Raw genomic sequence first — 56,190 nt, forward strand, 5'->3', positions numbered from 1 at the left:
ATGAAAACATATTATCAGCAGCAGTAGAAACTCCAGAGCAACCAATTAATCTATTACCAATATTGAGTGCAACAGAACGGCAACAGTTGTTAGTGGGTTGGAACAAGACTCAGATAGATTACCCTACAAATAAATGTATCCATGAGTTATTTGCAGCTCAGGTAGAGAAAACTCCAGAAGCAGTAGCATTGGTGTTTGAAGAACAAGAATTGACATATTCTCAGTTGAATAGCAAAGCTAATCAACTGGCACATGAGCTACAAAGGTTGGGAGTAGCTCCAGAAGTGCTAGTGGGTATATGTGTTCAGCGTTCAGTAGAAATGGTGGTAGGGTTATTAGCAATTCTCAAGGCAGGTGGTGCTTATGTGCCATTAGACCCCAACTATCCTCGTTCACGGTTGAGTCAAATCAAAGAACAGGCTCAGTTACATCTGCTATTAACTGATTCTCAGTCTCAGTCTCAGTTACCAGCAACTGAAACATCTGTAATATTGATAGATAAACATTTGGAAGTCACTGCTAACCCATCAACTAATCCAGTGAGTGATGTTAAACCCCAGAACTTGGCTTATGTGTTGTTTACATCGGGTTCTACAGGCAGACCAAAAGGTGTAGCGATTGAACATCGTAGTCCAGTGTGTCTGGTGTCTTGGACTCAAACAGTATTCGACCATGAACAATTATCAGGAGTGTTAGCTTCAACTTCCATTTGTTTTGACCTGTCTGTGTTTGAGTTGTTTGTGCCTTTAAGTTGTGGTGGAAAGGTAATCTTGGCCGAGAACGCTTTGTATTTGCCGAGTATGCCGGCGGCAGAACAGGTGAGGTTGATTAATACTGTGCCTTCTGCAGCGAGGGAATTAATCAGAAGTAATGGTATTCCATCTGGTGTAGCTACAGTTAATTTAGCTGGGGAACCCTTAGATCAGCAATTGGTGGATGCTTTGTATCAACAGTCTACGATAAAGGCTGTGTACAATCTCTATGGACCAAGTGAGGATACAACTTATTCTACTTTTGCTCTGATGGCTTTAGGTGTCTCACCTACTATTGGTCGCCCTATTGCTAATACTCAAACTTATATTTTAGATGATAAAAAGCAACCTGTACCTGTGGGTGTGGCAGGAGAGTTGTATCTGGCCGGAGTTGGGTTGGCACGAGGTTACTTAAATCAACCACAATTAACTGAGGAAAAATTTATTGCTCATCCATTTAGTGAGTCGCCTGATGCTAAGGTCTATAAAACAGGAGATAGTGCTCGGTATTTGTGTGATGGTCAGATAGAATATCTGGGTAGGCTGGACCATCAGGTGAAAATTAGGGGTTTTAGGATTGAGATTGGGGAAATTGAAACGGTTATGCGTCAAAATCCCACAGTGAAGGAAACTGTGGTGATAGCCAGGGAAGAGGAAGTAGGTGAGCAACGTTTATTTGCTTATATTGTGCCGGAGGTGGAAAATCTTAGTAGTGATAACTCAGAACTGTTAGAAACTCAACTCAGTAGTTGGCAAGAGATATTCAACCAACAAATTGATTTAGAGGCAAATGCAATCACAGACCCACTGTTCAATATTTCTGGTTGGCGCAGTAGTTATGATAACGAACCAATACCAGAAACACAAATGCGAGACTGGTCAGGGGACATCATTACTCAAGTGTTAGCCCAAAAACCACAAACTGTCTGTGAAATTGGTTGTGGTACAGGAATGCTACTATTTCAAATCGCACCACACACACAAAGCTATTATGGTACAGATATTTCAAATGCTTCACTGGACTACATCAGAAAACAAATAGAACAGCAACCGGACAAATACGCTCATGTCACCTTGGCACAGAAAGCAGCAGAAAGTATGACTGAGATAGTTGATGATAGTTTCGATGTGGTGTTGTTGAGTTCTATTGTGCAGTATTTTCCGAGTGTGGAATATTTATTGCAAATAATAGAAAATAGTATCAGGATCGTCAAACCAGGAGGGGTGATTTTCTTAGGAGATATCCGCAGTTTCCCATTAATGAAGGCATTTCATGCCTCGGTGCAACTGCACAAGGCGACCCCTTCCCTATCAGTCAAACAACTAAGGCAACGGATAGATAAAGTGATGCTACAGGAGAAGGAGTTGTTAGTATCACCGGAGTTGTTTGTCGGTCTCAAAGACAAATATCCAGAAATAACTCATGTACAGATACGTTTACAGAGGGGAAGGGAAAACAATGAGCTGAATAAATATCGCTATCATGTGCTGTTACATATAGAAGCAAAGCCAGAATCTGTGATCAGAGCACCTGTAGAGAATGGAACTGGTATGTCGGTTCCAGATATAGAAGCATATCTAGGGCAAAATCAACCAGAAGCTATTTGTTTTAGTGGTTTAGCTAATGATCGAGTGGCAACTGATATAGCTGCGGTAGATTGGCTATCACAGGTTTCCGTAAAACTGAATGTGCAGCAGTTAAGACAAAAGTTGCAGTTGGAATCAGTCAATGGCATCGATCTAGAACAACTATATCAACTGAGTGAGTCTTTAGGGTATTCTCTAGAATTGTGTTGGTCTGTGAAGGGACAAGGATTTATGGATGCAGTTTTGGTGAAGAGTACCTTGGCAGCAGAGGCGATCGTGTTAACACCTCTAACTCAAAAATTGTTGCCAGAGGGAAATTGGTATCGTTATTGCAATAATCCCTTGGTTTCTGAAAGTGCCAAACAACTGATACCGCAGTGGAAACAGTATTTGTTGGAGCGGTTGCCAGAGTATATGATTCCTTCTGGATATGTGGTTTTGTCACAACTACCACTTACTCCTAATGGTAAGGTAGACCGTAAGGCTTTGCCAACACCAGAAGCAAGATTAGAAGGAGAATTTGTTCTACCTCGTGATACTATAGAAAGTCAACTAGCAAAAATCTGGTCAGAAGTTCTGAATGTTCATCCTATAGGGGTTCAAGACAACTTCTTTGAACTTGGCGGTCATTCCCTCATCGCTGTCCGTTTGATGTCTCAGGTTGAGAAACATTTTGGTAAAAATATACCCCTAGCAATCCTATTCCAAGCTCAGACAATAGAACAACTCGCAAATATTCTCCGTCAGTCAACAGATTCTTTTTCTTGGTCTCCTCTTGTACCCATTCAACCTAATGGTTCTAAACGACCTTTCTTCTGTGTACCTGGAGCGGGTGGCAACGTCATGTACTTTTCTTACTTGGCTCGCTATTTAGGTTCAGACCAACCATTTTATGGTTTGCAAGCCGTTGGTCTTGATGGAGAATCAGCACCTTACACGCGAGTTGAAGACATGGCTGCCTACAATATCAAAGAAATACAATCAATTCAACCTCAAGGTCCTTATCTGTTGGGTGGTCATTCTTTCGGTGCTAAGGTCGCTTTTGAAATGGCTCAACAGTTACAAAAACAGGGGCAAAAAGTGGCTCTACTAGCTATTCTAGATAGTACTGCACCGGAACCTGAAAATAAGCTAGCAAGTCTGGATATTGCTTGGAACGATGCTATATGGCTAATTGCAATTACCGAAACTCTAGGCATCATATTTGGGAAGGAGCTAGAGGTATACTATGAAGCAATTGAAGGACTCACTCCCGATGAGCAATTGAATTACGTCTACGAGAAATTGCAACAAATTAATGTTTTCCCTCCCGGAACTGGGATTAAACAACTTCGTGGTTATATCCGAGTTATTAAGACCCATTTCCTGTGTTCTTATTTTCCAAAGGAAATTTACCCTACTCAAATTACTCTGTTTCGCAGTGAATTGGGGCCAGTTAGCAGCTCAAAACTTGTCAATATTTTAGGTAAAGAGCTATTTGAATCTCCTCGTCCTGAAAGTATGAGTACTGAGGATTTTGGATGGAGCGGTTTTTCTGCTGGACCGGTAGATATTTATCAGGTTCCAGGTGACCACGTCTCAATGATAGCTGAACCTCACGTTCAGGTTTTCGCTCCCAAGTTGATAGCCTGCATTGAGCAAGCACAAGCAAAAATCCTCACGGGGTGACAAGCAAGCTGGAGAGTGAAAAAAATCGGGGGAGATGACAGTATATGGTAAGATAGACAAATGTCTATCTTACTCCGAACCCGTTATCTACTGGAGTTTAGACCAGGGCTAACGCATCTAATTTTTTTGACAAATTACCAAGAGGTCTCACGGGGTGACAAGGTAGCTGAAAACTATACTCACATCTTGCACCTGACAAGACAAAGTTCCAAACCCTGTTCATCAAACCAAGGATTTAGTAACTTTAATTTTTTGATCAGGCAAAGGAGTAAAATCTGAGTTCTGAGCAAAACTAAGGCAATTTCTGCTCAATCATACCAATCTAAATCATCGATCTCAACGCTCCTTGCCAACTTTTTCAAGAGTTGTTAAATCTAGAATCACTTGTAAAATGGGTTTTCGTCCTTAGTTAAAAGATTTTTACGAAACTATCTTCCCAAAGTATTTTCCTGTCAAGCAACCTCCATCTAATAACATTATTTCTGAGGAACAAAAGAAGGAATTAATAGATATTTTATCAGAAAAATTTTCAGGTTTTAGTGGTTATGAAATACTGAAAATAACTCTCGAATTTACTGAACGGTTAACTAAAACCAAAGATGTAACTGAATCAGGCAAAAGTAGGATTAAACAATGGCGAGAAAAAATACCTTTTGAAGAATCTATTGTTTTAATTACAAGTTCTTATGATAAAAAAGCAACTTTGATTGGCACTGGATTTGCTTTTCATCGAGAACAAAATTTTACTTATCTACTTACCTGCGCTCATGTTGTTGAAGATATGGGGGGTGAAAATAATGTATTAGTAAATAATATTCCCGCAGAAATTGTAGCAATAGGAGATATTAGAAACTTTGATTTAGCAGTTTTGCGAGTAGCAGAGATTGACCATATTCCCTTATTAAAATTAACTATTTTATCTTCACAAACAGAAAAAAATTTAAACATTAAAATCTGCGGTAATTATCTTTATGGTGAAGAAAAAAAAATGTTGCGTCAGACGGTCGAAGGAATGATAGAAACTTCTCAAAAAACCATGGTAGTTCAATCTACAGAAAAAGCCACTGTTTGGAAATTACAAATACAAAAAGAACGACTACGACGAGGTTACAGTGGTGCACTCGTTGTTGACTCAGAAACAGGTTTAGTTTTAGGTGTCGCTACTAATATAGAAAAAGATGGAGAGCAAGGAGCAGCAATATCTATAGAAGCTTTAAGAAAGATTTGGCCGGAAATACCTCTTGAAAATATTTAACTTAGGGTAGTTTTGCATAGTAATAGTAAGGGTGAAAATTTAGATCATTTCTACTCTCAAAAAAATCAATGATATTTAATGATATTTACATAATTCAAGATTTACTATTAAAACATTACTGTGTAGAACTACCAGCTTAAATCTATCCCATCGCAGGTATACTTAAACCTTTCAAAATCTCCTTTTTTTCCTCCTCACTTAAACCCTTACTCTGTACTAAAACTCCAAAATTTCCCAACCCCATTGGGTCTATTAATGAATGTAATACTTCCCTACGCCGCAAAACTTCCTGAATAGAAAATCCTTGATTATTTGATAATTCATTTAATCTATCTCCTAAACCTAACGCCATTAAAAATAAAGCCTGTTGAGTAAAACCTAGATTTTCCAATCCTGACAAAATTCCCTGTTTTTCCAATGCAGTAAAATCCACATGAGCCGTAATATCTTGTTGCCCAATATTCCAATATAAGTCATTATTTCGATGATGTTGAGAATAACATTGTAGAGTTCCTTGTCTGCGAGTGGGATTATAATAACGTGCTGCTTGATAACCATAATCAATAGTTAACAAATATCCCTTTTGTAGCTTAGACGCAACAGTATTTATCCAATCCAAAGCTTGTAAATTAACTTCAGTTTGATAACCTTCTACATCTGGAAATGCAAGTAAATCTATACCCACTAAATTAAAATATTCAGCAATTCTAGGAGTAGAAGTTTCACCACTTATTTCTATAAATTTTCCATCTGAGTCAGAGCTTACATAAACTTCTCGAATTTCCCGATCTTCTATGATAATTTTATGTACTGGAAAAGCATCCACTAATTCATTAGAAAATAAACACCCCATAATTGAACTATGAGAAATTTCATCCCAATTACACCACCTGACTTTATATGAGTATAACCTTTGTTTTTGCTCTTCTTTTAAAACTTCAGACTTTTCAATAATCACATATTCTATTGTTTGGAAAAAATCTAAATATTTTTGTTTTAAATATCCTAAAACTTGCTCTGCTAAAATTCCCTGACCAGCACCCATTTCTACCAGAGTGAAGTTATTGGGTCGATTGAGAATATCCCACATTTGCACAAATTGTTCTGCCAATAATTCTCCAAAATCTGCACTCCAATGAGAAGATGTTAAAAAATCTCCTTGTTTGCCAATATTCACAGGATGACTTGCATAATAACCATATTGGGAATGGTACAAAACTAAATCCATATATTGGGCAAAGGTAATCCGTTTTTTTGGAGATTCAGAAATGCTTTGACGGATAATTTTGCACAAATTTTCGTTACTGTTGTTGATAGTTATTTGTGGTTGATTCATAATTTCAGGAAGAAGTAAGAAGTAAGAAGGAAGAAGGAAGAAGTAAGATAAGTTTATAGTAAAATACAATTCAGTTAAGGATTTTTTTTGCCAGTTCCATAACCTCAAGAGCTGCTCTAATGGTTCCATACCTTATAAGACTGATGTGCCTTACTAATATGAAATACCCTTAATGTACCTTACTAATATGAAATACGCTATATTATCTTTCCCTTCTTCCTTCTTTCTTCCTCCTTCTTCCTTCTTCAAAATTATTCCTGAGCCTTCTCCTCAGTTAATTTTATCCTGGGGATAGGAATTAACATAGAAACTTTTTGCCGATATTCCTGATATAAATCTCCATAAATAGAAATCATGTCTACCTCTTCTAATTTAATTCCCACTAACGTATAAATTGTTGTACCCAAGGCAAAAATCAAATGAGAAAATGTCATAGTTGGAGTTGCCCAAAAAACAATAACAAAACCCAACATAATCGGATGACGAACATATTTGTAAAACCCTGGAGTTCTAAATCCTAAATATTCATATTCCTGACCGCGCAAATATAAATATACTTGTCGTAATCCAAATAAATCAAAATGGTTAATCATAAAAGTGCTGATTAATACAATTAACCACCCCAAAGCAAAAATTCCATAAATAATATTAGAAACTATCGGAGTTTGTATATTCCAAATAATTCCACCGAGAGAATGCCATTGCCAAAATAACAATAATAATGCCAGACTTGCCATCAATGTATAAGTGCTACGTTCAATCGGATGTGGAATTATTTTTGTCCACCATTTCTTGAAATTTTGACGAGCCATTAGACTATGCTGAATGCCGAACAAAGCAATTAATGAAACATCAATTAATATCCCGTTAATTAGAGTTCCATCTGAAGATGAATCAAGGGTTTTTGGAACTATTAAATTCCCGATAAAACCAACGCTGTAGGTCAAAGTTATTAATGATATTAGATAACAAAATATTCCATAGATAAATGCAAGTATTCTCTTCATTTTTCTATTATAAAACCTCCAGAAAAAGTTTATGTTGATAATTCTATAATTATATGAAGTACTAAAATTTTTACAACAAATACGCATGACTGTCTCAAGGAGTCAGGAGGGCTGAGTCAGTTAGGAGTAGCCTACATATCATTGAAACCAAAGCAGAGACAAATCTTCATTCTGTGAAGCTCTCAAGACAAAGAACTAATGAGCGGAAAATTTTTCACCCCATCAGCCAGACCAGGATTTGTTTACGGATACACGGATGATTAATCTGCATTTTATGAAGCTCAAAAAAATCAGTAAGGCTTTTCCCCTTGCATCCCGAAAAAAATCATGATACTATGTAATTATTGGGTGTAATATGCCCTTGTACATGATTTTTTATTCAACCTCACAACAGCACTTCGCTACTGAATATATATAGAAGAGATACTCACATAACCAATAGCAGAGAAAAATCATCATTTTCCTTCTTTAAAAAAACCAAAAGCAGAAAATCAATAAATCTTTCTGACTTTTGGCTTCTCATACAATTTTCTTACTTTTAACTTTTGCCTGTCTTGAGTGTGTCTTACATCCTGGAGAGGCGGTGTGCGGAATTACTTCCACACTTTATACCCCTTGTACCCCTTGTAGGAGACTTCAGAATTACACACTCGATGCATGACTTCTAGACTTTACTTATCGATCTACAGACCCCATAATAATGTCAATACTACCCAAAATAGCCACAATATCAGCCACCTTTGCACCTTGCAAAATATGAGGAAAAACCTGCAAATTCACAAAATCAGCAGCCCGAATTTTAAAACGCCAAGGGAAAGGACTATTATCACCAATAATATAAATCCCAATCTCTCCCTTACCACTTTCAATCCGGACATAATGTTCGCCTTCAGGAATCTTAAAAGTCGGAGCTATTTTCTTACCTAAAAATTGATAATCAAAACCATTCCACTCAGACTTAGGCCCTCCAGCCATCCGTTTTGCTTCGAGATTTTCGTAAGGTCCCCCAGGAAGTCCCTCGATCGCTTGACGAATAATCTTAACAGACTCCCGCATTTCCCGAATACGCACAAAATATCGGGCCAAACAATCTCCATCAGTTTCCCAATGAACATCCCAGTCAAAATCGTCGTAACATTCATAGTGGTCAACCTTCCGTAAGTCCCATTTCACACCTGAAGCACGCAACATTGGACCAGAAAGCCCCCAATTAATCGCCTCTTCCCTACTAATCACACCTAATCCCGTAATCCGACGACGGAAAATAGGATTATTAGTAATTAAACGTTCATACTCATCAACCTTTGGCAAAAAATAATCGCAAAAGTCTTCGCACTTATCTACCCAACCGTAAGGTAAGTCGGCAGCTACCCCACCAATACGGAAGTAGTTATTATTCACCATCCGATAACCTGTAGCAGCTTCCCACAAGTCATAAATCATTTCCCGTTCCCGGAAAATGTAGAAGAAAGGAGTTTGGGCACCAACATCAGCCAAGAATGGGCCAAGCCACAAAAGGTGATTAGCAATCCGGTTTAGTTCCAGCATAATTACCCGGATATAGCTAGCCCTTTTGGGGACTTCAATATCGGCCAATTGTTCCGGAGCATTGACCGTTACGGCCTCGTTAAACATTCCCGCAGCATAATCCCAACGACTCACATAAGGGACAAACATTGTATTAGTGCGGTTTTCGGCAATCTTTTCCATGCCCCTGTGTAAATAGCCAATCACAGGTTCACAGTCAACTACATCTTCTCCATCTAAGGTGACAATTAACCGCAATACCCCGTGCATTGAGGGATGGTGGGGTCCCATGTTGATAACCATGGGTTCGGTTCTAGTTTCAATTTTGCTCATGTTGACTCTTCTCCATAGTGACCTGTTTTTATTTCAGCCTAATTTTTAGACCATAAACGGGTTTAGGCTAAATGTTATTATTATTGCCTGTATTTATGTTTTGTTACATATTAAATCAAAGATTATAAAAGATTATAATGGGTGATTTTTGCTTTGCTGGCGCAACGCTACGGGAACAAGAACTCTTAACTAGATAACAAATCAAACAATTTGAGTTGTACCCCTGAGAGACAATTGACCCAAGCTTTCTTGCTCCGTCTTTACGCCCTCGGAAACCGTTGACTCGCAGGCGGTGCGCTTTTCTTTAACGGTATGCCCTACCGCTATCAATCTTCACCCACCCCTCTTGCTCCCCTCCCGGGAGGGGATGGGGGTGGGTGCAGCAGCTACATCGCGATTTTCTTGATAATTACAATGGCTGCAATTATGCTTTCTATTCCTGCGGAATGCTACGCAAACAGAAAGTTTTTTCTTTTCTATCTGCCCGCATTTAGGACATTCTTGGGAAGTATAATTTTTGTCAACTTTGGCGTAATACTTACCTCTTTTCCAGCATATATAAGGTAATATTTCATTAATAAATTGACCGATACCAGAATCTAAAGACTGTTTTCTAACAATACCTCTAGACCAAGATTTGAAGTTAATATCTTCAACAAAAATATTATCTGCCCAGTCGCAAAGTTGATGAGCTAGTTTGAAATGCCAATCTTGTCTATTGTTAGCTATCTTTTCATGTAATATAGCTATTTTTTTCTGAAGTTTTAACCAATTATTTGAACCTATTTTTTTCTTCTTAAGTCTTCTTTGCAGTAATTGTAGGGGCAAATGGCCATCCGCCCCTACCGTAGTTGACAAGAGCAAAAATTTAGGAGATTTGATTAATTTGCCAGTGGAAGTAGCGACAAAACTTTCTATTCCTGCATCAATACCTAATGACTTATTGCCTACGATATTTTCTGGTACTGACTCTGATGAAGTAAAATTAATCATCAAATAATAACCAGTAGCTTTTTTGATTATCCTAGCTTGTTTAGCTTGGAAATTATTTGGGTATGGTCTACTTTGTTTAATCTTAACCCAGCCCAATTGAGGTAGTTTAACTCTGCTATTGCTTAAACAATTTTTCAGCATTGCAGGAAAGACAAAACTCCTCATCCTTTTCTTAAATCTAGGGAAGCCTTTACCAAGAGACTTCATCTCATAAAATGCTCGTTCTAAAGTCTTTAAAGTTTGTTGCAAAACCTGAACATTTTCATGTCGGCTCTTAGCCGAAACTAACCTTAATCTAGGATTAGTTTTCTTAGCCATTGTTAGGCTTTTAGCTTGATAATTTTCAATAATTGATAATTGATAATGGATAATTGATAATTACCTCTCCCTAAAACGGATAGGATTGAATAAAAGGAAAATTAATTCATTGTTTCTCCTTTAAAGGAGAGGCTTTAAACCTTAATTATTCGGTAATTAGGATAAGGAGTATCAGCAGAGATAATATATTCAGTTAGGATTGAGCAACTATTAATTTGTGATTTTCTAGAACTTAACCAATCTTTACGCTCTCTTAAAGCATAATTATACAAACTTTTACCGAATTATTAATTATTAATTATTAATTATTAAATAATTCGCGCCTTGAAGCCTCCCCTTTTAAGGAGAAAAAAAACGGTCGAGGGATGGCGAGGTCTCGGAGCTGTCCGACCATCGACCAAGAGAAGAAATAATATCTCCTGATATTCAATTCCGTAACGGTTAAAACCCGAGGTAATTATCAATTATCCATTAATGAAAAACATCAAGAATCTGGTTTATTTCGGTTTCTTGTTGTTTGTTTAGCTTAAGTTTGTATTGGTAAATTCAAGTAATCATTAAGGTAATCAAAGATGAAAAATAAAAAGTTAATAACTATCTATATTATAATTCAATACGGTTTCCTAGGTTATGCTGCGCAAACAGATAAGACCAAAACTCATAAGGCATGAAACCATTAGATAAGCTTTTGAGGTTACAAAAGTGCCAAAAAAAATCTTTAACTAAACTGTATTGTATTATAACTAATGCTATATTGATTCGCTACCGCTCAATTAATTAGCTGGTTGAAATTCATCTCACCGCTAAATTAAAAATTATAGCGGCTCGAACTCTTTCAATATTCTCTGATAGGGATAGTCAGTTACTTGAACCAGATATAATTTTACTTACCCTGAGACACTATATATACTAGATCAAAACTATAGTGCCACACTATAAGTAGTGTTTTAAATCAAAAATGCGTAATTTACAAACTAATTAGTCAATTTTTATTGTAAACTTCAGACTTGATGAACCATATACCTGTTCTCAGTGCCGAATTAATCCAAGGTTTGACAATATCTCCAGGAGGTCTTTACTTAGATGCAACAGTAGGATTTGGTGGCCATACCAAGTCAATTTTAGCTACGGCCTCAGATGTTAAAGTAGTAGCGATTGACCAAGATGAACAAGCGATCGCCTATTGTCAAACTTTGTTGGCCTCTGAAAACTCCAATATTCAATATTGGCATGGAAATTTTGCTGATTATGAGCCAAAAAATCTTGAATTTGATGGTATAATAGCAGACTTGGGTGTAAGCTCTGTACAATTAGATACCCCAGAACGAGGTTTCAGTTTCCGGCATCAAGCTAAATTGGATATGCGGATGAACCAACAACAATCTCTGACCGCAGCCGAAATAGTTAATTCTTGGGAAGAAGCCAAATTAGCAAATATTTTTTATACCTATGGAGAAGAACGTTTGTCACGACGTATTGCTAGAAAAATAGTAGAACATCGTCCTTTTGAAACAACAACCGAATTGGCAGAAGCGATCGCCCACTGTGTACCTCGCAAATACCGTTATGGTAGGATACACCCAGCGACTCGTGTTTTTCAGGCTTTAAGAATACAAGTAAATCAAGAACTTACTGCCCTAGAAACTTTTCTAGAGAATGCTCCTAACTGGCTCAAACCAGGAGGTAGAATCGGAATTATTAGTTTTCATAGTTTAGAGGATCGTTTAGTTAAACATAGTTTAAGAAGTTCATCTGTTTTGCAAGTATTGACAAAAAAGCCCATCCAAGCCCAAGATAATGAAATAACATTAAATCCACGGGCACGTTCTGCTAAACTTAGATTGGCAGAAAAAATTGGTTAATCTAAGTATAAAAATACATAAATAATTAGCAAAAACAAACTGAATTATAATTAAATTTATTATTGAATAATATTTAGTAAATGAGACATTTGTTGGAATAATCTATATCTAGAACTAAGTATAAAATATACTCAAAATGAGTTTTTCTTGGAAGTTTATGGCCAGAGAAGAAATGAAACCCAAATTCATAAAATTTAACTCAAGGCTATTTATCCTAAATATTAAATATATAGATTAATAAATTAGGAAACTCTCAAGGCCAACCGGAGAGTATAAAATTTGAAAAATTGTCTGGGAGTAAGGCATAGCATGAGTCGGGGAGAGGGGAAATTAAAATTGATGGTAGTCGATGACGAACCAGACAACCTAGATTTGTTGTACAGGACGTTTCGGCGAGACTTTAAAGTATATAAAGCAGATAGTGCCTTCAGTGCCATGAAAGTCTTGGAAGATGAAGGAGAAATGGCACTTATTATCTCTGACCAAAGAATGCCAGAAATGAATGGTACAGAGTTTTTAGGCAGAACATTAGAAAAATATCCAAATACAGTTAGGATTCTACTGACAGGCTATACAGATGTAGAAGACTTAGTAGAAGCAATTAACTCAGGAAAAGTATTTAAGTATATTACAAAACCTTGGAATCCTGAAGAACTCAAAGCTGTAGTACAACAAGCTTCAGAAACCTACAAAATTGTCACGCAACGTACCAATGCTCTAACTCGTGCTTTGCGACGAGAGTCTATGTTAAATGAAGTAATGAGTGCTATTAGAGAATCATTGGATTACTCTAGTATGTTATCGACAATCATTCAAACAGTGGGACAGACTTTTGACGCAACAGAAGGCAAGTTATGGCCAGTAGAAGGCGATCGCTTAATGTCTGAATCTTTTTCTTATCAAAACCCTGAAATTACCCAAAATAACTTCCCTTTCGCTCCAGAAAAATTTTTGGAAGTAGTAACAAATCGTCAAACCCAATTAGAAGAAAGTTCAGATAAAAGCATTTGTAAATTAATAATCCCCCTGATTTATCAACAAGAGTTACTAGCAGTTTTAGCTCTTTATCAACAAAACAGCAGTAAATTCTGGTCTTCAGAAGATATAGAATTGATAGAAAGTGTCCTGGAGCAAGGAGCATTAGCATTATCTCAGGCCAAACTCTATCAACGCACCAGAGAACTTGCAGAACAAATGCGTAATGAGCTAGAGGTAGCTCGTCAGATACAGAGCAACCTATTACCTCAAAGTTGGCCAGAATTTGAAAAATTAAGGATACAAGCTTGCTGCTATCCTGCCAGAGAAGTAGGAGGAGATTTCTTTGAAGTTTATACCCATTCTCAAGGTGACATCTGGTTGGCACTGGGAGATGTTTCTGGTAAGGGAGTACCCGCTGCTTTATTCATGGCAAGTGCTATATCTGTGATGCGACGAGAACTTTCTCAAGAAAATCCCCCAGACCCTTACGAAATCATGCAAAATCTTAATATTGGTCTCTGTGACGACCTGATTAGTAACAATTGCTTCATTACAATGGTTTTAGCCCGTTATACACCAGAAACAGGATTATTGGCTTATGCTAATGCTGGCCATATATATCCCTTGGTTTGGTCTCAAACTGCCCTGCTAACTGTAAAAAATCAGGATTCTGATGAGGTAAAACCAAATTTCCTCAAGGAACGTGGTATTCCCCTGGGAATATTGCCAATATGGAAAGGAAAAGCAGGTACTATAAACTTAAATTCAGGAGATGTTTTCCTACTGACCAGTGATGGCATCACTGAAGCTACAGTAGTTCAAGAGGCTACTGATAGTGAGGAACAAACTCGTGTAATGCTGCAACAAGAAGGTTTATGGCAACTTTTAAAACAGCACAAAAGCCAAATAGACCTAAATAGCTTATTAGCTTATATCCGAGCTAATAATCAAGTTCAAGAAGATGACCAAACTATACTATCTCTGGAGGTTCTGTGAATTTATGAAAACCGAGCTTCAGGTGCCAAGCGACTTACGCTTTTTGACTATTGTCGAACATTGGTTATTGAGCAGTTTAGAAGTAGAGCTAGGAGAACATATTGATTGGCCTCGTCAATCCAACCGTTTACGCTTGGTCCTGGCAGAAGCTTACTCCAATGTGATTCGTCATGCTCATAAAGACCAACCAAACTTACCAGTATTAATACGCTTAGAAGCCAAAGACGGTGGTATTGCTTTAGAAATCTGGGACTATGGTCAAGGTTATAGTATAGGAGAGTATAACCCACCAACACCAGAAGCTAAACAAGAAAGTGGTTATGGATGGTTGATTATGAATAGATTAATGGATCGTGTAGATTATACATTACAGATAGATGGTAGAAACTGCCTAAAATTACAAGCAAATATACCAGAAAAAGTACCTTGAAGAAGGCAGAAGGTCTAATTGCTTATGGATAGTCAACGATCGGCCACTTCGTGTCTTATCACCCCAAACAATTTTCAGCATCCCCGTTGACGGTGGGGTATTAAACTCGCCACTGAAAAGATAAAAAAGTACCATAAAGCAGTTGCTTCATTAATATTACATTTTAATTTTGATTAAAATATTGCTGATGGAAGTTAAGATTAACTACTTTTTCTGGGTTAGATTTATCGGAATTGCAACCTAAAATAATGCAACTAAATAGATAAAAGTTGTCAGGCTTTTTCTTTGATCAAGATTAATTTGTGGAGATAAGTCAAAGTACCTAGTATAAAATTAAGATATATTATCAATATTTATTTACTTTTTTCCTGTTTATTTCATAGGTTGATCCTTAAGTATTTTCCCTATTCCCTGTTTCCTGTTCCAGGATAGTAGCAATATTTGATGAAATTTGTATTATATCATGTTCGGTTAAACACTTATACTTTGGCACAGAGAAGGTAGAAGGCAGAAGGAAGAGAGCAAAGTGTGAAGTGAAGAGGTCTTTTATAACTAATCATCCGAACATGGTATTACACAACTGAAAACAGATGGCGATAACTATTATATTTATATGATAAATCTGATAAGTTTTGTTAAGTTTGGTTGCATCTAACTATACTCTACCGCAAGATAAAAATAAGGTTTATTTAGATACAATTAAAATATATATATTAGGTTTGTTATATGAATATGTTTTTTCCTTTAGCTCCTCGTTATCGTCTAGATGACGAATCTCCTTGGCTAGAAAGAATCGATCCCACTCGTAATTATTGGATTCATATTAATGGAGAAAAAACACTAACGGCTGTAATTCCTGGTTTTACAGTGTCTTCTACAGATGAATTTAAACAAAATATATTTCAATTTCGTGATCTAGAACCAGGGGCACATATAAAAATTGAGAGAGCTTCCGAAACTTGTTATATTTACTGTATTAGTCAAAACTGCTATGCAGTCGAATGCTATTTTAATAAATCGCTAGTATGGCATCTATTTGACAAAGAAACTTTAGAAAGTTTATTAATGACAAGTCATCCAGACTGGAAGTGTGCTTCTAGTCATATAGAACTAGGACAACAAATGTTAGCTCGTTCATTGCAAGTATCCACTACAGCTTGAAATGAATCATCTAACATGAAATCTAGTTTGAGGACGCAAATTTAACTAGCTCTGGGCTAAGAGCTTTCAGGTATCAGTTTGGGTTGAAATCCCCGGTTTATAAGTGCCGAATAATTTCAAAGGGATTTCAACGCCTCTTAAATTGCATTTCTCTCCGTTTCAGTATAACAGGACTTACGCAGGGACTCTACAGATGGTGCTTTAAAGGTCAATTTGTGTAAGTCCTGTATAGATTTAAGCTGAATGCTTTTTAACAACTTTTGTGGAGAAGCTAACAGCTTGAAACTAAGAGCAATTATTTACTCCTACTGACGGTTCAAAATAAATTTCCCCAGTGAAATTCACCTAAAATCAAGAAGTTTAGTTTCCCTGACTTAAACTTCTACTTCGCTTTCATCAAGCTCTTGGTTCACTCCTACTTGAGGATAAGTGGGTATAACTTTAGCTTCTTCCTGAAGAGAGGAAGCGATCGCACTCCTACTAAATAATAGGATCTTGAAAAGGATCATTAAGTGAGCTATTAGCAGTAAATAGACTTGCTGCAAACGCAGAAGGAAGAAAGAAGAAGTTTGATTATTGTTGCAGCTATTTCATAAGTCAAATACAGTAATGGCGACTGCTGTACTTTCAAAATTATCGTGATTAAAAGTTTCTTGGTATTAGATAAAGTAGCGAGTAACTACTTGCTTTTCAATACCAGTAATTCTTTGTTTTGTACTGCCCAATATCAGAGGGTTTTACGGTTTGATTACCATCTCCCCTACTCCCCTACTCCCCATTACTAAAGATATATAGCAAACTTGTTGAGATTTGGTATTAGATTCGGTTTCGGGAATGTTACTAAAAAATTAAGCTAAAGGATCTACACCCATATTCGCTACAACATTGCGTAATACAGTAATTTGTTGACCAAAATCTAATACTTCTATAGAGGTCAATACTTGAGAGCCAGAAACCGAGAGCTGATGAAAAGTAGGCATTGGAACTATATCGCCTTCTTCAATGGACTCCGTTAGTTGATACCAGAAAGCTAGCTTAGTATTGGCACTTAGTATACCATAAGCACGAGAAATAGGGTTATTTTTGCTAGCAGCTAAGTCACGAATGGCTCCTAATTGTTCTTCGTGAAACATATATTTAATTTCATTCAGCAGACCTTCAGCCAACTGTAGGCGTGCTGCACCGGAAGTTGCAGGTGTAACAGAGCGTCTAATTTTGGTGTAGATGTTCCAGAGTAATGCCAGTTGCTCATCAATACTGAGAGCATTAAACTGAGCTGTAGTTTCAACAACAGTCCTAGGGTTACTACAGATAAAAATTTTCATTGTAGATTCAGCAGTATATGTCATGTCTGCAATTTAGAGATTTATATTTATGTTCGCCAACCTCAAATAAAATGGCCTTGTAAATCTCTGCCTTCTTGCTTGGCATTATGTAACTTTTTGTTAATAGATGCAAATAAAATTGACAAGTTTCAAAACAAAGTATAATTTAAAATTAATAGTGCTTTTATTCTAAATTATTATACAGTTTTGTCAATATATGTTACCAATTAAGGTATTTAAAATATTAAAAATTAATACAAATTTTACAAATCTAGCTAGTATCAATGAAATCTGCACTTAGCATGAGTCAAATCAAACAGAAAGCCTTAGAAGTAGGATTTCACAAGGTAGGGATAGCTTCAATAAATGATTTAAGTTCAGACACTGAAAGATTGCAGGCATGGTTGAACAAAGGTTATCAAGCAGACTTAAGATGGATGGCTAACCCCAAACGTCAAAATTTGAAGCTAGTTATGCCAGAGGTCGAATCTATTATTTGTGTTGCTCTCAACTATTACACGCCACATCAACATTCTGAAAATTCTGAAATAGGTAAAATTTCTCGCTATGGGTGGGGTAGGGATTATCATAAAGTCATGCACCAAAAGTTAAAAGCTCTGACTAACTGGTTGCAAGAGCAAGAAAAGGAAATTTTAACCAGGTATTATGCAGATACAGGTCCAGTGCCAGAAAAGCCATTGGCACAACAAGCAGGTTTAGGTTGGGTAGCAAAAAATGGTAATCTAATTACTAGAGAATATGGTTCATGGGTATTTTTGGGGGAAGTGCTAACTAACCTAGAGTTGACAAGCGATCGCCCTCACACTCAACATTGTGGTAGTTGCACTCGTTGTCTGGAAGCTTGTCCGACTAATGCGATCGTAGAGCCTTTTGTTGTTGATGCAAATCTTTGTATTGCTTATCATACTATAGAAAATAGAAATGCTGAACTACCCGAACATATTAAATCAAATTTAAAAGGGTGGGTCGCAGGTTGTGATATTTGTCAGGATGTTTGTCCTTGGAATGAACGATTTGCTCAAAAGACAAATATTGATGATTTTCAACCTTATCCTGGTAATGTCACTCCTAAGTTAACAGAACTAGCAGAAATATCTGAACAAGATTGGGATAATAAGTTTCCAGCTTCTGCGCTACGACGTATTAAGCCAGAAATGCTGCGACGAAATGCTCGTGCTAATCTTTAATGGGCGTTGCTGAAGCGCGTGTATGATATTAATCGCGCATTACTTAGGAGTCAACCCACCCGCGGGTCCCTCCCAGGAGGGGAAGACAGGAGGGAACAGCGAACAGGGAACAGGGAAGATGTGGGGAGAAATAATACAAAAAATTCAACACTCCTTGCTGATGATTTTTCCTCAAAATTGATGCACGAAAAGACTTTACTACCATAATTATATAGCTCTCAAATGGGTTCTATAACTGTTCAACCGGACATGATATAACTAGCTATCAGACTAAAAATTTGTGCATAGATAATGGTATCTGTTTGCAGAAGTATTCCGAAACGGAAAAGCTTGAGTAAAACATCCCCGACACGCGAGCAAGTCGTTTAATTTTAGGAGGGGTGGCGCATCCCCTTCTCGCAAAGCTGACCGCTGAACTGCTGAACTGCTGTTTGCGCAGCATTCCGTACTGAAACGCTTTTTAATGATAGAATCAGAAAGCAATTAGTAATTGTTATATAATAATGATAAAAATAGTTATTTTTGATTTTGATGGTACATTAGCAGATACTTTCGATCTGATTTTTGCAATTACAAATGATTTATCAGTTGAATTTGGATATAAACAAGCGAAGAAGGAAGAAATTCCAGAAATAGAAAAATTAAGCCCTCTACAAGTGATTACTCAGTCAGGAATATCTATTTTTAAATTACCTTTTTTATTGAGAAGAATTAGAGCAGAATTTCAAAAAAAAATTAACAATGTCAGGTTGTTTTCTGGTATTAAAGAAATTTTATTTGCACTGAAACAGCAAGGTTATCAACTGGGAATAATTACTTCTAATAGTCAGAAAAATGTAGAGTTTGTCTTGCAAAAATATGATTTATTAATCTTTGATTTTATAATTTCAGCCCCAACACTTTTTGGCAAAGATAAGGTTATTAAACAATATCTAAAAACGGAGAATATTCAACCAGAAGAGATTGTTTATATTGGAGATGAGGTTAGAGATATTAGTGCTTCCAAAAAAGCTAAAGTTAAAGTAATAGCAGTGACTTGGGGATTTAATTCTAGAGAAGTATTATCCGATTATCAGCCAGATGCTTTAGTCGATCGACCGCAAGAATTAGTGGAAGTAATTAATAACTTTTCGGCGTTGCTGAATTAGTGTATGATATTAATCGTGCATTACTTAGGAGTCAACCCACTTATCTGGTATATGTAAGGTCTCCAACAGCAAGAAGGTCAGGGGGTTGATAATAAATTCTAGTTCTTGTCCGTTAAGTAAACCTTGAAGTACACTTAATCTATCTTTGTTAGCAGTAGTAAAGTAGACTGTATAAAGAGGGTTACACACTACATTCGTCGTATAGTTGACTCCTCCCACACGGGCTGCTGTTTGGTCAAAGTGCTGCCAGGGACTGCTCAATAGTCCTGCTTCATAAATTTCGCTTTTTTCTGTCTCAAAAAAAGACTGGTTTTTGATTAACAGATTGGACAAATGCCCTGCTGAAATGGAAATGCCCATATCCTCTAAAAACTCTAACAGTTTGCCTTGGGTCATATTCCCCCCATAGTACAAACTTATGATTAAGCTTTTGATTCCAGGACCAAATTCTCCTTCATAACCTGGTGGTAATTCTGCCAAATAAGTTTTTCCCGCTGAAGGTGAGTAGTATTTTTGTTTCCGGAATAATACGTTATCAGTTCCCAAGGTAATATCTTGAATAATTACTTCTTCGTAACCTTTAAACTGTGCATCAATGGGCAGTAATTCCATCGGATACTCTAATATTTCTTCTCTATCTATTTTGAGCTGAGATTTTTTATGGACTTTAGAATGGTTTTGAGGTAGCTTTCGTTCTTTTTCTGATGAGTAGTTGTGAGAAAATTCTCTTGGTTTTTTGGCTTTGATTTTGGGCTGTTGTTGTTCTCCCTTCAGACGGTTGTTTTCGTCTTTTAAACGTTGGTTTTCTTCTTGTAACTCTTGGAGTTGTGTCTGTAATTGCTCTATCAGGTTCAGTAATACCTCTACTGTTTGAGACAAGGATTTTTCTGCAATTTCTGTAGGGTTAATTGTTTGCAGGACTTGCTATACTAATTTTTGGCTATCATTTTTTTGTCTCATATTTCATATTTTATCACCAACTTTATTCTCCTGTGATTATTCTTTATACTTTATTCTTTTTTGTGATTGGGCCGATATTATCGATCGCGATTCTTGGTCTTGGCAGCTATCATAATTGCCTACCCCATCATATTGAGTGGATACAAAAAATTACCATTTAAGACTGTATTAATGGATAGTTGGTATGGAACACAAAGGTTAATGGGATTGATAGATAATTTGAAAAAAACTTATTACTGTCCCTTAAAAATAAATCGCGCGCGTAGATGATACTGGTCGCGAGTGAAAAATATAAAAACATAGGAGAATTAAGTTGGAACTCCTCAGAAAAAATATCAGGTAAAATAATTAAAGTCAAAGGAATTCCTTTGAGGTCAAAAAGTTAAGTTCCATACGGGCTAATGTTTCTACCAACAGAACAGAATATATTGTCACTAATGACTTAAGTCAATCTTCGCTCTTATGCTGTAGAATTTGAATCTCAAACTAGATGGAAAATTGAAGAATTTCACAGAGAGATTAAGCAGTTAAAGGCAAGCGAATTTTGTCAATGTCGTCGAGCGCGATATTCAAAAAAATCACATAGCCTGTGCTATGTTAGTCTGGAATTTATTAAAAATATTAGCAGTGAAAATAGGAAAAACTATTTATCAAGTCAAACATGAATTACTCTCAGATTAGAGGTAAGGCAAAAGGCAGGAGGCAGAAGCGGTCAGACCCCGCGACGACGATAGTCGCAAGGGAATGCTGACCAAGAGAGGAAAGAAAAGGTTAGAAGGGAAAAGGTTTTTTGGTCGCGTAAGCGGAACGGAGTTCTATCACGCTATGATCCGGACATGATATTACACAAAACAGAAGTAGAAAATAGACTCAAACATAGACAGGTACAGGTTTTTACGTCAAAAAGGCATAAATCTTTGGTAATTAAGGATTTTAGCCATTTTTAAGGTATCGACATAATTCCCTTGTATAGACTGACTTTTAGGCATTTTTTATCCCAGAAAATGTCTAAGTACCATTAGGAAGACCGAGTCAGAAAAGGAATATGGAGGGAAGGAATATAGGAAAAAGATTGAAAAATACTCGCCACTTCCCTATCTACCAATCTCTTTTTAAATAGCTCTCAAATGGGTTCTATATACTATAGTATTATAGTTTTTGTTTACTATATGTGTAGCACTACGCAATTAGGGCGCGGACAATATATCAAATCAGTTGGCTTCTGAGTAATATAATTCTTGACATTAGTATGGGCAAACGGCCGTTTACCCCTACAATATTGACTTTTATTACTAAATATTGAATTATGCCAATGCTACCGGATTTGAGCTTACTATTCTTTCAAAGCTTCATGTACTATACTTCGTTGTGCAGAATTTAGATTAGTAGTATAATATAAATTTAATAAAATAATGCCATATTAAAGATAAGAAAGAAGGAAAAGTAAAGAGTAAATAAAGAAAAAAATGATATATATAGATAATTTTTAGGATCTAATCATCTCCTATTAGGTATAATTTTTAAAACTCCTTTTTAGAACATGATTTTTGATAATTAGTATAATAGTATGTACAATCAAATTATCCAACTTATGCAGGTAAAATGCGATGGATATTACTCAAAATTCTGTTAAAGATCCCATCTCTACCACAAAAATTTTAGTTATTGAAGATGAACTTATTGTTGCGGAAAATATTGCAAGAAATCTTCGTAAATTAGGATATGAAGTAATTGGAATTGTAGACTCTGGTGAAGAAGCTATTCAAACTGCAACAAAAAAACATCCTAATTTAGTACTAATGGATATCATGCTTCAAGGGGATATGGATGGCATTGAAGCTGCTGGATATATTCGCTCTCAATTAAAAATACCTGTTGTTTATATGACTGCTTATGCAGATGATAATACATTAGGACGGGCAAAGTTAACCGAACCTTATGGATATCTAGTTAAGCCATTTAAACCTCAATCATTAAAAACTACAATTGAGATTGCCCTTCAGAAATATCAAAGTGAACAAGCTGTAGAGTCACGGTACATTCAGCAAATTGAAACGGTAAAAAATCAACTTAATAAGTTAAGCGATCGAGAAAATTCAAATATTTTAAGTAATCGGCTGTTATTATCAGAGAAATTTGATAAAATTATTAATAACATCACAAATTCAAAAACACAATATTCTGGAAAAGAACAAAATTTTATACCAACTCTTCCTGTAATTTGTTTAGGTATAAATCGCTTCAAGCGCATTGATGATTTAGGACATGATTGGAGTGATTTATTGATGACAAATATAGTTGAAAGGCTCAATAAATTTATTGGTAAAAACAGCGTTATAGCTCGCTTAAATACAGATGAATTAGTGATTATCTTAGAATCACTTCATCAGAAGATAAAAATTACAGGTATAATTCAAAATATCCTACAGCAATTTGTCGAACCTTATGTATTAAAACAACAAAAATTTTTGATGAGTGCTAATGCTGGAATTGCTCTTTATCCTATTGATGGAGAACAACTGGGGCAATTACTTTTAAAAGCCAGAAAGACCATGGAATATGCCAGAAAACAGGGCAATAATAAATATTATTTTGATAATGAAATAGGTAAAGATCAAAACAGCAATACTTTGCAGTTAGAGAATGATTTACATTCGGCACTATCAAGTAAACAATTTAAGATTTACTACCAACCAATAATTAATTTAAAAACAGGAAAAATTGTAGGTGCTGAAGCTCTACTGCGCTGGCAAAAATCTGATGGTTCTATAATATTACCACAACAATTTTTACCCCTAGCAGAAGAAACAGGATTAATTGAACCAATAGGTGAATTTGTGTTGAAGACTGCTTGTGAAAATGTTAAAGCTTTGCAGGATATTGGGTTAGGAAAAATACGAGTAGGAGTCAATATATCTGCTTGCCAGTTAAATCAATTAGATTTACGTCAAAGATTAGTTAAAGTTCTCTTAAATAGCGGTCTAGCTCCTAATTATCTCGAGTTAGATTTTAATGAAAGTGTTTTGATTACAAATGAAACAAAGGCTGTACGATGTTTACATGGTTTAAAAAGTTTAGGTATTCAAATTTCTATAGATGATTTTGGTACAGGTTATTCTTCCTTAAGTTATCTGCAAAAATTCCCCATTGATAGTATAAAAATCAATCAAAATTTTATTAGTAAAATTCATAGTAATCCTACTAACCAAGTTATTATATCAGCAATTATTTCGATGGCTCACAAACTAAATATGCGAGTTATTGCTGAAGGAGTTGAGACCGAAGAAGAATTGGCTTTTTTAGTTAAAAATCAGTGCGATGAACTTCAAGGTTATGTATTTCATCGTCCGTTACCTTTGGTAGAGTTTGCATCCTTAGCAGAGTCTTTAGCTAGTTGTCCTCAAATGATTAATGATTGGATACATGGAAAAGGGAAATGAAATAATATATCTATTAGTTATTAGTTAGTTATTAGTTTGATTTTCTGAAATAGGCATTATCTCCCAGTTATGTGCTTCTAGAATAGGTGCAATATCTATAACTGCTCGCTGCCGTAGAGCAATAACTTGTTTAATCTTACAAAGTCCTTCTAACTGAATTTTATCCATAGAGGTAGCTCTACTAATAGTTTCATTATTTTTGCAATATAAATATCCAGTAGCTTGATTACCAATACCTCGAAGGTGAAGATGATATAGTTGTAAATCTTGATAAAGAAAGTGATTTGGAGTAACAATAATTTGCATCTTGTTCATTAACTATAGAAGTTATACTTTAGTTATTCTAGAAAATTTCAAATCAATAAACAGGGTTCAAGAATTAAGAATTTAGAATTAAGAATTTAGAATTACCTCTTCTTATAAATAAAGAGGATTGGATCAAAGGATTTTTTCTTTTTTATCCATGAATGGAGAGGCTTTATACCTGAATTTTTCGGTAAAGTTTGAAGCTTTTTATTTTAAGGAGAGGTAATGATTAATTGTTGAAGATTCATTTAGAATGGCTACATCTTCTATCAAGTTAGTTATTTTTTTGTCAACTCAATCTCACTAAATATCAATTTTTTTTTTATTTAAAGTAGAACGAATTTGTTGTATCAATTTTTCTTTATCTTTTTTGTTATTCAATATTTGCATTTGCAATTCAGAAATATCTGTATTTTTCTCCTCAAACTTTTCTTTATAGTTATTGACTGTATTTTTATCTTGATACAGATTTTCTTGAGAAATATCAGTACCTTTGCTACCTGGTGTAACAGGAGGCAAATTTACTGCTGCTCGATCCAAGTTTGGTTGTTGAATTAATTTTTCTAACTCATCTAATGTTATCTCAGAACGTTGATTATTTTCTACTAGAGACTGAGCTGTTTGTTTACCAGTTTCAGCTAAATTGTTAAGTTCAGAAATTTTCATCATTAAGTTATTAGCTACTAAATTCATTTGACGACCTGCTTGTGAAGTTTCATTCACCAATTTTCCAATCTCGTTAGTAATATGACTAAAACCACCAAGTTCAGAATTTGAATGACCAGCAACAATGGCAGCTTGTATTGCCAAGTGTTTTGCTTGCTTACTAACTGTTTCAATTTGATGGGATGTAGAGTTAATTAGTTTGAGTTCATTGGTAAACAAATGACCAATATTGAAAATTTCATCCATATTTTTGTTAATTTTTTGTACTCCTTCAAATGTTGCATAAAATGCTTTTTTTCCTTCCTGAGAAATAAAACCAGTAATTTCCTTCAGTCTGTGGTTCAGGTTATGAATTTGTTTTGATTGACTAATTAGGTCATTTTGCTGTATTTCTAATAACTTGTGTCTAGCCAAAATTTCTTGTTTTTGCGTTTGTAATGCTGCCGTATGTTGTTGGAGTTTTTGCTGTTTATGTTTTAGCTGAATCAAATAATTTTTAGCAGAACTTTTGTAGCGAGATAACTCATTATTTACTTCTCTAAGTAGATGGGATTGAGCCAGAATTAAAGTTTGAAAATTCAGTAAAAAATAAGTAGAAAAATTATTATTTTTTTTGTTTACAAATTTAATTACGAGTGGTTCATAAACAGTTTCTTCAGAACGATTTAGTGCTATTTGTACAGCTAAATTAATTTTTTCTTCTTTAATCTTACCTACTTTTGGTAAGTAAATTTTATCTTGACCAATTTTGTAATTATCACCTACAAATCTTGCAGATTGCCTAGATTTTTTAGACTTAAACTTTGGAGGCTTAACCTTAATCCCTTTTCGTTTACCCTTGCAACCATCAAAAAAGTTTTTGTAAGCTTGGTCTAAATCCTTGAGAGACTGTTGTAATGGAGTAGATGCGACTTCTTTTAACCAAACTAATTCTTGCGCATGCTTGAGTTATGAATTGTTTAGTTAAGTCTACATAGCTAGGTTTATTTTGGCTGTTAGAGTATAGTTGATTGCAATGTGCTAATGTGCTATTCCAAACATATCTACAACAACCAAATAGTTGATTTAATTTGGTTATTTGAATGTGGTTTGGATAGATACGGTACTTGTATCTGGACTTCAATGTTTTTGGCGTGTTACTAATATTAAGTAATTTTATTATAGCACGGGTTGGCATTCATCCCGACGCTCCCCTACGGGAGAGCGCGGGTATAAATGCCAACATTAGATAAAATATACTCGAGTCAATTAATCTTGATTGCGAGAAAAATTTGCTGACTCTTCTTCTATAATGATAACTGATTCAAAAATTCTCAATTAATAGTTGATCTTCAAGTATCACTAACATTATTTGTTACTATCTCTATAGGCTGTATTTCTTTAGATAAAGGTTTAATCTTATCTGGACTAAAATTTAGACTAGAAAACAAAGGTAAAATTTCCTTACTAAAAGCCTCAGCAGCTTTAGAGCGGTAGCGATTAGGATTATAAATAACCGATAATATTCTATTAACAACTATCTGATCTATTTTAGCCGTAGTCAAAACCCCAATTTGTAACTCCTTCTCAATAGCTGAAACAGAAACAAAAGCTACTCCTAAACCAGATTGAACAGCATTCTTAATTGCCTCAATTGAATTTAATTCCATCTCCACTTTCAGACGGCGAGTATCAATACCACTACGGGATAATACCAGGTCAATAACCTTGCGAATAGTAGATTGAGAATCTAGAGTAATAAAATTTAAGTGATACAAATCATCCTTTTGAATAGTCTCCTTTTCTGCCAAAGAATGAGAAACAGGCAAAATTAAAGCCAACTCATCCTCAGCATAAGGTATAACTTCCAAAGACTCCTGTAACTCTGGAGGAACTTCACCCCCAACAATAGCTAAATCTATTTGTCCATTAGCCACACTCCAAGCGGTACGACGAGTAGAATGAACGTGTAACTGCACAGCCACATCAGGATATTTTTGTCTAAACATCCCAATCATTCGGGGTAGTAAATAAGTACCAGTAGTTTGAGAAGCACCAACAATTAAAGTACCACCCTGAAGGTTTTGTAAATCCTCAATAGCTCGGCAAGTTTCTTGACACAAAGATAATATTTTCTCACCGTAAGTAAGTAGCAAATGACCAGCTTCAGTTAATTGTGCCCGGCGGCCACCCCGGTCAAATAAAGGTACATTCAACTGTCGCTCTAAATTTTGTACCTGTAAACTAACCGCTGGTTGAGAAACAAACAAACTATCGGCAGCTCGTTTAAAACTACCTTCAGCAGCGATCGCCTTGAGAATGCGTAATTGGTCTAGGGTGAAAGGAAGCTCAGACATATTGTTAAAGGAAAAAGAAATTGAGAGAATTAACGCCCAAAGGGTTAGCAAATGGGCAAATTACTTAATGGCCTTTGATTTGATTCGTTAGGTATTTCCAGAGCAAGTAGAGAGTGGGAAAATTTTAACAAGCTTGAATTTAGAGTGTTTTTCTGTCTTAAATTGGTTTTCATTTAAGTTACTTAATTTTATTAAATCAGGAAGAAATTACAATTATCAAACAGGATTGGGTCGCGCAACCCCGCCTTTTAAGGCGATCGGGTTTTTGGAGCTTTTCTCAAATCCCCTACCTCCCCTCCTGGGAGGGGTTAGGGGTGGGTTAACTTCTGTACGGGCAAATGGCCATTCGCCCCTACTTCCCCTCCACGGTCGGGGCCCGCGGGTGGGTTGACTTCTGACTTCTGACTTCGTTAACTCCATACCCCATATCTTCAATCTTGTTCGTTAATCAAGCTCTGATTGTCCTGTTTAGATTAAACTGAATCAGGGACAAAAGTCCTTAAGACAGAGGTTGAGAGTTGAAGACCTTTGATTTCCAAATTCCTCAGTTAGGGAATCAATAATTTGAGAAAATCAAACTCCAAACTCACCGCATTTGCTTCCCCATTCCAGGGATTGGCATTACGTCCCTTCAGCATACTGCGGGACGATTCCTCCAAAAGTTAACTTTTATTATCAATTTCCCATAGTACCCATGTCTAATGATTGGTTAACCCCTAGCCATTTTATTATGTTGGGGTTACTGCTAAGTTTTGCGATCGCTCATAGTGGTTTAGCAGCCCTCCGACTGTGGGCCGAAACCAAAATTGGTCCTAGACCCTATCGCATCTTATTTGCCCTGGTAAGTCTGCCACTAGCAGTAATTCTGATTATTTACTTTTTCAACCACCGTTACGATGGGTTACAGTTGTGGCAACTGCAAGGTGTCCCCATAGTTAAGCCTATAGTCTGGACACTATCAGCAATTTCATTTATCTTTCTCTATCCCTCTACATTCAACCTTTTAGAAATTGCTGCAATTCAAAAACCCCAAGTCCATCTCTATGAAACAGGGATTATTCGGATCACCCGCCATCCGCAAATGGTAGGCCAAGTAATTTGGTGTATTGCCCATACTCTTTGGTTAGGGACAAGTTTTACCCTAGTCACCTCTTTTGGCCTCATACTCCATCATTTGTTCGGTGTATGGCATGGGGATCGACGACTTCAACAGCGTTTTGGTGAATCTTTTGAAAAGTTAAAGTTTCGCACATCGGTTATGCCTTTTGTGGCTATTATTCAAGGACGTCAAACTCTACAGTTACAGGAGTTTTTCCGATGGGCCTATGTGGGAGTAGCTATTTTTATTTTTTTACTTTGGCAAGCTCATCCACTACTCATCCGTGCAACTGGGAGCGTAGACTGGTAGCATGATCCCAGGATATAAAAATTTAATTTAATGTCACATCGATCAGCCATGCTTTTGTCAGTTAACGAAAAAACTTTTAAAAAAGAGGTGTTAGATACTTCTAACCCAGTTTTAGTAAATTTTTGGGCACCTTGGTGTGGCCTGTGTAAAATGATTGTCCCCCAATTAATTCAATTTCAGTCTGAGTGGAATGGCCGCTTAAAGCTGGTGGGGGTGAATGCTGATGAAAGTTTAAAGCTTGCTAGTAAATATCAACTCAGAACCTTGCCTACCCTAATCTTATTTGAAAATGGCCAAATAGTGACTCGAGTGGATCATTTTCAGGCACGGGAAGATTTTCTACGGACATTAGATGCTTTTATGACCAGTTACCAAAAAACTCGCCTAACTCGACTTTTGGAACCTCAGTTAATGTAATAATTAATAATTAATAATTAATAATTAATAATTAGTTATTGAAAATTCCTTGTACCAGTCTCTTATGCCTAGCATTTTTGGAGTTTAGCGAATATAAAACGCTAATTGTACTTTTGCTGAGTCTTAAATAAAGAGGTTAAAACTAGAATTGAAGGGAATAATTATTTCCTTTGGAGCTAGTTTTAGCCTCTTTCAGTTTTATAGCAGAAGAAGGAAGAAGAAAGAAGAAAGAAGAAAGAAGAAAGAAGGAAAAATCTTGTTTTGTCTGGGTTTTAAGAGGTTGTCTGAGAATTCCCATTCGCTACATCGCTCGCCCCCGCGCATCCCCCATTTAACAAAAAGCGCAGCATCTTCTGGCCTCCCCCGATCCTGCGGGGGACGGGAGGGGGATTAATAAAGGGGGACTAGAGCAAGCAAATTGACTCTTGTTCCCCCCAAAGTTGGCTTGCTCGGGGGGCAAAATTCAGTATCAAAAAACTTTTCAGATATCCTCTAAGCTTTTGATATGTCTGCTGCCTTTGCTTCGACTACTATATTTTCATTAATTTATAGTACTTAGGTAAGTATTCAGCTTTTTGATTTTTCTCTCAGTGTTTAATTTGAGAGAGTTGATTACTGTATTTCATCAGTATAAAAATCCCATACATTATGATTCAAAATTATCAAAAAATCAGCAAATTATTAGTCATAATATTAGTAAAATTCTCAATATTTTCCAGTTTGATTATTCCTGAAAAAGCTCAGGCATCTGAAAAATTTAAATTACCTAAAAATTGGCAAAATGTACTATCAAAACCGCCACAATATTTAGCCAATAATCAACCCAATATTAAATCTAGAGAAATAGCAGAAAAATCATCAATTAATCAACCTATTTTATTAGCACAAAATTATCAGGTAGAGGATTATGTAGAAGTGCTTTGGGAAGGAGAATGGTATCTCGGAAAAATTTTAGAGATAAAAAATAATCAATATTGTATTACTTATCCTACTTATGATGATTCCTGGGATGAATGTTTAGGTAGCGATCGCCTTCGTCCTATTGAATATAAAAATTCTACAGAAGAAAGACTGAGGCTAAATCAATATATAGAAGTTTTATGGCAAAATGAATGGCATTTAGCAAAGATTTTAGAGATAAAAAATAATCAATATTGTATAACTTATGTAGGCAATGACCGCTCCTGGGATGAGTGTATTGATAGAGTTCGTATTCGCATTGCAGACCCTAGAAAAATTGATGCAGAAAGACTACTACTGCAAGGTTATCGTCGAAATACTAATACTAATCTAGAACAACATAATTCAGAATTTACCCAAACAAATAGAGATTATTCAGTCAATGAATATGTAGAAGTTTTGTGGAATAAGCAATGGCATTTAGCTCAAATTTTAGAGATAAAAAATAATCAATATTGTGTAAATTATGTAGTTTACGACCGCTCCTGGAATGAATGTGTAGATAGCGATCGCCTGCGACAAGTAAATTCTCGCAAAGCAGAAGCTGAAAGACTAAGGTTAGAAGCAGATAATTTAGTCAGTAATGCTCATCAATATCAAAAAGGTTTAGAAACAGCTAAAAAATCTCTGAAAATCTATCAGGAAATTGGAGATAAATCTGGGCAAGTACAAGTTTTATCTAGTGTAGGATGGGCTTATTATTGGTTAAATGATTATGTTAATGCCATTGATTATTATCAGCAAAGTTTTGAATTAGCTGAAGAAATTGATGATGATTACGCAGCGACAGCCAGATTATATGACATATCAAAGCCTTACTTATATTTAGGAATTTATCATAAAAGTCTTGAGTATCAAAAGCAATATTTAGCCAGAGGAAAAGAAATTAAAGATACAGATATTCAAGCTCGTGCTTTAGAAGGAATTGGGGATATTTACTATTTTCAAAAAAATTACAAAAAAGCCATTGAATACTATAAGCAAAGTGCAGCACTGGGGAGAAAAGCATTCTATATTGGAGGTCTTTATACTGTTTTTGGAAAACATGATCAAGCAATAGAATTTTTTGAGAATATAGTTACTAATACAAGCGATATTTATACAAAAGCTGCCTCCTTTAACCAACTAGGTCAAAATTATTTAGCTTTAGGAAACTATGACAAAGCAATTAGTTATTTTCAGGAACAGTTAACCATCTCTCAAGACATTAAGGAAATTTATGGAGAATCAGAAGCCTTCAAAAGTTTAGGTATAACTTATGTGGCAAAAGGAGATTTAAAACAAGCAGAAAAAAATTTACGTTCGGCAATAAAAGTCAAAGAATCAATCAGAAAAAAACTAGGTGGTAAAGATTTATTGAAAGTATCATTATTTGAAACTCAAATAGATACTTATAACCAATTACAGAAAGTCTTAGTTCAACAAAATAAAATCAAAGATGCTTTAGAAATTGCCGAACGAGGTCGTGCCCGAGCATTTGTAGAACTATTATTTGACCGTCTCTCTTCACAAGCTATTACTCAAGCAAACATTGAGCCACCAACCTTCAAAGAAATTCAACAAATAGCTGCCGAACAAACTGCAACAATAGTTGAATATTCCATCATTGAAGAACAACTTTATATTTGGGTAATTCAACCAACTGGTAAAATAGTATTTCGTCAAATAGAGTTGAAATCTGTTCTAGAAAATAACAGTTTAACCGACCTAATTATAGATACTCGTCGGGCGCTTTTAGTTGAACCATACCAACCACAAATTCAACTCAAAAAACTACACAAATTATTAATTGAACCCATAGCAGATATTCTTCCCACTAATGCCGAAGAATCAGTAATATTTATACCTCAAAAAGAATTATTTTTAGTTCCCTTTGTTGCGTTGATAGACGAGAGAGAAAAATACTTAATAGAAAAACATACTATTCTGACTGCACCAGCAATCCAAATATTAGAATTAACCCACAAACAACAGGCTAAAAATCAAAAAGCAAATCCACAAAAATATTTAATAGTTGGCTTACCTAGAAATAATAATCAAAGTGATTTAGTAGTAGGAAACCCCTCCATGCCTAAACTAAATGAGCAACCATTAGAACCTTTAGTAGGTGCCGAAACTGAAGCAAAACAAATAGCTAATTTTCTAGAAACTCAAGCAATAATTGGTAAACAAGCAACAGAAAGCTTAGTCAAAAAACAAATGGAAAATTCACGAGTAATTCATATAGCAACTCATGGTTTACTGACAGATATTAGAAAATTAGGAATACCTGGAGCATTAGCACTTACTCCCGACAAAAATAATGATGGTTTCCTTACTTATTATGAAATTTTAGAACTAAATTTGAATGCAGAATTAGTAGTTTTAAGTGCTTGCGATACAGGTCGTGGAGAAATTACAGGAGATGGAGTAATCGGATTATCTCGTTCTTTTTTAGCAGCAGGAACCCCTAGTATTATTGTCTCTTTATGGAAAGTTCCAGACGATGCCACCCAATTATTAATGGTCGAATTTTATCGTCAATTAGATGTTAGTGGAAATAAAGCAGAAGCTTTACGAAAGGCGATGTTAACAACTCTAAAAAAATTTCCCGAAGTCAAAAATTGGGCAGCTTTTACTTTAATCGGAGAAGCAAATTAAAAAACATTAGAATGCTAATTGCCCAATTGTAACCCCTATCAGAATAACGAACTTTAGCTAATATCAAATCCGTTTAATTCGGCACGTAAAAAATGTTCCATCTTCAACCATTACCAAATATTTCTCGATTTTCCCCTCCAGGCTCCCCTCCTGGGAGGGGCGGGGGTGGGTTTGGTTAGGGGTGGGTCTCCATCCCCCCATCTCCCCACATACCCCTCCAGGCTCCCCTCCTGGGAGGGGCGGGGGTGGGTTTGGTTAGGGGTGGGTCCCCCATCTCATTACACCGATGCTACCCGATTTGATATAATACCATTTATCCATGAAATTTCATTTACAGCGCTTTTCAGATTGATGAACCACATCGTCATAACATTTGTTGGGTTGATAGTTACTTTTGCTGTACCTAGAGTATTATCACCTTAATCTCCAGCAAAATAAATACCGTTTTATTCAGGTTTATTCAGGAAAAAAATTCAGGTTTATTCAGGAAAAAGTTCAGTTTTATTCAGTTTTATTCAGGTTTGAACATGGGTAATAAGTATAATTACTTAGAAATTGCTAAAAAGGAGCGTGGAGACAAAGTTTCCAACTAATCCGCATTAACCCAAGCAGTGGGGTGACAGCGAACTGGAATCTGCTTGCATATGCACTGCTATTCATTTTTCGAGGTGCTTCATGCCAACACCATAACTCTTAATCTTAACTTTAAGTATACAAATTGTCAACCCCCTTCGAGAAGTCAGAAGTTAGAAGTTAGAAGTCAGAAGTTAGAAATTAGCAGTCAACAATTATACCATTTATCAAAAACTTTTCTATATTTTCTTGAGTGCGGGAGAAGTCAGAAGTTAGAAGTTAGAAGTTATATCAAATTAGCCATAATCAAAATTTTCTTCTCTTGAGAGAGAATATTCTTCAAAATTCCCCTTGTTCCCTACTCCCTACTCCCTGCTCTCTAAATTTTTTATTGTGGTTATTTACAGCGCTTTTCATATTGATGAACCACATCTTCACAATCACAACCCAGTAGGGACGTTCCATGGAACGTCCCTACTGTGGTCTACGGAAATGAAAACCGCTGTAAAGAGACATGATATCAGACTTTTTTAACATTGGCAGGACTTACGCAGGGACTCTACAGATAGCTAGTGCGCCATTCGTTTGCACTAGCAAATGCCATTTGCGTTCCGTATAGCTGCCGAATTGCGCCCCTACAGATGGTGCTTTCAAGGTAAATTTGCGTAAGTCCTGATTGGTTAAATTACATAAAAATAACGCACCCTACTGGACTGAACTACTAGACTGAACAAGATATGATAATAAAAACTAAACAGTTGTTCAGGAGGATATAATCTATGACATTGCTACTAGCTGGTGACATTGGTGGTACTAAAACAATACTACAACTGGTAGAGGCTAAACGAGAAGAATCAAAGGCGGCCGTGGAATTTCAGAGCCTCTATGAGAATCGTTACTCCAGTCACGATTTTCCAGATTTAGTACCTATTGTACAAAAATTTTTGGCAGAAGCAAATGAGAAATTGGGACAGCAATTCCAACCAGAAAAAGCTTGTTTTGCGATCGCAGGTCCGGTCGTCAATAATACTGTTAAATTAACTAACCTACCTTGGATGCTGGATGCTAAATTGCTAGAAAAAGAATTAGGGGTATCCCAAGTTAGCCTGATCAACGATTTTGAAGCAGTGGGTTATGGAATTTTAGGTTTAACTGACAATGATTTAGAGACTTTACAAGCTGGCGAACCTCAAAGTGATACTCCAATAGCTGTAATTGGTGCAGGTACGGGATTAGGAGAATGCTTTTTAATTCGAGGAGGAGGAACAGTTAGGGTTTACGCCACAGAGGGGGGTCATACAGATTTTGCACCACGCTCTGAGTTAGAATTTGATCTATTAAAATATTTGTTAGCAAAGCATAATATAGACCGAGTGTCTGTAGAAAGGGTAGTTTCAGGCATGGGAATTGTGTCAATTTATCAATTTTTACGCGATCGCAAATCTGCTGCTGAATCTCCTGAAATAGCAGAAGTACTAAGAAAGTGGGAAACAGAAATAGGCTCAAGTGAAATTACAGTAGATCCAGGTGCAGTTATTGGGAAAGCTGCCTTGGAAAAGAGCGATCGCTTGTGCGAGAAAGTTTTAGAGCTTTTTGTGGCAGCTTATGGAGCGGAAGCAGGTAATTTAGCATTGAAACTTTTACCCTATAGTGGTTTATATATAGCAGGTGGTATCGCTGCTAAAATCCTACCACTGATGAAGTCAGGTGCTTTCATGGAAGCTTTTCATCATAAGGGACGGATGAGACCATTGTTAGAAAAAGTACCTGTTCATATTGTGTTAAACCCTCAAGTGGGATTAATTGGTGCGGCAATTCGTGCTTCTAATTTATAAGTAATGATACTAAGTAGGGGAGGAGGGGAGATTAAATATTGAAGTAATTGGGCGATCGTTAGTTTTGGTAGAAAAACTAACGTGTTTGACAATTTGAGCTGCTGTGAGAATTCTTAAAACCCTGATTAATATCATGTCCGGATAATCTGTAGGGGCGAATGGCATTCGCCCTTGCTATATGTAGAGTCCCTGCGTAATATCATGTCCGGTAGCATCGTTTGTGTATAGAATTAGGTTAAAATTGGAATAAACCCTTCTGCCTTCTGCCTTCTGCCTTCTGCCCTCTGCCCTCTGCCTTCCTTACCACCAAAGTCTAATTATTCAACCGGACATGATATAAGTCCTGAAGTTTATGGAATGTGAAATTTACCTGAAAATTGGGGGTCTAAAATTCAATTCTATTAAGAGTTTTAGCCTTAGCGTACAAATCCGTACTGTTACTACCGATCGCCCTCTAACTTCTAATTTCGTAGTAGTATAATGAATATTATTTCCGGTAACTTTTGATTTATGATTAATTGGAGACCCTATCTAGAATCAATTTGTCGGGGCTACGCCAAATGGTGGGAGGTTTATACTCTGACGGATGTGAGGGGAAAAAAGTCTCTTGAGCAGCGGCAAAATATTTCTCCACTGTTGGATTTGGCTTTGATGGTACAAACTGTTGAGTCAGAGGAAAAACAGAGGGAACGTCCAGAAAAGAAAATTGAACGGTTGACGGTTTTGGAGGGTTTGCGCAAATATGCTCCAAATCATGTGTTGTTGGTGGGGCGGCCGGGGTCGGGAAAATCAACTGCTTTGGCCAGGTTGTTGTTGGAGGAGGCAACAAAGTTGATATCCCCCCTTAGTCCCAAAGAAGAATCCCCCCTTAGTCCCCCCTTGGAAAGGGGGGAAATAAGAGAAGGGGAAATAAGAAGAGATACTCCCCCCTTACAAAGGGGGGTTGGGGGGGATAAACCCAAAATTCCCATCCTCATCGAACTCCGCTACAGTCAAACTTCTATACTTTCCAGAATTCAAGCATTTATCCACAAACACCACCCCACCATAAATATAGATACAGCAACTCTAGAAACTTTGCTCCGTCAAGGTGAATTTTTGCTGCTATTCGATGGGTTTAACGAGATGGCATCGGAAGCGGCACGACAACAGGTAAGAATATTTCGGCAAGACTACCCCCAAACTGCTATGGTGTTTACCACGCGAGATTTGAGTCTGGGGGGAGATTTAGGGATTGAGAAAAGGTTGGAAATGCAACCTCTGACGGAATCTCAAATGCGGGAGTTTGTCTGTGCTTATTTGCCTGAGCATGGTGAAAAATTATGGCAGCAGTTGCAGGGGAGGTTGCGGGAGTTGGGGGAAACTCCGATGTTTTTGTTGATGTTGTGTTCGGTGTTTGACTATAACAAGGTAATACCTGCAAATCTGGGGTTGGTGTTTCGGAGTTTTACTCAGACTTATAGTGGTCGTCTGAAGCAAGATGTTCCGGTTGATGAAAGTTCTCGACGTTGGTGGGATAGGTTATTGCAGGAGTTGGCGTGGGTGATGACGAATGGGGAGTCGAAAACTGAGATTATGGTTGCTATTTCTCGCCCAAAAGCTGAGGAGGTGTTGACGGAGTTTTTGCGAGGGGAGGTGGTAGCTCCGACTGACTGTGCGATGCGTTGGTTGGAGGATTTATTGGAGCATCATTTGATTCAGGTGGGAGATGATGGTCAGATTTCGTTTCGCCATCAATTGTTGCAGGAGTATTATGCGGCGGAAAGGTTGTTGTGGCAGTTGTCTGGTTTGAGTGACTATGAGTTGCAGTGGGATTATTTGAATTATTTGAAGTACACGGAAGTAGTGGCGTTGATGTTGGGGTTGGTGGAGGATGAGGTGTTGGCGGTGCGGGTGGTAAGGTTGGCGTTGGAGGTAGATTGGTTTTTGGGGGCGAGGTTGGTGGGAGATGTGCAAAGGAGGTTTCAGGAGCTGGTTTTTGTGGAGGTTGAGCGGTTGGAGTTGCCTGTGTTGTTGAAGGTAGAGTTGGCAGCATTAACAAAGTCGGATGCTGCTGTTCCGGGGTTGGTTAAATTATTAGAAGACTCAGACTCTAATGTGCGTATGAGAGCAGCAGATGCTCTGGGTAAAATTGGCTCGGAAACTGCAATTCCGGAGTTAATTAAACTATTAGAAGACTCAGACTATAGTGTGCGTCATAGTGCAGCAGAAGCTTTGGGTAAAATTGGCTCGGAAACTGCAATTCCAGAGCTAATTAAACTTTTAGAAAACTCAGACTCTGGTGTGCGTCATAGTGCAGCAGAAGCTCTGGGTGAAATTAACTCGGAAACTGCAATTCCAGAGCTAATTAAACTTTTAGAAAACTCAGACTCTGGTGTGCGTCATAGTGCAGCAGAAGCTCTGGGTGAAATTAACTCGGAAACTGCAATTCCGGAGTTAATTAAACTCTTAGAAAACTCAGACTCTGGAGTGCGTGAAACTGTAGCAAATACTCTGGGTGAAATAGGCGAAGAAACTGTGATTTTTGAGTTGACTAAACTATTAGAAAATTCAAAGGCAGACTTGCATGAAACTGCAGCATATATTATAGAAAAAATTGGCTCTAAAAGCGTGATTTTTAATTCAATTAAACATTCAGAATACATAGACTACGACTATGATTATCCCATGAGTTGTACATATTATCAAGATGAAATTGATCCTAAAAGTGCTATTCGTGGCTTAATTATATTCTTAAAATACGAATACGAATACTCCAGTTCAATTTTCCCTTCTAGCATAGCAGATGCTTTAGCTGAAATTATTGAATCGGAAATTGCAATTCATGGGTCAATTAAACCTCTAGAAGACATAGAATATCCAGAAGACATAATAGAATACATAGATATAATATCGGGTGTAATAAATAATTTGAGTAAAATTGGTTCAGAATTAGCAATTGAAGTTTTAATTAAAATCTTAATCTTAAACAAATATGACACAGATGTAGTATTTGAGGTTGCCGATGCTTCAAAGAAAATAGTTTCAGAAGCAGCTATTACAAAGTTAAATAAAGTAATGATTCCTATTTTAATTAAAATTTTAGAAGAACAAGAAGATACGGAGCCAGATGTTTACTATAGAGTTGTAGATACTTTGATGGACATCGAATCACCTTCCGTGATTCCTGGATTAATTAAACTACTAGAAAGCTCAGATTCTGATGTGCGTAGGAGTGCAGTAGAGGCTTTGGGTTATTTAAGTTCAGGTACCGAATTAATTCCACTCCTAGAAGACTCAAACTCTGATGTGCGTGAAACTGCAGCAGATATTCTAGGTAAAATTGGCTCGGAAAATACAATTATTGAGTTAACAAAAAAACTAAGAAATGATAGTTTTGTCAAACAAATTATATCTGAAACTGAAATTATCGAAATTATCGAAGCCATTGAAACCATCCAACAACGCCTTCAATACTACAAACCAACCCCCAAAATACCCATGTCTAACACACTTTCTCACAACTACGCCCTACTAATAGGAGTCGGCGACTGCAAATACCCCAACTGGTCACTTCCCGTCACAGTTAAAGACGTTCAAGCCATCAAATCATTCCTCATAAAACCCGAATCATGTGGTTACATTGACAATGAAAATCATCTCCGCTTCCTCTGCAATGAACAAGCAACAAAACAAAACATTTTAGACAACTTAAACTGGCTCCAACAACAAGCAAAAAACGACCCAGAAGCAACAATATTAGTCTATTATTCCGGTCATGGTGCGTTGGATGAATCAACTGGAAAATATTACTTAATACCTCACGATACCGATCCTCTTGACTTCGACGTTTCAGCTCTTGTTTTTGACATTAATTCGGCTGTCCCCGCTGAAACATTTAACAATATCCTCAGCCAAATACCTGCTAAAAAACTATTAGTAATTATAGATAGTTGTCACGCCCAAGGAATGGCAACAGCCAAAGAGCAGCCCCGACTCAAACTACCTGCTAACCTGAGTCAAACCATCCTTCCTAAAAACTTAAGAGACGAATTAAGAAAAGGCAAAGGGCGAGCAGTATTTACATCATGTACAGAAGAGCAGCTATCATGGATACGCCCTGATGAAGCAATGAGCATTTACACATACCACTTTTTGGAAGCATTAAATGGTAGAGGCAACCAACCAGGAGATAAAGAGGTCAAAGTTTCCCACCTAATGAATTATTTAGACAAAACCGTTCCCGAAAGTGCTAAACAACTAGGCAAAACACAAACCCCCATATTCGAGTTACACCAAGCAACAAATTTTCCCGTAGCATTATTGCGTGGGGGAAAAGGTTTACCGGATGGTGGGTTGGAAGAGGTTAAGTCAGAAGTTCAGGAGAATATTCGAGCAGGATGTGATATTAATACTGCTGGTGGTGATAATACTAGCCAAATTAATGTTTTTGGTGGTTCTGAAACAACTATAAACATTGATAATATTAGATCCAAACGAAGCTAGTAATATCATATCCGGATAAAATGAGTTTATTAATACCAGATCAAATTGTACAAGCAAGTGGCTTGTCAGAAGATGAACTATTAGTAGAAATTGTAATGATGCTTTTTCAACAAGAAAAAATCAGTTTAGGTAAAGCCAGTGAATTATTGGGAATACACCGAATGCAATTTCAGAAATTAATCAGCGATCGTGGAATTTGTGTCCATTACGACGTAGCAGAATTTCAGGAAGACCTCAAAATCTTACAAACAGAAGGCTGGTGATGAATTTTGCCCCCCTAGCCCCCCAATTCTGGGGGGAACAAGAATTTATTAGCTGGTAAAAGTCCCCCAATTTTGGGGGATTTAGGGGGCGTAGACCAGAACCAAATTTTGCCCCCCTAGCCCCCCAGAATTGGGGGGAACAAAAATTCATTAGCTGGTAAAAGTCCCCCAATTTTGGGGGATTTAGGGGGCGTAGACCAGAACCAAATTTTGCCCCCCTAGCCCCCCAATTCTGGGGGGAACAAGAGTCAATTTGCTTCTCAAAGTCCCCCAATTTTGGGGGATTTAGGGGGCTTTGATGTAGCAAATGAGGCTTCTCAGACAATCTCTAAGCGAAGCGCAAAACCCAACCCCGGTCTACTTTAATTTTAACTTAAACCACACTTATCTTTCAAAGCATCCCTTGCTTGCTCCCGGTCATCAAAATGGATTTTTTCTGTTCCCAAAATTTGATAATCTTCGTGACCTTTTCCTGCTATTAATACCCCATCTCCAGGTTTTGCTTCCATAATGGCAGTATGAATAGCTTGGGAGCGATCGCCTATTACTAAAGGCTTAACTTCTGGAGATATTCCTTCTAAAATATCCTGTAATATTTTTTCCGGGTCTTCAGTGCGGGGGTTATCAGATGTCACTACAGCTAAGTCTGATAATTCGGCAGCTATTTTACCCATTTTGGGCCTTTTAGTACGGTCGCGATCGCCTCCACAACCAAATACACAAATCATGCGACCGGGAATAAATGGTCGTGCTGCTTTTAATAAATTCTCTAAACTATCGGGAGTATGAGCATAGTCAACTATGACGCTGACATCTTGCTCGTTACTAACCTCTACCTTTTCCATCCTACCAGGAACACCAGGAAATTCTGATAACTGAGCAACCACCATCGCCAAATCTAAACCCAAATGTAAAGCTGTTCCCACTGCTGCCAACATATTAGATAAATTATACTGTCCTACCAAGGGCAAACTAAAAGGAATTTCACCTTGGGGAGTATGCAGAATTCCTTTAACTCCAGTGGGTTGATATTCCAAGTCTGAAGCCCACAGATCGGCGGAAGTGTTGCTGGTGCTATAGCTCCAAACTTGCTCCGGTTTCATTCTGGCAATTAACTTTTTACCGTAGGGGTCATCAGCGTTAACTATAGCGCGACCCTTGAGATAGTCTGAGCTAAACAGTAGCGCTTTTGCCTCAAAGTAATCATCCATATCTTTGTGATAGTCGAGATGATCTTGAGTCAAATTGGTAAATACTGCCACCTCAAAACTACAACCCCAAACACGTTTTTGATGTAGAGAGTGGGAACTAACTTCCATAACTCCATATTTGCTACCTGCTGCTACTGCTTGCGCCAGTTGTTTTTGCAATTCCACTGGAAAAGGTGTGGTGTGAGTTGCAGTTTCCTCAAAACCAGGCCAACGAGCGTAGAGGGTGCCAAATAAAGCAGTTGGTAGTTGAGCGTTATTGAGGAGAAATTCTACTAAGTGGGTAGTGGTTGTTTTACCGTTGGTGCCAGTAATACCTACCATCTTCATTTTTTGCCCTGGATAGTCATAGAATGCTGTAGCAACTTCCGGACAAATTTGAGTCATGTCGGCAACTGGGATTACACATTTATTTTTAGCTTGGTGTTTTTGAGCTGCTTGTTGAGATACTAAAGCTGCCACTGCACCATTAGCGATCGCGCTTTCCCAAAATTCTCCTCCATCGACACGGGTACCTGGCATTCCTAAAAATAAATCCCCTGTCTGGCAAGCATGAGAATTTGTGGCTAAACCTGTGATTTCTGTCTCTAATGCAGGATGATTATTGCCAAGGGAAATACTGGGAATTTTTGCTAATAATTCTCTCAATTTCATGTTAGGAATTCCTATAGTTTTTTACTAAGATTTAGGGCTTTTTACCAACAGGATTTTTTGGTTATCCATATCACAAGTTTACAGAATAATTAAGGTATAAAGCCTCTCATTTAAAGGAGAAAAAATTTTCCTTTTAGTCAATCCTCTTCTTTTCAATGAGAGGTAATTATTAATTATTAATTATTAATTATTCATTGTTGAAAGATATTTTTGTAACATTTGCTGCAATTTTCTCACTGACATTCTGGGAGAGGGACGTGGTATGAATTTTTCAGTTGTGGTATCCGCCTCGCAGACGGAAAGCACGGGTACTTCATATTGATATGCTTGAAACCAATCATCACGGGTGGTAATGTCTCTAATCTCTAAGTCGAATTTACAGGGGTTTTCAGGGTCTTTCAGTATTTCTTCGAGTTTTTCTTGGAGTCCTTCGCAAAGATGGCAACCTGGTTTACTGTATAAAATTAGGTTCATAGTTTAGATTAAATTCTTTGGTTTACTCATTTTAGAGTGCCTGGAGTTTGAAAGTATATATCATATAGAACCCGGTTGAATAGTTATTGTATAGTTGGGAGTAGGGGAGTGGGGGAGATTAAATATTGAAGTAATTATAGAATTATCAACATATACTATATAACCGGATTCTATATCAGGACTTACGAAGAACTACCATATCTAGTAGGGGCGAACGGCCGTTCGCCCCTACAGGCGATGTATAATTTGATCTGTGTGGTTCATTAATGGATAATGGATAATTGATAATTACCTCTGGTTAAAACCGAGAGGATTGAATATAAGGAATATTGTCTTTTTTTTCCCTTTAAAAGGGGAGACTTTAACCCTGAATTATTTAATTATTTAATTATTAATAATTCGGTAAGTCCCATTAGGAGCAGGGGAGTAGGGAAGTAAAGCTTAAAACTCAGATAAAACAAGATTTTTCCTTCTTCCTTCTTCCTTCTTCCTTCTTCCTTCTTCAATGGATTTAATTTTCCTCCCCTTGACACAAACGCTGCAAAATATTGCTACGAAAATCTTGTAATTCTATAGAAGGTTTCTTAACTTTAAATACTTCTGATAAAGCGTCAGACCATAAATTACGTTCAGCAAAAAATTGAACTTTAGCAAAAGCGATCGCTTCTTTTGTAGCTCCTTGTTTGTTTAAATCTTGATCGAGTTTTGCTAAATCTTGAGTAATAGCTTCATGTTCTTCTACATCTATAATGCTAAAAGTTCTTTGTTGCATACCAGCAATAGAATTTGTACTATCAAATATTCTCCAACGATAAGTACTACCAGGTTCTAATTCTTCCCCAGAATAATCAACTATTTCTTCATTTTCTTGAATATCAAAAGTCCATAAAACCTCCTCGTTATTAGAGGGATGAATTTCAATTCTGCTTAATTGTCCTTGCCAAATAAATATAGGGCGAGTGTTCCAAATTTTTCCTTCTACCTCTATTAGACCAGGAGAAACTAAACATAAGCTGCTACCTCTGGTAGTGCCATCTTTAATATCTACTGGTGGGTCTTCATCTGATTGATTAAATACATTTTCAAAAGCTTTTTCCCATCTGTTCCATCTGGTAGTACCATTGTTTCCAATTCCTGGTGGGTCTTCATCTGATTTATCAAATGTATCATCAACATCTTTTTCCCCATTCTTATTAGAATTATTTTGTACTTGAGTAGTTTGTGCTATTACCATTGGTAAATGCAAAGGCGCTATTATTGTTAATGTCAAGAAAAATAAAACCAGGTTAAATTTTTGATTCATAATCATTCTCGTTAATCTAATTTAATGAATATAATTTTAAGTATTTGTTTCCTGATTGCACAGAAATTATATCAAACATAGTTAATTGACTATACTATTTCCCTTTTTTTTCAAAACAGATAATTTGGATCAATTAACATTATTTCAATAGTTTAAAAATATTAATATTATCATTATATTCTACCAATGAAGAGGTGTAAATAAACTTGATAATCTTTCAATATATTAAGATATGAATTACCATCTATTGAAAGGCATCTTAAGTTTTACTCCAATATTATAGGCTAACTTTCCTGTAAGCTTCCTGTTTTGCATAAGCTATTCTGACCCAGAAATAGAGTCCTACATATACATCACTTTAATCAGGAACTTATCTGTTTCTTGTGGGTTGAGAATCTCAGATATAGTAGAATAAAAAAGAAAGAATAAAGAAGGCTTTAGTTATCTAGGAGAGAAGGAAAAATCTCGTGATGTATAAATTCTATATTTAGTTACCATTCTATCACCCTATCAAAAAGGATATATAGGAAAACTTTTGAGTTTTGGTCTTGCATAGCTAATAGACATTTCCGATAATAAAAAATCAAATCAATTATCACACAGAAATTATCAATTCTTTCCCCTCCACGGTCGGGGGAGGGGCAAGGGGTGGGTTCTCTACTGCCTACTTCCTACTCCCTCTTTTCTGAAGATATCTAATTAATTTCTGCTCAACCCAAGAAAGGCAAATCAACTAAACTAAAACTGTTTAACTTTTTGGTTCAACGCAAGTATTGAAAATATCAAACACAATTTGAATTAGACAGGCAAAAGCAACTAACATAATGATAGTTAAAGACGAAAGTAAATTAGCAGAAGTAGCAATAACAATAATAAATGCTGCTCCTCCAAGGCGATAAAAGGTCAAAATTTTTGTACATTTAGTTTGTCCGATATTGCAACTTGTCCAATGAATTACTCCTAGAATTAATAGACATAAAGCTACAGAAAAACAGAATAAAGCTTTTTCTATACTTACAGGATCGTGAGCTAAACCGTGAATCATTTTTTCCACACCTACTCCTGTAGCTGTTAAACCAATAGTTAAAGGCAAATGAGAATAAAGCCAAGTAAGAGCAATATTCATTTTGCCTTGTTTCATAGCATACAAAGGAGAATTATCTATAGTATCAAAGTACATCCACCAAAAACTAAAAGTAATAGATAAACCTAGTAAACCAACAATAATAGAAGACAAATTCCATTCTATTCCAGAAACTCCAGCAACTACTGCTACAATAGATTCTCCCAAAACAATAATAGTAAATAAGCCAATTCTTTCCGTAGTATGAGATAAATCTGGGGGAACTTTAACAACTTTTTTGCCAGCTGTTAAAGGAGTAGCAAAATCGATTACTAAACCTATGCTCCAACATAAAAAACGCCAAGGAGTAGGAAGAAACAGCGAAATTAACCATAAAATAATACTGCTGCCAAATCCCAGAGAATACCAATTAGTTAATCCTCGTGCTTCTGGAATATGATATCCTGCATGGAGATATTGACAGATTAAAACACTCCTAAATGCTATATAAGTAAGAGCAAAACCAATAGCAGAAGAGTCTAAAGCATGATGTATATTAACTGCCATCATCGCAATGATTGCCATTTCGAGTAAAGTGATGAAACGATCTACTAAACCATCATTATCAAAGCGAGTGTCATAAAAAGTTGCTCCTATCCAGCACCACCAAACAGGAATAAATAAAACTGCAAGTTTGACTAAACCAACAATGGAATAATCTTCATGCAAATCATGAGCTAATTGAGCGATCGCTACGACAAAAACAAGGTCAAAAAATAATTCTAACCAAGTTGCCCGACGTTCACCTTCTTCAAGTTCTTCTCTGCGCAATTTTGGAGGCTGAAAAATAGCTTTAGTCATAGTTAAATATTGAAAATTAATTGATTCTTATAATTTATTTATAAACATTATAATCTGGATTAGCACCTATTGACAGCTATCCTAAGTTTTAGATCATGAAAACTGCTACTCTAAATTAAAATATTTTTATTGTAGTTTTAAAACTTATAAAATTCAGCATTCAGCATTCAACATTTCCGTTTGTCATGCTGCGCAAACAGATACATGAACATATTCAATAAATTATACCAATTCCTAAAAGTAACGCTATACTTGGGTAAGACTTCAGTTATTAATTAATCAAAACAGATATAATCACTTTTTTGCTAAAAATAGCCCAGTTAATGTTAATTATTCTTACTTTTTACTTCTCCCCTACTCCCCCACTCCCCTATTTCCCCTCCTGGGAGGGGCGAGGGGTGAGTCCCCTGCTCAACAAAATGTAGAAAAGTTTTTGATAAATGGTATTACTAAGGTTAGCTGAAGACATTTTTTTTATAAGTTTTAATTTTCCTTGGAGACTAATTCCTATTTTGAGCTGATAATGAGCTAACAACTCATAGCTGATAACGTAGTTCCGACCATAGGAGGCTAGCTGATAGCTGATGGCTGAATGCTTAAGTTTTACTATACTCCTGGTTTAATTTAAGTTCAATATATTTGATATTTTTAATTAAATAGGAATAATGGTATTTGAGTAATTTCCTGACAGTATTTTGTACTTTTTTGGAAGCTGTATGATATTTTTTACTATTGTTTATATTGGATTTTTTTGCAGTAATTTGAACCAGGGGTTTTTTCGTGGCAATAGTTGTGTCTACTGCTTAGGTTTTATCTGTGATTTTTACTCTTTCCTTTTTTCGATTTCAGCTATGGGTAAAAATAATTCATCTTTAATTTTATTTCGCACAGAATTAGTTAAATGATAATCACAATAGTAGAGGCAATATAAAAGTAAAACATTTGCATGATAATATTCCTTCAAAAGTAAGCAGTCATGCAAACTAAATTGCCAGTCGTGACCAATTTCACGATATTCAATCATTACTTTTCTTAGTTTTTCAGCCCAATTTTTACTATTAGTTTTCCACCAAGCATCAAACAGTTCTTCTTTTTGATTTGGGTCTGGCAATTCGGATTTTAATTTCTGTAATGCTTGTTTTAGTTCTACATCAATATACTGTCCATCTCCAGTCAAATAATCAATTTCACTTGCTAAATAATTTTTAGGATCGAAGCTCGAACACCTGCCAAGTTTAAGTATATCGTATAAACTTTTGTCAATTAAAAGGTCGTATAGTAGATATTCATGTATTTCATAAACTACTTTCATTTCTTCTTCAATCTTACTAACATCAGTGGAAGTAATAAAGTTAAAGAATACTTCTCCAATTTCTTCCATAGAAGGGATACCAAAAAAATTAGCTAGTTCCAAAAATTCATCTTGATAGAAAATTCTGAAACTGTACACATATTCAAGACAAAGATAAAAAGCTCTAAAATCTAATGGGGTAAAATCTGAATCGAGAAGAGTAACTTCTCTTAGCCATTCTAAAAAATGCTGGAATTTCTCATCTCTTACCAATAATTTATCAATTTCTTCCTTCATCAAAAGAAGAGTATTATCCAGAGCATCTAATCTTGTCAGAGATTCTGCCCTAATAACTGGATGTAGCCAATATTCTCCCGCTTCAAACTCTATTAAATATCGTCTTTGTAAAGATTCAATTGCCTGCATAGTTCCTGATTCTTTGACATCCCAAAGTAAACAAGAAAGCCCAATTTTTTGTACTCTAGGAATCTCTCGATAAGGATAAATTCCTAAACGACAAAGAAGATTATAAGCATGACGGTCATGTTCAAATAAACGGTCAAACTGACTAGCAATTAAATCCTTAATTTGCCCCTTTAATAAAAATTGTTTATTATCCAGCCAATAATTCTGTAAGCTACCACCATAATATGTTTTTATTGGATGGGTAAGAACTTTCATTGCTAAAGCATTTCCACCATAAGCTGTGTGAATTTCACTTAAAGCAAGAGTATTTATATTAATTTCAAATATGCTGAAAAATTCCCGCCATGCTAACTCACTTAATTCTGGCAGTAAGTATGATTCGACAAAACTTAATTTTGCCTCATTAATCTCTTCACGACAAGTAATTAATGTAATGGCATTAACAGTGGGATGATTTAAAACTCTTGTGATTAATTCAATATAATCACGATGCTCTTGTTTAAACTTTCCCTTTTCATCAAGAGCAGTTTCTAAGTTATCAATTAATATTCCTACTTTTTCTTTTTCATTCTGAAGTAAATATTTTAGTTGCTCCAGCATATCAATAAATTTTTTTTTAGCCTTCTGTTTAAATTGTTGGTTTATTTGACGTTTTACCCAACTTTTGACAGAAGTAATATATTCAGTATCCATCCCAACATTAAGCTCTAAAATTTTGATTATTTGAACTTGCAAATATTCACGAGCAAGAGTTGTTTTTCCAATACCTCCCTTGCCATAAATACCAATAACCTTTGCACCTCGACCAGTAATAAGAGTATTAAGGTGAGCGATCGCTTCTTCTCGCCCCACAAAATCAGGTTTTTTTGGAACATTTATTTCTGTAGTGAACTCTTGAGGTAAAGAGTTGTTTGAAGAAAGAGAGAGTGGTAACTTTGCAGAGCAATCTTGTCGTCTTTCTAAGGCTCCCAAAAAATTATTTTTACTAACCTTTTCTCCCAATATTTTTGATAGTAAACGCCAAAAAGCAGCACCTTCATTTTTAATATACTGCACATCATAATCATTATTTTCTGCTATTTTGTCGTAAGTATATTTTTGTAAAGAACCCTTAAAAATAAGTTCTTCAATATACTTTAATTTTCTTTGTTTATTTTGAAAAATTGCCTCATTAACAATTTCTAATGCTTCTTGTTCATTCATCATTATTTTACTTATAAAACTTACTTTTTAGTTTAACCTAACTTGTAAGCATTTTCTGCGGAATGCTGCGCAAACAGCTATTAGCTGTCAGCTCTCAGCCATGATATCCCAACCTTAAACAGAGGGTTGAAATTAATATAGACTTTAAAGTCAGCTTTTGTAGTTAGATTTAATTCTGACTTAATTAATAAAGCTTTTATCTAAAACTAAAAAATAGCTGATAGCTGATAGCTGACGGCTGAATACTGTAAGCATTTCCTGCGGAATGCTGCGCAAACAGCTATTAGCTGTCAGCTCTCAGCCATGATATCCCAACCTTAAACAGAGGGTTGAAATTAATATAGACTTTAAAGTCAGCTTTTGTAGTTAGATTTAATTCTGACTTAATTAACAAAGCTTTTATCTAAAACTAAAAAATAGCTGATAGCTGATAGCTGACGGCTGAATACTTATCCTGACTTTTTCTTACTTAGTCAGGTTACTAAACTTCTTAACTTATCTTACCGACAAATAATGAAATTCTCAGCACAATAGTTTCATACCTTAAATGAATAGGAAATATCCAAATGTTTATAACCACTAACTCTCACGGAAAAAATACCGACCCCTTTAACTGCCAAGAACTCATCCAAGGTAAAAATCAACATCGTTACCTACTCCTAAAAACCCTCCACCAAGCACAAGAAAAAATTATTATTGTTTGCCCTTGGCTAACTCGTTATAGCCTCAATAATCATCTGATTCAAGAATTTCAAAATACCCTTAAACGCAAAGTAAAAATACAAATTAATTGGGGATGGCAACAAGATATTGGTAATATTATTATTCCTGGTAATGGTTGTTGGCAATTAAATCCTGCCAATATTTGGAAATACGATGGTATGAAAGAACTACAAAAACTTAAACAATTATACCCCGAAAATTTTCAACTGAAACTAATAGGCACTCATGCCAAAATTTGGGTTTGTGATTATAAATTTGCCGTAATTACAAGTGCCAATATTCTCTGTTCAAAACCAGGAAATACTGATAACTGCCATGAAGAAATAGGAATTTGGACAAATAATATTAATAACATTCAAAACTTGATTAACTCTTTTGCCCAAGCACCAAACTTAGCAGCAAAAAAAACTAGCTAGGAATAAATAAAATTAGGAAGCGATCGCTCCTCAAAAACAACTCAAAAAGCCATCGCATCCAGTCATATTTTTTCATAAATAATATTAATAGTGCAAATTTTTCAGCTCTTCATGCTCATGCATAGCTCGTATTTTAGGCGCATAGTTGGGCAGAAAAATCCCAAATTGACAATTGTTACTCCTACCTCCTTGCTCCCGAACCATTTCTCCTGTCTTCCCCTCCTGGGAGGCAGGGCTAATTCATTGTCGTAGCGAGAATATTTACAACCCTATATTTTTTTGAGTTCCTATGCTTCCCCCTCTTCCCCCTCTCCCCCCTCTCCCCCCTCTTCCTTTTTTCTAGGCGTGACAATAAATAGACCCTGCCCTCTTCCCCCTCTCCCCCCTCTTCCCCCTCTTCCCCCTCTCCCCCCTCTTCCTTTTTTCTAGGCGTGACAATAAATAGACCCTGCCCTCTTCCCCCTCTCCCCCCTCTTCCTTTTTTCTAGGCGTGACAATAAATAGACCCTGCCTCCTGGGAGGGGGAGGGGTTAGGGGTGGGTTGTCTCCTGTCTCCTGTCTCCTGTCTCCTGTCTCCTGTCTCCTAACCTCACTCATAATACTTTTTCAGCAAACCCTAATTACTAGGTAGTGTACTCAGCGTTAATTTTCACATAATCATAACTCAGGTCACATCCCCAAGCTTTCCCACTACCAACACCATCCCCAACTTTGACAGAAATTAACACAGTATCATCCTTGAGATATTTCCCTGCTGCTCTCTGCTTCAAATACTCGCTAGCAGCAGCTCGGTCAAAATCTAAAGGTTGACCATTTTCCATCATCAAAAAGTCTCCCAACTTTATCTGTAACTGCTCCTGCTCAAACTTCACTCCAGCGCGACCAGCAGCTCCGGCAATTCTTCCCCAGTTCGGGTCGCGACCAAAAATAGCTGATTTTACAAGAGAAGAACCTGCAATAGTCTTAGCAATTTTATTCGCAGATGCTTCATCAGACGTTCCTGTAACCTGAACTTCCATCAGACAAGTTGCACCCTCTCCATCACGAGCTACCGCTTTTGCCAAATAGACACAAACCTCTGTCAACATAGCCTCCAACTTTTCCGCCTCCGCCCCCACATTAGTAATAGCAGAGGTGCGAGATTGACCATTTGTCAAGGCAATTACTGTATCATTGGTACTCGTATCCCCATCAACAGTAATCTGATTAAAACTACGATTAACTGCTCTAGTTAACATCTCTTGCCATAATGGAGGAGAAACCGCTGCATCACAAGTTACAAACGACAACATTGTTGCCATATTCGGATGGATCATACCAGAACCTTTGGCAATACCACCAATACGCACCGGGCGATCGCCCATTTGAGTTTCCAGAGCAATTGACTTTGTAACTAAATCTGTAGTAACAATAGCTTTTGCTGCTGCTTCTCCCCCTTCGGTAGAAACTGTAGAGACTAACTCGGGAATTGCTGCTTTGAGAGCATCCATTTTAATTCGTTTGCCAATAACTCCAGTAGAAGCTAGTAAAATTGACTCTGGAGAAATATTGAGCGCTAAACCCAATGCTTCCGCACTTTCCACAACATCCTGCCAACCTAAACTTCCAGTACCAGCATTTGCTTGTCCAGAATTACACAAAATTGCCCTAGCACTTGGTTTAGCTTCTAGCTGTTGCCGACAGTAGTCCACACAAGCAGCTCGTACTTGACTTGTCGTGAAGACTCCAGCTGCGATCGAGTCTACATCTGACAAAATCAAGGCCAAGTCTGGTGCTCCGGAGGGTTTTAACCCCGCAGTAATTCCTGTTGCTCGATATCCTTTGGGAGCTGTTACCCCACCATCGATCATTTGCCAGTCTGACATTGTTTCTTTCCTTTATTTGATAACTGACTGGAAATTATAAATTACTGAGGGGGTATTATAGACTAAACTTCATCAAAAATCTAGATTTTCAATTAGACATCTCCTCCAAAAGAGGGAATACCAATTTGATAAATGTTTGTTACAAATTGTAGAAGTTAAGAAAGAAGGAAGAGGGAAGAAGGAAGAAGGGGTAAATATTGAAAAAAAGGGAAAAAAAGATATGGATAACTATCTTAAATGAACTGAAGCAGCTATTTTTAAGCATATCCGATCAATATCTACCTTTTTGTAGCATTCTTTTTTCAAATTGGTAGAACAGGGAACAGGGAACAGGGAAGAATAATTGATAATTTATGGATAAGAATTGATTTTATTTTTGATTTTTACCAGATGTCTATTGAAGATAAAAAAATCAGTCGCAACTTCCTTTGATGGGTATCTCAGATAGGGAAGCTGCGACTCTTGAGTCAAAAACATTATTCAGTTATTCAGAAAATATTCCTAACTCATGGAAGCATGACTACGGTCATAAGTAGTGACAAAACTAGGATGTGGTTTTCCTTGAATATTTCCCCAGTAATTATCTGCTTCTACACCCACTTCTGTTGCGGTGCGGTTCAGCATCGACTGTTGACGATTTTTAATTAGGTTGTGATGACGCATCATTAAAGCACGAGCTTGATGTTCTACATACATATTTTTAATTCTCCTATTGCTGACTTTTGATTTTCACTCTAACTCATGGAAGCATGACTACGGTCATAAGTAGTAACAAAACTAGGATGTGGTTTTCCTTGAATATTTCCCCAGTAATTATCTGCTTCTACACCCACTTCTGTTGCGGTGCGGTTCAGCATCGACTGTTGACGATTTTTAATTAGGTTGTGATGACGCATCATTAAAGCACGAGCTTGATGTTCTACATACATATTTTTAATTCTCCTGTTTCTGTTTAATTAACTGTTGTTTGTTAAAGATTAATGGAGGTGGCAAGAAAGAAAATAAATTAGCTCATCGAAGCATGACCACGCTCATAATTTTTCCTAAAGCTAGGCTGTACTTTTCCTTGAATATGGCTCCAATAGTTACTATTTTCTAAGCCCACTTCTACAGCTACTCTGTTTAGCATTGACTGTTGACGATTTTTTACCAGATGGTGATGACGTACCATTAAAGAGCGTGCTTGAGGTTCAGTAAACATCTTTAGATTTTCTCCCTTGATTATTTAACTCATGTTTGGGAAGCTTTTTTCCCTTACATTTTTATATTAACTAAAAATTCTGTAACTGTTGCTACAAAATGCTAATTATTTACAAATCTTTATCTTTATTATTTATAAACGCTATATGTAGAGTTTGAATATATTAAATTGATATATGTAGCGTTTTGGTGCAATAAGGTAGAAGGCAGAAGGAAAGGTTTAGAAGAGTAGGGCTAATTAATTGTCGTCAGAGAATATTTATAGAGAATATTTATATGGATATGAAATACATTTAATTGTCAGGACTTACGCAAATTCACCTTTAAAACGCAATATGTAGGGGCGCAATTCGGAGTTTTGCGTTAGCAAATGGCATTCGCCCTCACTGGATTTAGTGCCCGTGCGTAATACCAAATTGATAAATGTTTGCTACAAATAGCTAGGATATTTCTTAGGAGTCAACCCACCCCTAACCCCTCCCAGGAGGGGAGGGGACGTCAGGAGTCAGGAGTCAGGATTTAGGAGTCAGAATGAATGGCTTCAATATCATTTTTTAGGTCGGAACTTATCTTTTTAGTCAAAGGGACATCTCCTATAAAATCTTTTAATCAGCCAAATTATTCGTAACATTATTTTTGGAAAATTGTATAAGTCCTAATTGTGCAAATATAAGAATTTCCCCATCTCACCAAATTCCCCTCCTGGGAGGGGGTTAGGGGTGGGTTAACTTCTAACTTCTGACTTCTGACTTCTGACTTCGTTATTTCCCCCTACTCCCTACTCCCTATTCCCTCTTACTGAAAAAGCGGTTTGTACACTCGATAGTTGATTTGAGGAAAAATATTGTCGATCGCCTCCAGCTTTTCCAACCAACCTGAGTCAATCTTTCCCTGTAGAATCTCTTCATAGAGCTTATTAAAACGCATCAAATGGGATCTTGTTCTCCGCACAGCATAAGAAACCATAGTACCCGTACTCATAATAAAAGCCCAATCAGAAGATTGAGCCAGCAAAAGTTCTCTGGCCGCTTGATTTAACGCCCGCAACTCCAACTCATCTGCTGGTGTTCGTCCACCCAACTCAATCATTCGCTCTGTAGTAGTATGTAGATGAGGATAAATCCAAGAGTTAGTATTATTGAGCCAATATTCATGGAAACCCTTATATCCCCAGCTAGACTGTGCTGGAAGACAAACTTGATGTTCTGGGTGTTTCTGCAAATAATCTGCTAAATGAATCATCCGATAGGTACTTTGGTCATACCAAGTTTTACGGAAGAGGAAATCCAAAAACCAAGGTCCTTCATACCACCAGTGACCAAACAACTCAGCATCGTAGGGAGAAACAATAATCGGGAGTTGCTCCATAATATGGTATAGATGCTCAACCTGGCGTTCCCGATTAAACATAAAATTGCCAGCGTGTTCCGCAGCTTTTTCCCTGGCCCAGTATGGGTCGTAAAGTTGTTTATCTCCTAATCCCAAGCCACGACCTGTAATTTTGTGATATTTAATACCAGTATTCTTCCTCTGGCCATTAGGCATAATATAAGGTTTAATATATTCATATTCTGCTTCCCAACCTAAATCTTTATAAAATTCTCGATACTCTGAGTCTCCTGGATACCCTACTTGGGAAGACCAAACCTGTTGAGAAGATTCATGGTCTCTAGAAAAAACAGCCACTCCTGTTTCTGTAAAGATAGGAGCATAACTACCAAATCTGGGCCGTGGTCGAGCGTATAGTACACCGTGACTATCTGTTAAAAAGTAACGTATACCAGCATCCGCCAACATTCGCTCTAGACCTTCATAATAGGCACATTCTGGCACCCAAATCCCTCTGGGACGACGGCCAAAATTTGCTTCATAATCTTGACAAGCAACTTCTATTTGTGCCCAGACTGCCTCCGGATACATTTTCATCAGTGGAAAGTAACCATGAGTAGCTCCACAGGTAATAATTTCTAGGTTATTGCTGTCTTGAAACTGTTTAAATGCAGAAATTAAGTCGCAGTCGTAACGTTCCCAGAGTTCTCGAACATTATTGAAGTGAGTAGCGTAATGTTCTGCAAGGTAGCGGATATGACCGTTATGGAGATTGTGGTCATATTCTTTTTCTACTAATTCTTCAAGTAAGCTTAAGTGATGTTCATAGCGTTCTTGTAATAGTGGGTCTCGTAGCATAGACACCAAAGGTGGTGTGAGACTCATAGTAATTTTAAAGTCCACACCATCTCGTTTTAATCCCTCAAACATTTGTATCAGGGGGACATAAGTTTCGGTTATTGCTTCAAAGAGCCACTCTTCTTCTAGGACATAATCACTTTCTGGATGTCTGACAAAAGGTAGATGGGCATGAAGAACAAAGGCGAGGTAGCCAATAGCCATAGTTTTTAAGGGTAATTAATAAAAGGGTGAGCTAAAATTGAAAATATTTACAATGTTTTAAGATTGTAAGGGTAAAGAGTACAAAAGTTAACTAGCTATCAGCTTTTAGCGCTTCAGCTTTGATAGCTCTGGGTAAAAATCTCCGGCTTCTGGGCAGCCGGATGGCCCTCGGAGGAGTTGAAATCTCCTTTCCGTTCCGGAATGATCCACAAACGAAGGCATCTCAAAAAAATTTGCTGAGTAGCAAGTTGAGGTAGTTAACGCCTATTTGTATTGATATACGCTGCCATCAGGTAAGATTGCACCGTTGAGCTGGGCATCGATGAAGCTAGCATTACTAATATCAGTGTCCCGCAAATCTGCTCCTCTTAAATCGGCATTCCAAAAAATGGCTTCTGTGAGGTCTGCTCCGCGTAAATTGGCCTCTTGAAGATTTGCCCCCCAAAAGTTAGTAGATTTGAGGATAGACCTTTGTAAGTTAGCTTCTTGTAAGTTGGCGCTCTCGAATTTTGCCCCTGTTAAATCTGTGTTGGTAAAGTTGGCTTTTTCAAGATTTGTACCAGAGAAGTTAGCATTTTGTAGTACAGAACCAGTCACGTTCATTTTTTTATAATTAGAATCACTGAGATTTATATCGGAAAGATTGCAGAAAAAACATTCATTTGAACGTTTTAAAATTCGTACTTGCCACTTTGTATATGCCACTACGGGTGTAGCAAAAGCTAGTGAAAATAATAGGGTTGTTATTAATATTTTAAATTTCATTTTAGCCATTAATATTTAAAGACAAAATAAGTTTTAGAGCTGATTTATAAACTGAGTTAAAACTCCTTTCTAGCATGGGTTGGCGGAAAATTATGCCCTAGGGGCTTAGATAGTGTCGAACCCTTACACTGTAAAGCATTTATCCTCTTAATATTTACTTTATAAATCAGCTCT

At 36.6% G+C, this 56,190-nt stretch carries 42 protein-coding genes and 1 pseudogene; 18 read left to right on the top strand and 25 right to left on the bottom strand.

Going from position 1 to position 56,190, the window contains the following annotated elements; all coding sequences use genetic code 11:
* Both F6K15_RS16485 and F6K15_RS16490 read left to right on the top strand, forming a co-directional pair.
* Window positions 1–4,007: amino acid adenylation domain-containing protein (locus tag F6K15_RS16485; protein WP_293062503.1), on the top strand; the 4,007-nt coding region annotated here is incomplete at its 5' end.
* A gap of 703 nt (window positions 4,008–4,710) precedes the next feature.
* The gene (locus F6K15_RS16490) at window positions 4,711–5,262 is read left to right on the top strand and encodes a serine protease (RefSeq protein WP_293062515.1); all 552 of its coding nucleotides are present in this window, start codon (window positions 4,711–4,713) and stop codon (window positions 5,260–5,262) included.
* Between the two features lie 142 nt (window positions 5,263–5,404).
* Here F6K15_RS16490 and F6K15_RS16495 read toward each other — a convergent pair whose 3' ends face one another.
* The 4 genes from F6K15_RS16495 to F6K15_RS16510 form a co-directional block, all read right to left on the bottom strand.
* On the bottom strand, window positions 5,405–6,598 hold the full coding sequence (locus F6K15_RS16495) for a class I SAM-dependent methyltransferase (RefSeq protein WP_293062517.1): 1,194 nt from the start codon (window positions 6,596–6,598) through the stop codon (window positions 5,405–5,407).
* Between the two features lie 251 nt (window positions 6,599–6,849).
* Window positions 6,850–7,605 carry a methanethiol S-methyltransferase gene (mddA, locus tag F6K15_RS16500; protein WP_293062519.1) on the bottom strand — a complete coding sequence of 252 codons (756 nt, stop codon included), beginning with the start codon at window positions 7,603–7,605 and terminating at the stop codon, window positions 6,850–6,852.
* Window positions 7,606–8,280: 675 nt separating this feature from the next.
* On the bottom strand, window positions 8,281–9,465 hold the full coding sequence (locus tag F6K15_RS16505; protein ID WP_293062521.1) for an NAD(P)H-quinone oxidoreductase subunit H: 1,185 nt from the start codon (window positions 9,463–9,465) through the stop codon (window positions 8,281–8,283).
* 333 nt (window positions 9,466–9,798) lie between these two features.
* Window positions 9,799–10,776 (bottom strand): transposase, encoded by a 978-nt coding sequence (locus F6K15_RS16510; protein ID WP_293062523.1) that lies wholly within the window; start codon window positions 10,774–10,776, stop codon window positions 9,799–9,801.
* Window positions 10,777–11,786: 1,010 nt separating this feature from the next.
* Between F6K15_RS16510 and rsmH the strand changes: the two genes are divergently transcribed.
* From rsmH to F6K15_RS16535, 4 genes are all read left to right on the top strand, one after another.
* The gene (gene rsmH / locus F6K15_RS16520; RefSeq protein ID WP_293062524.1) at window positions 11,787–12,638 is read left to right on the top strand and encodes a 16S rRNA (cytosine(1402)-N(4))-methyltransferase RsmH; all 852 of its coding nucleotides are present in this window, start codon (window positions 11,787–11,789) and stop codon (window positions 12,636–12,638) included.
* A gap of 309 nt (window positions 12,639–12,947) precedes the next feature.
* Window positions 12,948–14,612, top strand: coding sequence for a SpoIIE family protein phosphatase (locus F6K15_RS16525; protein ID WP_293062574.1), 1,665 nt, complete (start codon window positions 12,948–12,950; stop codon window positions 14,610–14,612).
* A gap of 4 nt (window positions 14,613–14,616) precedes the next feature.
* Window positions 14,617–15,042 carry an anti-sigma regulatory factor gene (locus F6K15_RS16530; protein ID WP_293062526.1) on the top strand — a complete coding sequence of 142 codons (426 nt, stop codon included), beginning with the start codon at window positions 14,617–14,619 and terminating at the stop codon, window positions 15,040–15,042.
* Window positions 15,043–15,768: 726 nt separating this feature from the next.
* Complete coding sequence (locus tag F6K15_RS16535) at window positions 15,769–16,203, top strand: hypothetical protein (RefSeq protein WP_293062528.1); 435 nt, start codon at window positions 15,769–15,771, stop codon at window positions 16,201–16,203.
* A gap of 374 nt (window positions 16,204–16,577) precedes the next feature.
* Here the strand turns inward: F6K15_RS16535 and F6K15_RS16540 are convergent, their stop codons facing one another.
* Window positions 16,578–16,712: a hypothetical protein gene (locus tag F6K15_RS16540; protein ID WP_293062530.1), complete on the bottom strand. Its 135-nt coding sequence runs from the start codon at window positions 16,710–16,712 to the stop codon at window positions 16,578–16,580.
* Between the two features lie 339 nt (window positions 16,713–17,051).
* Entirely contained in the window at window positions 17,052–17,552 is a 501-nt protein-coding gene (locus F6K15_RS16545; RefSeq protein WP_293062531.1) for an orange carotenoid protein N-terminal domain-containing protein, read from the bottom strand.
* 260 nt (window positions 17,553–17,812) lie between these two features.
* Here F6K15_RS16545 and queG point away from each other — a divergent pair, with 260 nt between their 5' ends.
* Window positions 17,813–18,736: a tRNA epoxyqueuosine(34) reductase QueG gene (queG, locus tag F6K15_RS16550; RefSeq protein ID WP_293062533.1), complete on the top strand. Its 924-nt coding sequence runs from the start codon at window positions 17,813–17,815 to the stop codon at window positions 18,734–18,736.
* 503 nt (window positions 18,737–19,239) lie between these two features.
* Window positions 19,240–19,884, top strand: coding sequence for an HAD-IA family hydrolase (locus F6K15_RS16555; RefSeq protein ID WP_293062535.1), 645 nt, complete (start codon window positions 19,240–19,242; stop codon window positions 19,882–19,884).
* A 24-nt stretch (window positions 19,885–19,908) separates the two neighbouring features.
* On the opposite strand, the gene F6K15_RS16560 is transcribed toward F6K15_RS16555, so the two are convergent.
* The gene (locus F6K15_RS16560; protein WP_293062537.1) at window positions 19,909–20,763 is read right to left on the bottom strand and encodes a hypothetical protein; all 855 of its coding nucleotides are present in this window, start codon (window positions 20,761–20,763) and stop codon (window positions 19,909–19,911) included.
* A 225-nt stretch (window positions 20,764–20,988) separates the two neighbouring features.
* Between F6K15_RS16560 and F6K15_RS16565 the strand changes: the two are divergent.
* Both F6K15_RS16565 and F6K15_RS16570 read left to right on the top strand, forming a co-directional pair.
* Window positions 20,989–21,525, top strand: a pseudogene (locus F6K15_RS16565) (transposase); the annotation flags it as partial.
* A gap of 926 nt (window positions 21,526–22,451) precedes the next feature.
* Window positions 22,452–24,284, top strand: a complete 1,833-nt coding sequence (locus F6K15_RS16570) for an EAL domain-containing protein (RefSeq protein ID WP_293062538.1) — start codon at window positions 22,452–22,454, stop codon at window positions 24,282–24,284.
* Window positions 24,285–24,308: 24 nt separating this feature from the next.
* Here F6K15_RS16570 and F6K15_RS16575 read toward each other — a convergent pair whose 3' ends face one another.
* From F6K15_RS16575 to F6K15_RS16585, 4 genes are all read right to left on the bottom strand, one after another.
* Window positions 24,309–24,590, bottom strand: a complete 282-nt coding sequence (locus F6K15_RS16575; protein WP_293062539.1) for a hypothetical protein — start codon at window positions 24,588–24,590, stop codon at window positions 24,309–24,311.
* A gap of 303 nt (window positions 24,591–24,893) precedes the next feature.
* Window positions 24,894–25,745 carry a hypothetical protein gene (locus F6K15_RS16580; protein WP_293062540.1) on the bottom strand — a complete coding sequence of 284 codons (852 nt, stop codon included), beginning with the start codon at window positions 25,743–25,745 and terminating at the stop codon, window positions 24,894–24,896.
* Between the two features lie 358 nt (window positions 25,746–26,103).
* Window positions 26,104–26,433 carry a helix-turn-helix domain-containing protein gene (locus F6K15_RS38415; RefSeq protein ID WP_363268107.1) on the bottom strand — a complete coding sequence of 110 codons (330 nt, stop codon included), beginning with the start codon at window positions 26,431–26,433 and terminating at the stop codon, window positions 26,104–26,106.
* 154 nt (window positions 26,434–26,587) lie between these two features.
* Window positions 26,588–27,592, bottom strand: a complete 1,005-nt coding sequence (locus F6K15_RS16585; protein WP_293062542.1) for a LysR family transcriptional regulator — start codon at window positions 27,590–27,592, stop codon at window positions 26,588–26,590.
* A gap of 694 nt (window positions 27,593–28,286) precedes the next feature.
* On the opposite strand from F6K15_RS16585, the gene F6K15_RS16590 reads away from it, so the two are divergent.
* The 5 genes from F6K15_RS16590 (at window position 28,287) to F6K15_RS16610 (ending at window position 35,425) form a co-directional block, all read left to right on the top strand.
* The gene (locus tag F6K15_RS16590; RefSeq protein ID WP_293062544.1) at window positions 28,287–29,000 is read left to right on the top strand and encodes an NnrU family protein; all 714 of its coding nucleotides are present in this window, start codon (window positions 28,287–28,289) and stop codon (window positions 28,998–29,000) included.
* A gap of 48 nt (window positions 29,001–29,048) precedes the next feature.
* Complete coding sequence (locus F6K15_RS16595; RefSeq protein ID WP_293062575.1) at window positions 29,049–29,417, top strand: co-chaperone YbbN; 369 nt, start codon at window positions 29,049–29,051, stop codon at window positions 29,415–29,417.
* 170 nt (window positions 29,418–29,587) lie between these two features.
* Complete coding sequence (locus F6K15_RS16600) at window positions 29,588–29,752, top strand: hypothetical protein (protein ID WP_293062545.1); 165 nt, start codon at window positions 29,588–29,590, stop codon at window positions 29,750–29,752.
* A gap of 313 nt (window positions 29,753–30,065) precedes the next feature.
* The gene (locus tag F6K15_RS16605; RefSeq protein ID WP_293062547.1) at window positions 30,066–33,017 is read left to right on the top strand and encodes a CHAT domain-containing protein; all 2,952 of its coding nucleotides are present in this window, start codon (window positions 30,066–30,068) and stop codon (window positions 33,015–33,017) included.
* A 1,352-nt stretch (window positions 33,018–34,369) separates the two neighbouring features.
* Window positions 34,370–35,425 (top strand): glucokinase, encoded by a 1,056-nt coding sequence (locus tag F6K15_RS16610; RefSeq protein ID WP_293062548.1) that lies wholly within the window; start codon window positions 34,370–34,372, stop codon window positions 35,423–35,425.
* A 9-nt stretch (window positions 35,426–35,434) separates the two neighbouring features.
* Here F6K15_RS16610 and F6K15_RS16615 read toward each other — a convergent pair whose 3' ends face one another.
* Window positions 35,435–35,590, bottom strand: coding sequence for a hypothetical protein (locus F6K15_RS16615; RefSeq protein ID WP_293062550.1), 156 nt, complete (start codon window positions 35,588–35,590; stop codon window positions 35,435–35,437).
* Window positions 35,591–35,935: 345 nt separating this feature from the next.
* On the opposite strand from F6K15_RS16615, the gene F6K15_RS16620 reads away from it, so the two are divergent.
* Together F6K15_RS16620 and F6K15_RS16625 are read left to right on the top strand one after the other, a co-directional pair.
* Entirely contained in the window at window positions 35,936–39,910 is a 3,975-nt protein-coding gene (locus tag F6K15_RS16620; RefSeq protein WP_293062552.1) for a HEAT repeat domain-containing protein, read from the top strand.
* 20 nt (window positions 39,911–39,930) lie between these two features.
* Window positions 39,931–40,173 (top strand): UPF0175 family protein, encoded by a 243-nt coding sequence (locus F6K15_RS16625; RefSeq protein ID WP_293062553.1) that lies wholly within the window; start codon window positions 39,931–39,933, stop codon window positions 40,171–40,173.
* Between the two features lie 368 nt (window positions 40,174–40,541).
* Here F6K15_RS16625 and F6K15_RS16630 read toward each other — a convergent pair whose 3' ends face one another.
* The 6 genes from F6K15_RS16630 to F6K15_RS16655 all read right to left on the bottom strand — a co-directional run bounded on the left by F6K15_RS16630 (window position 40,542) and on the right by F6K15_RS16655 (window position 48,659).
* Complete coding sequence (locus F6K15_RS16630) at window positions 40,542–42,035, bottom strand: UDP-N-acetylmuramoyl-L-alanyl-D-glutamate--2,6-diaminopimelate ligase (RefSeq protein ID WP_293062555.1); 1,494 nt, start codon at window positions 42,033–42,035, stop codon at window positions 40,542–40,544.
* 183 nt (window positions 42,036–42,218) lie between these two features.
* A complete protein-coding gene (locus F6K15_RS16635; RefSeq protein ID WP_293062557.1) occupies window positions 42,219–42,509 on the bottom strand; it encodes a glutaredoxin family protein in 291 nt (96 codons plus the stop codon).
* Between the two features lie 380 nt (window positions 42,510–42,889).
* A complete protein-coding gene (locus F6K15_RS16640; protein ID WP_293062559.1) occupies window positions 42,890–43,015 on the bottom strand; it encodes a hypothetical protein in 126 nt (41 codons plus the stop codon).
* A 5-nt stretch (window positions 43,016–43,020) separates the two neighbouring features.
* Window positions 43,021–43,812, bottom strand: a complete 792-nt coding sequence (locus tag F6K15_RS16645; RefSeq protein ID WP_293062561.1) for a DUF928 domain-containing protein — start codon at window positions 43,810–43,812, stop codon at window positions 43,021–43,023.
* 748 nt (window positions 43,813–44,560) lie between these two features.
* The gene (locus tag F6K15_RS16650; protein WP_293062562.1) at window positions 44,561–45,736 is read right to left on the bottom strand and encodes a low temperature requirement protein A; all 1,176 of its coding nucleotides are present in this window, start codon (window positions 45,734–45,736) and stop codon (window positions 44,561–44,563) included.
* An 823-nt stretch (window positions 45,737–46,559) separates the two neighbouring features.
* Window positions 46,560–48,659: an ATP-binding protein gene (locus F6K15_RS16655; protein ID WP_293062564.1), complete on the bottom strand. Its 2,100-nt coding sequence runs from the start codon at window positions 48,657–48,659 to the stop codon at window positions 46,560–46,562.
* Between the two features lie 563 nt (window positions 48,660–49,222).
* Here F6K15_RS16655 and F6K15_RS16660 point away from each other — a divergent pair.
* The gene (locus F6K15_RS16660; RefSeq protein ID WP_293062566.1) at window positions 49,223–49,795 is read left to right on the top strand and encodes a phospholipase D-like domain-containing protein; all 573 of its coding nucleotides are present in this window, start codon (window positions 49,223–49,225) and stop codon (window positions 49,793–49,795) included.
* Window positions 49,796–50,134: 339 nt separating this feature from the next.
* Here the strand turns inward: F6K15_RS16660 and F6K15_RS16665 are convergent, their stop codons facing one another.
* From F6K15_RS16665 to F6K15_RS16695, 7 genes are all read right to left on the bottom strand, one after another.
* Entirely contained in the window at window positions 50,135–50,392 is a 258-nt protein-coding gene (locus F6K15_RS16665; protein ID WP_293062567.1) for a hypothetical protein, read from the bottom strand.
* A 26-nt stretch (window positions 50,393–50,418) separates the two neighbouring features.
* Entirely contained in the window at window positions 50,419–51,660 is a 1,242-nt protein-coding gene (gene argJ / locus F6K15_RS16670; RefSeq protein ID WP_293062568.1) for a bifunctional ornithine acetyltransferase/N-acetylglutamate synthase, read from the bottom strand.
* A 501-nt stretch (window positions 51,661–52,161) separates the two neighbouring features.
* Window positions 52,162–52,356, bottom strand: a complete 195-nt coding sequence (locus F6K15_RS16675; RefSeq protein WP_293062569.1) for a hypothetical protein — start codon at window positions 52,354–52,356, stop codon at window positions 52,162–52,164.
* 38 nt (window positions 52,357–52,394) lie between these two features.
* The gene (locus F6K15_RS16680; protein WP_293062569.1) at window positions 52,395–52,589 is read right to left on the bottom strand and encodes a hypothetical protein; all 195 of its coding nucleotides are present in this window, start codon (window positions 52,587–52,589) and stop codon (window positions 52,395–52,397) included.
* 77 nt (window positions 52,590–52,666) lie between these two features.
* Window positions 52,667–52,861: a hypothetical protein gene (locus tag F6K15_RS16685; RefSeq protein ID WP_293062570.1), complete on the bottom strand. Its 195-nt coding sequence runs from the start codon at window positions 52,859–52,861 to the stop codon at window positions 52,667–52,669.
* Between the two features lie 794 nt (window positions 52,862–53,655).
* Complete coding sequence (locus F6K15_RS16690) at window positions 53,656–55,251, bottom strand: glycoside hydrolase family 57 protein (protein WP_293062571.1); 1,596 nt, start codon at window positions 55,249–55,251, stop codon at window positions 53,656–53,658.
* 264 nt (window positions 55,252–55,515) lie between these two features.
* Entirely contained in the window at window positions 55,516–56,016 is a 501-nt protein-coding gene (locus F6K15_RS16695) for a pentapeptide repeat-containing protein (RefSeq protein ID WP_293062573.1), read from the bottom strand.
* Between the last annotated feature and the right edge of the window lie 174 nt (window positions 56,017–56,190).

The sequence above is a fragment of the Okeania sp. SIO2B3 genome, from assembly GCF_010672525.1.
GTDB lineage: Bacteria > Cyanobacteriota > Cyanobacteriia > Cyanobacteriales > Microcoleaceae > Okeania.

Bases quoted from the DNA above. Each gene is read 5' to 3' on its own strand.
- F6K15_RS16495 (WP_293062517.1), bottom strand. From the start codon at position 6,598: ATGAATCAACCACAAATAACTATCAACAACAGTAACGAAAATTTGTGC.
- mddA (WP_293062519.1), bottom strand. From the start codon at position 7,605: ATGAAGAGAATACTTGCATTTATCTATGGAATATTTTGTTATCTAATA.
- F6K15_RS16505 (WP_293062521.1), bottom strand. From the start codon at position 9,465: ATGAGCAAAATTGAAACTAGAACCGAACCCATGGTTATCAACATGGGA.
- F6K15_RS16510 (WP_293062523.1), bottom strand. From the start codon at position 10,776: ATGGCTAAGAAAACTAATCCTAGATTAAGGTTAGTTTCGGCTAAGAGC.
- rsmH (WP_293062524.1), top strand. From the start codon at position 11,787: ATGAACCATATACCTGTTCTCAGTGCCGAATTAATCCAAGGTTTGACA.
- F6K15_RS16525 (WP_293062574.1), top strand. From the start codon at position 12,948: ATGAGTCGGGGAGAGGGGAAATTAAAATTGATGGTAGTCGATGACGAA.
- F6K15_RS16530 (WP_293062526.1), top strand. From the start codon at position 14,617: ATGAAAACCGAGCTTCAGGTGCCAAGCGACTTACGCTTTTTGACTATT.
- F6K15_RS16535 (WP_293062528.1), top strand. From the start codon at position 15,769: ATGAATATGTTTTTTCCTTTAGCTCCTCGTTATCGTCTAGATGACGAA.
- F6K15_RS16540 (WP_293062530.1), bottom strand. From the start codon at position 16,712: ATGATCCTTTTCAAGATCCTATTATTTAGTAGGAGTGCGATCGCTTCC.
- F6K15_RS16545 (WP_293062531.1), bottom strand. From the start codon at position 17,552: ATGACATATACTGCTGAATCTACAATGAAAATTTTTATCTGTAGTAAC.
- queG (WP_293062533.1), top strand. From the start codon at position 17,813: ATGAAATCTGCACTTAGCATGAGTCAAATCAAACAGAAAGCCTTAGAA.
- F6K15_RS16555 (WP_293062535.1), top strand. From the start codon at position 19,240: ATGATAAAAATAGTTATTTTTGATTTTGATGGTACATTAGCAGATACT.
- F6K15_RS16570 (WP_293062538.1), top strand. From the start codon at position 22,452: ATGGATATTACTCAAAATTCTGTTAAAGATCCCATCTCTACCACAAAA.
- F6K15_RS16575 (WP_293062539.1), bottom strand. From the start codon at position 24,590: ATGCAAATTATTGTTACTCCAAATCACTTTCTTTATCAAGATTTACAA.
- F6K15_RS38415 (WP_363268107.1), bottom strand. From the start codon at position 26,433: ATGCCAACCCGTGCTATAATAAAATTACTTAATATTAGTAACACGCCA.
- F6K15_RS16585 (WP_293062542.1), bottom strand. From the start codon at position 27,592: ATGTCTGAGCTTCCTTTCACCCTAGACCAATTACGCATTCTCAAGGCG.
- F6K15_RS16590 (WP_293062544.1), top strand. From the start codon at position 28,287: ATGTCTAATGATTGGTTAACCCCTAGCCATTTTATTATGTTGGGGTTA.
- F6K15_RS16595 (WP_293062575.1), top strand. From the start codon at position 29,049: ATGCTTTTGTCAGTTAACGAAAAAACTTTTAAAAAAGAGGTGTTAGAT.
- F6K15_RS16605 (WP_293062547.1), top strand. From the start codon at position 30,066: ATGATTCAAAATTATCAAAAAATCAGCAAATTATTAGTCATAATATTA.
- F6K15_RS16610 (WP_293062548.1), top strand. From the start codon at position 34,370: ATGACATTGCTACTAGCTGGTGACATTGGTGGTACTAAAACAATACTA.
- F6K15_RS16615 (WP_293062550.1), bottom strand. From the start codon at position 35,590: ATGCCATTCGCCCCTACAGATTATCCGGACATGATATTAATCAGGGTT.
- F6K15_RS16620 (WP_293062552.1), top strand. From the start codon at position 35,936: ATGATTAATTGGAGACCCTATCTAGAATCAATTTGTCGGGGCTACGCC.
- F6K15_RS16625 (WP_293062553.1), top strand. From the start codon at position 39,931: ATGAGTTTATTAATACCAGATCAAATTGTACAAGCAAGTGGCTTGTCA.
- F6K15_RS16630 (WP_293062555.1), bottom strand. From the start codon at position 42,035: ATGAAATTGAGAGAATTATTAGCAAAAATTCCCAGTATTTCCCTTGGC.
- F6K15_RS16635 (WP_293062557.1), bottom strand. From the start codon at position 42,509: ATGAACCTAATTTTATACAGTAAACCAGGTTGCCATCTTTGCGAAGGA.
- F6K15_RS16645 (WP_293062561.1), bottom strand. From the start codon at position 43,812: ATGAATCAAAAATTTAACCTGGTTTTATTTTTCTTGACATTAACAATA.
- F6K15_RS16650 (WP_293062562.1), bottom strand. From the start codon at position 45,736: ATGACTAAAGCTATTTTTCAGCCTCCAAAATTGCGCAGAGAAGAACTT.
- F6K15_RS16655 (WP_293062564.1), bottom strand. From the start codon at position 48,659: ATGATGAATGAACAAGAAGCATTAGAAATTGTTAATGAGGCAATTTTT.
- F6K15_RS16660 (WP_293062566.1), top strand. From the start codon at position 49,223: ATGTTTATAACCACTAACTCTCACGGAAAAAATACCGACCCCTTTAAC.
- F6K15_RS16665 (WP_293062567.1), bottom strand. From the start codon at position 50,392: ATGAGTGAGGTTAGGAGACAGGAGACAGGAGACAGGAGACAGGAGACA.
- argJ (WP_293062568.1), bottom strand. From the start codon at position 51,660: ATGTCAGACTGGCAAATGATCGATGGTGGGGTAACAGCTCCCAAAGGA.
- F6K15_RS16675 (WP_293062569.1), bottom strand. From the start codon at position 52,356: ATGTATGTAGAACATCAAGCTCGTGCTTTAATGATGCGTCATCACAAC.
- F6K15_RS16680 (WP_293062569.1), bottom strand. From the start codon at position 52,589: ATGTATGTAGAACATCAAGCTCGTGCTTTAATGATGCGTCATCACAAC.
- F6K15_RS16685 (WP_293062570.1), bottom strand. From the start codon at position 52,861: ATGTTTACTGAACCTCAAGCACGCTCTTTAATGGTACGTCATCACCAT.
- F6K15_RS16690 (WP_293062571.1), bottom strand. From the start codon at position 55,251: ATGGCTATTGGCTACCTCGCCTTTGTTCTTCATGCCCATCTACCTTTT.
- F6K15_RS16695 (WP_293062573.1), bottom strand. From the start codon at position 56,016: ATGAAATTTAAAATATTAATAACAACCCTATTATTTTCACTAGCTTTT.